Annotated in this window: 48 protein-coding genes, 1 tRNA gene and 5 pseudogenes (1 of these 54 cut by a window edge); 33 read left to right on the forward strand and 21 right to left on the reverse strand. The window is 62.8% G+C overall.

Annotated features, from left to right (window positions below; all coding sequences use genetic code 11):
* Positions 1-88: 88 nt before the first annotated feature.
* The 3 genes from moaB to QNO18_RS00665 form a co-directional block, all read right to left on the reverse strand.
* Complete coding sequence (gene moaB / locus QNO18_RS00655) at positions 89-619, reverse strand: molybdenum cofactor biosynthesis protein B (protein WP_283176107.1); 531 nt, start codon at positions 617-619, stop codon at positions 89-91.
* Positions 616-1,245, reverse strand: coding sequence for a LysE family translocator (locus QNO18_RS00660; protein ID WP_283176108.1), 630 nt, complete (start codon positions 1,243-1,245; stop codon positions 616-618). Before QNO18_RS00660 ends, moaB begins: the two co-directional genes overlap by 4 nt.
* A gap of 328 nt (positions 1,246-1,573) precedes the next feature.
* Positions 1,574-2,473, reverse strand: coding sequence for a uracil-DNA glycosylase (locus tag QNO18_RS00665; protein ID WP_283176109.1), 900 nt, complete (start codon positions 2,471-2,473; stop codon positions 1,574-1,576).
* 128 nt (positions 2,474-2,601) lie between these two features.
* Between QNO18_RS00665 and QNO18_RS00670 the strand changes: the two genes are divergently transcribed.
* The 9 genes from QNO18_RS00670 to QNO18_RS00710 all read left to right on the forward strand — a co-directional run bounded on the left by QNO18_RS00670 (position 2,602) and on the right by QNO18_RS00710 (position 8,741).
* Entirely contained in the window at positions 2,602-3,564 is a 963-nt protein-coding gene (locus QNO18_RS00670) for an aspartate carbamoyltransferase catalytic subunit (RefSeq protein WP_092899310.1), read from the forward strand.
* A 9-nt stretch (positions 3,565-3,573) separates the two neighbouring features.
* Complete coding sequence (locus QNO18_RS00675; RefSeq protein WP_283176110.1) at positions 3,574-3,876, forward strand: hypothetical protein; 303 nt, start codon at positions 3,574-3,576, stop codon at positions 3,874-3,876.
* 238 nt (positions 3,877-4,114) lie between these two features.
* Positions 4,115-4,240 carry a hypothetical protein gene (locus QNO18_RS00680; protein ID WP_283176111.1) on the forward strand — a complete coding sequence of 42 codons (126 nt, stop codon included), beginning with the start codon at positions 4,115-4,117 and terminating at the stop codon, positions 4,238-4,240.
* A 3-nt stretch (positions 4,241-4,243) separates the two neighbouring features.
* A complete protein-coding gene (locus QNO18_RS00685; protein ID WP_283176112.1) occupies positions 4,244-4,858 on the forward strand; it encodes a hypothetical protein in 615 nt (204 codons plus the stop codon).
* A gap of 236 nt (positions 4,859-5,094) precedes the next feature.
* A complete protein-coding gene (locus QNO18_RS00690) occupies positions 5,095-5,472 on the forward strand; it encodes a hypothetical protein (protein WP_283176113.1) in 378 nt (125 codons plus the stop codon).
* Between the two features lie 58 nt (positions 5,473-5,530).
* Positions 5,531-6,190, forward strand: a complete 660-nt coding sequence (locus tag QNO18_RS00695) for a hypothetical protein (RefSeq protein ID WP_283176114.1) — start codon at positions 5,531-5,533, stop codon at positions 6,188-6,190.
* Positions 6,187-7,464, forward strand: coding sequence for a dihydroorotase (gene pyrC / locus QNO18_RS00700; RefSeq protein WP_283176115.1), 1,278 nt, complete (start codon positions 6,187-6,189; stop codon positions 7,462-7,464). Before QNO18_RS00695 ends, pyrC begins: the two co-directional genes overlap by 4 nt.
* A 65-nt stretch (positions 7,465-7,529) precedes the next feature.
* Positions 7,530-8,180, forward strand: coding sequence for a glycerol-3-phosphate 1-O-acyltransferase PlsY (gene plsY, locus QNO18_RS00705; protein WP_283176116.1), 651 nt, complete (start codon positions 7,530-7,532; stop codon positions 8,178-8,180).
* Positions 8,181-8,186: 6 nt separating this feature from the next.
* Positions 8,187-8,741 carry a hypothetical protein gene (locus tag QNO18_RS00710; protein WP_283176117.1) on the forward strand — a complete coding sequence of 185 codons (555 nt, stop codon included), beginning with the start codon at positions 8,187-8,189 and terminating at the stop codon, positions 8,739-8,741.
* Here the strand turns inward: QNO18_RS00710 and QNO18_RS00715 are convergent.
* The 3 genes from QNO18_RS00715 to QNO18_RS00725 all read right to left on the reverse strand — a co-directional run bounded on the left by QNO18_RS00715 (position 8,730) and on the right by QNO18_RS00725 (position 11,475).
* Positions 8,730-10,076, reverse strand: coding sequence for a glutamate--cysteine ligase (locus QNO18_RS00715; RefSeq protein ID WP_283176118.1), 1,347 nt, complete (start codon positions 10,074-10,076; stop codon positions 8,730-8,732). The two genes, QNO18_RS00710 and QNO18_RS00715, sit on opposite strands and share 12 nt — an antisense overlap.
* A gap of 131 nt (positions 10,077-10,207) precedes the next feature.
* Positions 10,208-10,753 (reverse strand): hypothetical protein, encoded by a 546-nt coding sequence (locus QNO18_RS00720; RefSeq protein ID WP_283176119.1) that lies wholly within the window; start codon positions 10,751-10,753, stop codon positions 10,208-10,210.
* Positions 10,750-11,475 (reverse strand): 16S rRNA (uracil(1498)-N(3))-methyltransferase, encoded by a 726-nt coding sequence (locus QNO18_RS00725; RefSeq protein WP_283176120.1) that lies wholly within the window; start codon positions 11,473-11,475, stop codon positions 10,750-10,752. Before QNO18_RS00725 ends, QNO18_RS00720 begins: the two co-directional genes overlap by 4 nt.
* 141 nt (positions 11,476-11,616) lie before the next feature.
* Here QNO18_RS00725 and ubiA point away from each other — a divergent pair, with 141 nt between their 5' ends.
* The 5 genes from ubiA (at position 11,617) to QNO18_RS00750 (ending at position 17,817) form a co-directional block, all read left to right on the forward strand.
* A complete protein-coding gene (ubiA, locus tag QNO18_RS00730) occupies positions 11,617-12,546 on the forward strand; it encodes a 4-hydroxybenzoate octaprenyltransferase (protein ID WP_349293875.1) in 930 nt (309 codons plus the stop codon).
* A 102-nt stretch (positions 12,547-12,648) separates the two neighbouring features.
* On the forward strand, positions 12,649-14,940 hold the full coding sequence (locus tag QNO18_RS00735) for an OmpA family protein (RefSeq protein ID WP_283176122.1): 2,292 nt from the start codon (positions 12,649-12,651) through the stop codon (positions 14,938-14,940).
* Complete coding sequence (locus tag QNO18_RS00740; RefSeq protein ID WP_249499193.1) at positions 14,937-15,266, forward strand: hypothetical protein; 330 nt, start codon at positions 14,937-14,939, stop codon at positions 15,264-15,266. Before QNO18_RS00735 ends, QNO18_RS00740 begins: the two co-directional genes overlap by 4 nt.
* Before the next feature lie 230 nt (positions 15,267-15,496).
* Entirely contained in the window at positions 15,497-16,975 is a 1,479-nt protein-coding gene (locus QNO18_RS00745) for an NAD-dependent succinate-semialdehyde dehydrogenase (RefSeq protein ID WP_283176123.1), read from the forward strand.
* 272 nt (positions 16,976-17,247) lie between these two features.
* Complete coding sequence (locus tag QNO18_RS00750) at positions 17,248-17,817, forward strand: peptidoglycan-binding domain-containing protein (protein WP_283176124.1); 570 nt, start codon at positions 17,248-17,250, stop codon at positions 17,815-17,817.
* Positions 17,818-18,046: 229 nt separating this feature from the next.
* Here QNO18_RS00750 and QNO18_RS00755 read toward each other — a convergent pair whose 3' ends face one another.
* Positions 18,047-20,047, reverse strand: a complete 2,001-nt coding sequence (locus QNO18_RS00755; protein WP_283176125.1) for a hypothetical protein — start codon at positions 20,045-20,047, stop codon at positions 18,047-18,049.
* Between the two features lie 189 nt (positions 20,048-20,236).
* On the opposite strand from QNO18_RS00755, the gene QNO18_RS00760 reads away from it, so the two are divergent.
* Together QNO18_RS00760 and QNO18_RS00765 are read left to right on the forward strand one after the other, a co-directional pair.
* Positions 20,237-20,776 (forward strand): RNA polymerase sigma factor, encoded by a 540-nt coding sequence (locus tag QNO18_RS00760; protein WP_283176126.1) that lies wholly within the window; start codon positions 20,237-20,239, stop codon positions 20,774-20,776.
* Positions 20,773-22,902, forward strand: a complete 2,130-nt coding sequence (locus QNO18_RS00765; protein ID WP_283176127.1) for a VWA domain-containing protein — start codon at positions 20,773-20,775, stop codon at positions 22,900-22,902. Before QNO18_RS00760 ends, QNO18_RS00765 begins: the two co-directional genes overlap by 4 nt.
* 73 nt (positions 22,903-22,975) lie before the next feature.
* On the opposite strand, the gene dacB is transcribed toward QNO18_RS00765, so the two are convergent.
* Together dacB and betC are read right to left on the reverse strand one after the other, a co-directional pair.
* On the reverse strand, positions 22,976-24,466 hold the full coding sequence (gene dacB, locus QNO18_RS00770; RefSeq protein ID WP_283176128.1) for a D-alanyl-D-alanine carboxypeptidase/D-alanyl-D-alanine-endopeptidase: 1,491 nt from the start codon (positions 24,464-24,466) through the stop codon (positions 22,976-22,978).
* A 128-nt stretch (positions 24,467-24,594) separates the two neighbouring features.
* Complete coding sequence (betC, locus tag QNO18_RS00775; RefSeq protein ID WP_283176129.1) at positions 24,595-26,100, reverse strand: choline-sulfatase; 1,506 nt, start codon at positions 26,098-26,100, stop codon at positions 24,595-24,597.
* Positions 26,101-26,766: 666 nt separating this feature from the next.
* Between betC and QNO18_RS00780 the strand changes: the two genes are divergently transcribed.
* The 4 genes and pseudogenes from QNO18_RS00780 to QNO18_RS00795 all read left to right on the forward strand — a co-directional run bounded on the left by QNO18_RS00780 (position 26,767) and on the right by QNO18_RS00795 (position 31,798).
* Positions 26,767-28,353, forward strand: coding sequence for an ABC transporter substrate-binding protein (locus QNO18_RS00780; protein WP_283176130.1), 1,587 nt, complete (start codon positions 26,767-26,769; stop codon positions 28,351-28,353).
* 10 nt (positions 28,354-28,363) lie between these two features.
* Positions 28,364-29,320, forward strand: a complete 957-nt coding sequence (locus QNO18_RS00785; RefSeq protein WP_283176131.1) for an ABC transporter permease — start codon at positions 28,364-28,366, stop codon at positions 29,318-29,320.
* Positions 29,317-30,129, forward strand: a complete 813-nt coding sequence (locus QNO18_RS00790; RefSeq protein ID WP_283176132.1) for an ABC transporter permease — start codon at positions 29,317-29,319, stop codon at positions 30,127-30,129. The genes QNO18_RS00785 and QNO18_RS00790 overlap by 4 nt, the downstream gene beginning before the upstream one ends.
* A pseudogene (locus QNO18_RS00795) lies at positions 30,126-31,798 on the forward strand (ABC transporter ATP-binding protein). The gene QNO18_RS00790 and the pseudogene QNO18_RS00795 overlap by 4 nt, the downstream one beginning before the upstream one ends.
* 47 nt (positions 31,799-31,845) lie before the next feature.
* On the opposite strand, the gene QNO18_RS00800 reads toward QNO18_RS00795, so the two are convergent.
* On the reverse strand, positions 31,846-32,592 hold the full coding sequence (locus tag QNO18_RS00800; protein ID WP_283176133.1) for a class II aldolase and adducin N-terminal domain-containing protein: 747 nt from the start codon (positions 32,590-32,592) through the stop codon (positions 31,846-31,848).
* A gap of 197 nt (positions 32,593-32,789) precedes the next feature.
* Here QNO18_RS00800 and QNO18_RS00805 point away from each other — a divergent pair, with 197 nt between their 5' ends.
* Complete coding sequence (locus QNO18_RS00805; protein ID WP_283176134.1) at positions 32,790-33,221, forward strand: hypothetical protein; 432 nt, start codon at positions 32,790-32,792, stop codon at positions 33,219-33,221.
* 112 nt (positions 33,222-33,333) lie between these two features.
* On the opposite strand, the pseudogene QNO18_RS00810 reads toward QNO18_RS00805, so the two are convergent.
* Both QNO18_RS00810 and QNO18_RS00815 read right to left on the reverse strand, forming a co-directional pair.
* Positions 33,334-33,539, reverse strand: a pseudogene (locus QNO18_RS00810) (cold-shock protein).
* Positions 33,540-34,545: 1,006 nt separating this feature from the next.
* Positions 34,546-35,478 (reverse strand): alpha/beta hydrolase, encoded by a 933-nt coding sequence (locus tag QNO18_RS00815; protein WP_283176135.1) that lies wholly within the window; start codon positions 35,476-35,478, stop codon positions 34,546-34,548.
* A 407-nt stretch (positions 35,479-35,885) separates the two neighbouring features.
* On the opposite strand from QNO18_RS00815, the gene ettA reads away from it, so the two are divergent.
* Positions 35,886-37,544: an energy-dependent translational throttle protein EttA gene (gene ettA, locus QNO18_RS00820; RefSeq protein WP_283176136.1), complete on the forward strand. Its 1,659-nt coding sequence runs from the start codon at positions 35,886-35,888 to the stop codon at positions 37,542-37,544.
* Between the two features lie 63 nt (positions 37,545-37,607).
* Here the strand turns inward: ettA and QNO18_RS00825 are convergent, their stop codons facing one another.
* Complete coding sequence (locus QNO18_RS00825; protein WP_283176137.1) at positions 37,608-37,763, reverse strand: hypothetical protein; 156 nt, start codon at positions 37,761-37,763, stop codon at positions 37,608-37,610.
* A 478-nt stretch (positions 37,764-38,241) separates the two neighbouring features.
* Between QNO18_RS00825 and QNO18_RS00830 the strand changes: the two genes are divergently transcribed.
* The 7 genes and pseudogenes from QNO18_RS00830 to QNO18_RS00860 form a co-directional block, all read left to right on the forward strand.
* Positions 38,242-38,317, forward strand: a tRNA-Ala gene (locus QNO18_RS00830).
* Between the two features lie 572 nt (positions 38,318-38,889).
* A complete protein-coding gene (locus QNO18_RS00835; RefSeq protein WP_283176138.1) occupies positions 38,890-40,152 on the forward strand; it encodes a hypothetical protein in 1,263 nt (420 codons plus the stop codon).
* Positions 40,152-40,691, forward strand: a complete 540-nt coding sequence (locus tag QNO18_RS00840; protein ID WP_283176139.1) for a hypothetical protein — start codon at positions 40,152-40,154, stop codon at positions 40,689-40,691. Before QNO18_RS00835 ends, QNO18_RS00840 begins: the two co-directional genes overlap by 1 nt.
* 393 nt (positions 40,692-41,084) lie before the next feature.
* On the forward strand, positions 41,085-42,404 hold the full coding sequence (locus QNO18_RS00845) for a hypothetical protein (RefSeq protein WP_283176140.1): 1,320 nt from the start codon (positions 41,085-41,087) through the stop codon (positions 42,402-42,404).
* A gap of 189 nt (positions 42,405-42,593) precedes the next feature.
* Positions 42,594-45,035 carry a hypothetical protein gene (locus QNO18_RS00850; RefSeq protein WP_283176141.1) on the forward strand — a complete coding sequence of 814 codons (2,442 nt, stop codon included), beginning with the start codon at positions 42,594-42,596 and terminating at the stop codon, positions 45,033-45,035.
* A 61-nt stretch (positions 45,036-45,096) separates the two neighbouring features.
* A pseudogene (locus QNO18_RS00855) lies at positions 45,097-45,866 on the forward strand (IS5 family transposase).
* 128 nt (positions 45,867-45,994) lie between these two features.
* Positions 45,995-46,402, forward strand: a pseudogene (locus QNO18_RS00860) (N-acetylmuramoyl-L-alanine amidase); the annotation flags it as partial.
* Between the two features lie 87 nt (positions 46,403-46,489).
* Here QNO18_RS00860 and QNO18_RS00865 read toward each other — a convergent pair.
* A pseudogene (locus QNO18_RS00865) lies at positions 46,490-47,166 on the reverse strand (transposase); the annotation flags it as partial.
* A gap of 231 nt (positions 47,167-47,397) precedes the next feature.
* On the opposite strand from QNO18_RS00865, the gene QNO18_RS00870 reads away from it, so the two are divergent.
* Positions 47,398-47,892: an SOS response-associated peptidase family protein gene (locus QNO18_RS00870; RefSeq protein ID WP_283176142.1), complete on the forward strand. Its 495-nt coding sequence runs from the start codon at positions 47,398-47,400 to the stop codon at positions 47,890-47,892.
* A gap of 62 nt (positions 47,893-47,954) precedes the next feature.
* On the opposite strand, the gene QNO18_RS00875 is transcribed toward QNO18_RS00870, so the two are convergent.
* The 7 genes from QNO18_RS00875 to QNO18_RS00905 form a co-directional block, all read right to left on the reverse strand.
* Positions 47,955-48,758, reverse strand: coding sequence for a carnitinyl-CoA dehydratase (locus QNO18_RS00875; protein ID WP_283176143.1), 804 nt, complete (start codon positions 48,756-48,758; stop codon positions 47,955-47,957).
* On the reverse strand, positions 48,758-49,837 hold the full coding sequence (locus tag QNO18_RS00880; RefSeq protein ID WP_283176144.1) for an acetate--CoA ligase family protein: 1,080 nt from the start codon (positions 49,835-49,837) through the stop codon (positions 48,758-48,760). Before QNO18_RS00880 ends, QNO18_RS00875 begins: the two co-directional genes overlap by 1 nt.
* Before the next feature lie 85 nt (positions 49,838-49,922).
* On the reverse strand, positions 49,923-50,747 hold the full coding sequence (locus QNO18_RS00885; RefSeq protein WP_283176145.1) for a CoA-binding protein: 825 nt from the start codon (positions 50,745-50,747) through the stop codon (positions 49,923-49,925).
* A 293-nt stretch (positions 50,748-51,040) separates the two neighbouring features.
* Positions 51,041-51,358, reverse strand: a complete 318-nt coding sequence (locus QNO18_RS00890) for a SelT/SelW/SelH family protein (RefSeq protein WP_283176146.1) — start codon at positions 51,356-51,358, stop codon at positions 51,041-51,043.
* Entirely contained in the window at positions 51,359-52,522 is a 1,164-nt protein-coding gene (locus tag QNO18_RS00895; protein WP_283176147.1) for an acyl-CoA dehydrogenase family protein, read from the reverse strand.
* 4 nt (positions 52,523-52,526) lie between these two features.
* Positions 52,527-53,993: a carnitine 3-dehydrogenase gene (locus QNO18_RS00900; protein WP_283176148.1), complete on the reverse strand. Its 1,467-nt coding sequence runs from the start codon at positions 53,991-53,993 to the stop codon at positions 52,527-52,529.
* Positions 53,994-54,092: 99 nt separating this feature from the next.
* Positions 54,093-55,007, reverse strand: a complete 915-nt coding sequence (locus QNO18_RS00905; RefSeq protein ID WP_283176149.1) for a 3-keto-5-aminohexanoate cleavage protein — start codon at positions 55,005-55,007, stop codon at positions 54,093-54,095.
* Between the two features lie 86 nt (positions 55,008-55,093).
* Between QNO18_RS00905 and QNO18_RS00910 the strand changes: the two genes are divergently transcribed.
* From QNO18_RS00910 to serA, 3 genes are all read left to right on the forward strand, one after another.
* Complete coding sequence (locus QNO18_RS00910; RefSeq protein ID WP_283176150.1) at positions 55,094-56,074, forward strand: GlxA family transcriptional regulator; 981 nt, start codon at positions 55,094-55,096, stop codon at positions 56,072-56,074.
* Between the two features lie 113 nt (positions 56,075-56,187).
* Positions 56,188-57,342: a phosphoserine transaminase gene (locus QNO18_RS00915; RefSeq protein WP_283176151.1), complete on the forward strand. Its 1,155-nt coding sequence runs from the start codon at positions 56,188-56,190 to the stop codon at positions 57,340-57,342.
* Between the two features lie 75 nt (positions 57,343-57,417).
* Positions 57,418-57,537: the 5' portion of a phosphoglycerate dehydrogenase gene (gene serA / locus QNO18_RS00920; RefSeq protein WP_283176152.1), read on the forward strand. It continues 1,476 nt past the right edge of the window; only the first 120 of its 1,596 coding nucleotides appear in the window; the start codon lies at positions 57,418-57,420; the stop codon falls past the right edge of the window.

A 57,537-nucleotide genomic window follows, 5' to 3' on the forward strand; every position in this document is an offset into this window, starting at 1 on the left:
CTCAGATCTGCGGCGCAGAGATCCGAACCCGTCCTTCTCTCATCCTTCATTCCCGGGTTTCACCCGGGTCAGGCCCAGGCGCCAGGGCTCACTTGCGCCGCTTGTGTTCCTCGAGTCGCGGGAAAATTTCCACGAAGTTGCAGGGGCCGTGGCGGTAGTCGAGCTGTTTGACGAGGATCTCGTCCCAGGCGTCCTTGCAAGCACCGGTCGAGCCCGGCAGCGCGAAGAGATAGGTGCCGCCCGCAACCCCCGCGCAGGCGCGGCTTTGCACGGCGGAAGTGCCGATCTTTTGCATCGAGACAATGGTGAAGACCGTGGAAAAGGCGGTGATTTCCTTTTCATAGACGTCATGATGCGCCTCGACGGTCACATCGCGCCCGGTCAGCCCGGTGCCGCCGGTCGAGATCACCACATCCACATCGGGGTCGGCGATCCAGGCGCTGAGCTGCGCCGCGATCCGCGCGCGGTCATCGGTGACAATGGCGCGTGCGGCGAGGATATGGCCCGCCGCTTCCAGACGCGCCACCAGCGTCTCGCCGGACCGGTCCTCGGCCAGGCTGCGGGTGTCAGACACGGTCAGCACGGCGATGCGGGTGGGAATGAACTCTCTTTCGGTCATGCGGCACGCTCCATCACGGCAAGGCGCAGGGCAAGCGCTGCAAAAATGCCGCCGGTCGCGCGGTTCATGCCCCGCGCCAGCCGGTCCGATCCGAGCAGCGCCCGCCCGAGGCGCCCGGCAAAGATCCCGACCGCGCCATTGATCACGAGGCCGCCGACGCAGATGATCACCCCAAGGGCCAGAAATTGCGGCAGAACCGGCTTTGACGCCGTCACGAATTGCGGCAGGAAGGCAAGGATGAACAGTGCCACTTTCGGGTTCAGCAGATTGACCACCAGCGCCTCGCGAAACACCCTGGCTGCGGGCGCGCGGGCGACAGATGCGATCTCGGGTCGCCCCGCATTCCAGGATCTGACGGCCAGCCACAAGAGATAGCCGACACCGCCCCAGCGGATCACCTCAAAAGCCAACGGATGCGCTTTCAGGAGCGCCGCCAGCCCCAGCCCGGCGATCAGAACATGCACGAAACAGCCAAGCGCGATGCCGAGATTGGCCGCCATGCCCGCACGCGCGCCGCCCTTCAGGCCCTGGGCAAGCACGAACATCATATCCGCCCCTGGCGTGAGGTTCAGTGCCAGCGCGGCAGGGAGGAAGGCCAGCAATGTCACAGCATCAACGGGAAACATCAAAAGCCACCCGGTATCTGAGGATGTCGGATTGCGGATATGAAGATGTCAGGCCTAGGTTTGATTACCTGCCGGCGCGGCTTTGCCGGCGCCTCATTCGCCGCGGCCAGCAATTTTTCACCGAATTCTTCGCCCGGGATATAAGACCGCATCCCGGCAAGATCGCCATAGGGCCCTGGCTTTAACCACTTGCAATTTGCCAGGCCGGCGCCCTCTGCCTCTTCCCCCTGGGCGGCGACGGCCTTTGCAGGCAGGGTCCGCCCATACCCCGGCGCGCGCGGACGCAGCGGCATCTTCGCCAGTGTAAGAATTGCGGCAGGGCGCATGATCATCCCTTGTCGAGAAAGGCCCGCAAAGCGAGCAGATCGGCCCAGGCCTCGCGCTTGGCGGCGGGGGTGCGCAAAAGATAAGCCGGATGTGTCATCGGCAAAAGCGGCTTGTCCAGCGCGGTCGTCCAGCTGCCCCGCGCGCGCAGGATGCCGCGATTGCCGGTCAGCGCGACAAGCGGCGTATTGCCCATGACCACGATCACATCCGGGTCAGCCAGCGCGATATGGCGTTCGACAAAGGGGCGCAGCATGGCGATCTCGGCCGGGCTGGGGTCGCGATTGCCTTCGGGGCGCCAGGGCATGACATTGGTGATGTAGAAAGAGGCGGCCGGATCGGGGCTCTGGCGGGTCAGGCCGATGGCGCCGAACATGCGGTCCAGAAGCCTTCCGGCCTCGCCCACAAAGGGGCGTCCCTCGATATCCTCTTCGCGGCCCGGCGCCTCGCCGAGGATCAGAACCCGTGCCTTCGGATTGCCATCGGCAAAGACCGTGTTGCGGGCGCCGCGTTTCAGATCGCACAGATCAAAGCCGCGAATGGCTGTTTCCAGCGCCTCCAGCGTGGTGGCCGAGGCGGCTGTGGCGCTGGCGACCGCAACCGGATCAATCTGCGGCTCGGGCGATGGGTCGTAAGTCTGAGAGACGGCGTTCTGGCGGGTTGGGTTCTGGCCGCGCGCCGTGGCTGCGGGGGCTGCTGCGCGGACCGGCTTTTCGATCACAACCTCATAGCGGTTGACGGGTGCCTCGCCGATCACCTCGTCGATGCCGCAGTCCAGCTGCCAGTCCAGCGCGGCGTAAGAGGCATTCCAATCAGCGGCCACGGCTGCGGCAAATGCCGCCGGGTCCGGCCCTGCGCCATCCGGTTCCGCCGCCCCTGCCATGATCCCGGTTTCGATTCCCATAGCGCGCAGGCTAATGCCCGCAGCGCCGCGCCACAAGCCAGCCGCCGCCAAAGCAGCACCGACAGCGGCGCTTGCCCCTTTTCCCCCGCTTTGCGATAAGAGATCACGCACATTACAGGGATCACGCCATGGCTTTCCATGCCCGCCACCTTCTCGGGATCGAGCCGCTCTCGCCCATGGAGATCACCACCATCCTCGATCTCGCCGACCGCTATGTCGATCTGAACCGCCGCACGGTGAAACAGTCGGACACCCTGGCGGGGATGACGCAGATCAACATGTTTTTCGAGAACTCGACCCGCACGCAGTCAAGTTTCGAAATCGCGGGCAAGCGCCTTGGCGCCGATGTGATGAACATGAATATGGCGACCTCCTCGGTGAAAAAGGGCGAGACGCTGATCGACACCGCGATGACGCTGAACGCGATGCATCCCGATCTGCTGGTGGTGCGGCACGGCGCCTCGGGCGCGGTCAATCTTCTGGCGTCCAAGGTGAATTGCGCGGTGCTGAACGCGGGCGACGGGCGGCATGAACACCCGACCCAGGCGCTTTTGGATGCGCTGACGATCCGCCGGGCCAAGGGGCGGATCGACCGGCTCACCATCGCGATCTGCGGCGATGTCGCCCATAGTCGCGTTGCGCGCTCGAACCTGATCCTTCTGGGCAAGATGGGCAATAACCTGCGCCTGATCGGGCCGCCGACGCTGATGCCCTCGGGCTTTGCCGAACTGGGCGCGACGATCATCGAGGATATGCGCGAGGGCCTGAAAGGCGCCGATGTGGTGATGATGCTGCGGCTTCAGAAAGAGCGGATGGATGGCGGCTTCATTCCCTCGATGCGGGAATATTACCACCGCTACGGGCTCGATGCCGAGAAACTGGCCTATGCCAAACCGGATGCCATCGTGATGCATCCGGGGCCGATGAACCGGGGCGTCGAGATCGATGGCGAGATTGCCGATGACATCAACCGCTCGGTGATCCAGGACCAGGTCGAGATGGGGGTCGCGGTGCGGATGGCCTGTATGGATCTGCTGGCGCGCAATCTGCGCAGCGAGCGCGGCCGCCGGATCGCCGAGAGCTATGTCTGAGGCGGCCGGATGACCGCGAACCGGGGGCAGACCGGGGCACAAGAGCAGGCCGTGACGCGGGAACAGGCCGGAGCTGGCGCCGCGCCTGCATCTGTGATCCTGTGGCAGGCCCGGCCGGATATGCGCATCTATGCCCTGATCGCGGTCATCGGCTCTGTGATGGGCTTTTACCCCGTCCTGCGCCTTGCCACTGCCATAGCCGGAACCGGCGAGCCGCTGCCGCCGGTCGAAATCGCCTTCGCGCTGATCGCGGCGGCAATCTTCGTTTTCTCGGTCTTCATACTGGTTTTCATCCTGGCTGGCGGCTCGTGATCGAATATCGCCTGGAGCAAGGGACCTTCTTTGTCGAGCGCCGGTTTCTCGGCAGGCTCCGCAGCCGCGCCTATCCCGTATCCGGGCTCCGTTTCTTTCGCATCCGCAGGTTTTCCTGCCTGGTTCAGGCCGGAAAACCCGGCCCTGACGGCAGCTGGCCTGCCAGCTCCACCATAACCCTGTTCAGTGCAGCCGATCGTGACAGCCTGCGCCGCGCGCTGCCGGAAGGAACCTTCCCGTGACCACGCCCGACCCCAATCGCAAACCCACAAAAGCCGAGATGCGCCAGGGCGGCATGGTCGCCACCGCGGTCCTGCTGATCCTCGTGGTGCTGACCGTGGTTTTCGTCTGGGTCGGAGGCTGATCCATGACCCCCACCGCCCCGCCAGGCTGGGAGGATATTCTCGACCCGGGCGAGGAGATTCTATGGCAGGGGCGCCCGGAGGCACGGTTCGACTGGATGCGAATCCTCAGTTTCCGCCTGATCGCAGGCCTTCCTTTCACCGGCTTCGCGCTGATCTGGATCTATATGGCCTCGGGGGCTGGCATTGGTCTTCCCTTTCCGGTCAACCTGATCTTTATCGCCTTCGGCCTGCCCGTGCTTTTCATCGGCCTGACCCTGTGTTTCGGTGCGCCGCTCGGGCGCTGGCTGCGGCTCAGAGGCAGCTTCTACACGCTGACCGACCGTCATGCCTTTATCGCGACTGAAATTCTTGGCCGCCGCCGGCTGCAGCGCTTTGCGCTGAACTCCGGCCTGCATCCGGCGCTGGAAGAGGGGCTGCCAGGTTCAGTCTGGTTCGCGACCCGCAGCTGGGATGTGGTCAGCCTGACGCGCGGCAGCCTCATCGGCTTTGTCCATAGCATCGGGATTTTCGGAGAAAAGATCGGATTCGAGCAAATCCCCGAAGCACGGCGCGTCTTCGCGCTGATGCTCGATGCCATGCGCCAGCCTGCATCCCCGACTGGTCGGGGCGCATCATGACACAGTCGGACGCAGCTCAGATGCCTGACCGGGATCCGCTCGAAACCGGCAGACCAATCTGGAGGGGCAGACCCACCGCTGCCATCTCCTGGAAAAACACGCTCAGCCGCCAGTGCCTTATTGGCCCTCTCCTCTTTGCGACCGGGGCCTGGCTTGCCCCCTGGCTCGGGTCAACCGGGGTCGAACATATGCAAACCCACAGAGGCATAAGGTATCCGGGCGCTGGCGGCGCGGTAATGGCGCTCAGCGGGGGCACCCTGGCTTTCGCAGGGCTTTGGCTGGCGGCGGTGCCGGTCTTCGGCACATGGCTGCGGCTGCGGTTTTGCCAATACATGCTGACGCGGTCCTCTGTCTGGATCACCTCGCCCTGGCGCGGAGTGCGGTCCTGGCCGTTGTTACCGGGGCAGCGGATCGTCGCAGATGACAGCCGGCCCGGATCGGTCTGGTTCCGGTTCAACCTGCCCCCACGCGCCGCGCCGAACCGGCCGAGCCGCCGTATCCTTTCCGCCTTTGGTGTGTCACCGCCGGATCGCATCGGGTTTGAACAGATCCCTGACGCAGCCCTTGTCGCCAGTCTGATGCGCGAGGCCATTGTCGCGCTCCCGGAAACCTGAGCCCCGGAACTGATCCGCACTTCCCGAACCTGAAATCCTGTCCCCGAGACCCGCCCCGATGACCGCAACCGCGCCCCCTGCCCCGCCCGACTGGAGCCGCGATCTCGCGCCCGGAGAACGGCTGCTCTGGACCGGACGCCCGGCACCGGGGCGGCGTTATGGCCGGAATGATCTGGGCATGACGCTGATCGGCGTGATGGTGTCCCTTTTCGCTTTCCTGTGGATCGCTTTTGCCGCGACATTCCTGCGCGATCCGGCAATGGCGCCCGGTCAGGCCCCGCTCCTTGGGCTGGTGATGGTATTTTGCGCCATTGTCGCGGTGCTGAGCCTGTTCCTCGCCTCCTGGCTTTTGTGGCGCGGCTGGCTCACGCGTGAGCGGGACCTTGAACGCAGCTTCTACGCGCTGACCGACCGGCGCGCGCTGCTGCGGCTGACCGGCCCCCCGCCGCGGTTTTCGCGCCCGAAGCTCACCTCCTGGCCGATCCTGCCTGAAAGCATCCTCGAAATGACCGGCGATCCGCGCCATGGAACTGCCTCGCTGCATCTGGCGGTGCTCGTCACGGTAGACAGCGACGGTGACACGTCCTACACCCGCACCGGGTTTGAACGTCTGACGGATGCAGAACAGGTCCTGCAGCTGGTGCTCGACATTCAGGCCAAAGCAACGCTGGCCAAGGCAAAGCTGGCCAGATCCCAGCCCGACACGGATCCCGGATGACCATCCTTCATTTCACCAATGCCCGCCTGATCGACCCCGAAACGCTGAGCGATACGACGGGCAGCCTGACCGTGGTGGATGGCCTGATCGCCGAGCCCGCGAAGAAACTGCCGAAAGGCGCGGTCACCATTGATTGCGGCGGCAAATGCCTCGCCCCCGGGATCGTCGACTGGGGCGTCAAGATCGGTGAGCCGGGCGAGCGCCACCGTGAAAGTTTCCGCTCGGCGGGCCTTGCGGCTGCGGCGGGGGGCGTGACCACGGTGATCGCGCGGCCCGACACGCTGCCCGCGATCGACACGCCCGAAGTGCTGGAATTCGTCACACGGCGCGCCGCCGAGGCCGCCCCGGTCCGCATCCGCCATATGGCGGCACTGACCAAGGGGCGTCTTGGCCATGAGATGACCGAGATCGGCTTTTTGCTGGATGCGGGCGCACTGGCCTTCACGGATGCCTTCCATGTCTCGACCGATACCCGCGCGCTGAGCCGTGCCCTGACCTATGCGCGTTCGCTTGGCGCGCTGGTCGTGGGCCATCCACAGGAACCCGCGCTCTCAAAGGGCGGCGCCGCGACTTCCGGCAAATTCGCGAGCTTCCGCGGCATTCCGGCGGTTTCGCCCATTGCGGAACGGATGGGGCTGGAACGCGATCTTGCGCTCGTCGAGATGACCCGCGCCCGCTATCACGCCGATCAGATCACCACCGCGCATGCCCTTCCCGCGCTGGCGCGGGCAAAGGCGGCAGGTCTGGATGTCACTGCAGGCACCTCGATCCACCATCTGACGCTGAATGAGCTGGATCTGGGTGATTACCGCACCTTCTTTAAACTGACGCCGCCCTTGCGGTCGGAGGAAGACCGTCAGGCGATCATCGCGGCGCTGGCGGATGGGCTGATCGATGTGATCGCGTCCTTCCACACGCCTGCCGATGAGGAATCGAAACGTCTGCCCTTTGAAGAGGCGGCCCCCGGCGCGGTGGCGCTTGAGACAATCCTGCCGGCCGCGATGCGGCTCTACCATGCCGGCCATCTGAGCCTGCCGCAGATCTTCCGCGCCATGGCGCTGAACCCGGCGAACCGGCTTGGCCTGCCGCAGGGCAGGCTCTCGGTCTCGGCCCCGGCGGATCTGGTGCTGTTTGATCCGGATGCGCCTTTCCTGATGAACCGCTTTACGCTGCAATCGAAATCGAAGAATACGCCCTTTGACGGGGCGCGGATGGAGGGGCGCGTGCTGGCCAGCTGGGTCGGCGGGCGCGAAGTCTTTCGCTCGTCAATCTGAAACGCAGCCTGGGGTAAACGCTGTCATCGGGCCCGGGCCCTGTGAGCGCAGGGGAGAGAGAATAAATGCCGGATTTTGTAACCGGGCGTGAGACGCTGATTCTGGTGGCCATCCTGGCCTATCTGCTGGGATCGGTGCCGTTTGGGGTGCTGATCACCCGCGCGATGGGCCTTGGCGACCTGCGTCAGATCGGGTCGGGGAATATCGGCGCGACCAATGTTCTCAGAACCGGCAACAAGGCGGCGGCGTTGGCGACATTGCTGCTCGATGGCGGCAAGGGCGCGCTGGCGGTTATCCTGGCGCGGAGCTGGGCTGGTGCGGAAGATGCCGCCCAGGTCGCAGCGCTGGCGGCTTTCCTTGGCCATCTCTTTCCGGTCTGGAGCGGCTTTCGCGGCGGCAAAGGGGTTGCGACCTTCCTTGGGATCCTGCTGGCGCTGGCGCCGCCGGTCGGCATTCTGACCTGCCTGACCTGGCTGATCGGCGCGATTGCGACCCGGATGTCCTCGGCGGCTGCCCTGATCGCAGCGGCCCTGACGCCGCTTTGGGTGCTGGTCGCCGGGATGCAAGACATGCCGGTCTGGATTGCCTCACCCGGTGCGGGGCGGATGCTGATCCTCGTCGTGCTGCTGACGGTGCTGATCTATATCCGCCACACCGCCAATCTGAAGCGGATCAAATCCGGGACCGAGCCGAAGATCGGCGGGAAGAAGGCCTGATCTGCGATGGTTGAACTCAGCCTCGCTGTCCTGCTTCCGCTTTTGCTGCTCGCCTGGCTGCTGGCGCTTGCCCTGGGCTTGCGGCGGCGGTGGCGGGCGCGGGCAAAGGCCCGCAGACCGCTTGCGGTGCTTGATGGGTCCAATGTGATGCATTGGCGCGACGGCAGGCCGCAGATCGCCACCCTGTCCGAGGTGCTGACCCGGCTTGATCTGATGGGCTATCGCTGCGGCGTGGTTTTTGACGCCAATGCCGGCTACCTGCTGACCGGGCGCTATATGAATGACCGGCAATTCTGCCAGCTGCTCGGACTGGAACAGGACCATGTTCTGGTGGTGCCCCGGGGCGCGCAGGCCGATCCCTACCTGCTGGATTTCGCAAATCAAAGCGCGGCGGTAATCATCAGCAATGACCGCTTTCGCGACCGGATCGCCGGATATCCCGACCTCGCCCGCCCCGGCCGTCTGGTTCGGGGCGGCTATCGCGACAATGCGCTGTGGCTGGATCTTGCCCCGGCAGGGCAAGAGGCCAGGAAACAGGGCGCCCGCAAATCAGTAGCTTGACGCGTCATAAACCGGTGCGAGGCTGCCGGCCCAGTCGCCATGATACAGATCGAGCCAGCGGTCGGCCTGGACTTTTCCGGCCTTGACCGAGGTGATCAGCGGCGCAAGCCAGATCTCTTCGCCATACCCGCGCTCTGCCAGCCCGGTATGGGCAAGCGAGACCGCCGCATGGGCCAGATCGGCCAGCTTCACCCCATTCGCCTCGCCCTGCAATGCCGAAACCGAGGCGGCGACGCGCAGCTCCTCGCGGGTCTCGCTGTCGATATTGCGCACCAGTTCCCATGCTGCATCCAGCGCGGCATCATCATAGGTCAGCCCGGTCCAGAAGGCCGGCAGCGCGATCAGATGCGCGCGGTCGCCGCAATCCGCGCCGCGCATCTCGATATATTTCTTAACCCGCGCCTCGGGGAAAACCGTGGTCAGATGGTCCGCCCAGTCGGACAAAGTCGGCTTCTCGCCCGGCAGCGCCGGAAGCCTGCCATCGAGGAAATCGCGGAAGCTCTGTCCGAGCGCATCGATATATTTGCCATCGCGATAGACGAAATACATCGGCACATCGAGCACCCAGTCAACATAGGCCTGAAAGCCCATGCCTTCGTCAAAGGCGAAAGGCAGCATCCCGGTGCGGCTGTCATCAAGGCCGCGCCAGATCCTGGAACGCCAGGATTTATGCCCGTTCAGCTTGCCGTCAAAGAACGGGGATGATGCAAAAAGCGCGGTCGCCACCGGCTGCAAAGCCAGCGCCACGCGCAGCTTTTTCACCATGTCCGCTTCTGACGCATAGTCGAGATTAACCTGCACCGTCGAGGTGCGGTACATCATCTGCGTGCCATGGGTGCCCACGCGGCCCATGTAATCGGTCATCAGCCGATAGCGGCCTTTCGGCATCACCGGCATCTGGTCATGCGACCATTCGGGCGCCGCCCCGATTCCCATGAACCGGACGCCCATCCCCTCGGTCACCGCCGCAACCTCGGCAAGGTGATTGTCGAGCTCAGACGCGGTCTCGTTGATGGTCAGGACCGGCGCGCCGGAAAGCTCAAACTGGCCGCCGGGCTCAAGGCTGATATTTGCGCCGTTGCGGGTAAGGCCGATGACGTTCTCACCTTCAAGCACCGGCTCCCAGCCGAAACGCGCCTCAAGACCTGCGAAAATCGCGGAAATCGAGCGCGGGCCGTCATAGGGCAGCGGCTGCTTCGTATCGGTAAGCCAGCCGAACTTCTCGTGCTCGGTCCCGATGCGCCAGTCTTCCTTCGGTTTACAACCGCTTTCCAGCAAGGCCGCGAGCTGGTCAAGGCTCTCGATCGGGCCGCCTCCGGATTGTGGTATCGACATGGGCTGGCTCCGGCTTCGCTGTCAACTGGTCTCAGGCGACTGACCTGTCCTGTCCCGGGGGATATTGTCAAGCCCGCCAGATGCACAGGTCCTGTGAGCTGGCGTTACGGATGGGCCAGTCGGGCGGCCACTCACACAGGCCGGATGCCGCTGCCGGGCCGCGTCCAGACCAGATGTTCGCGCGCGCCGGTCGAGGGCAGCGTGCTGCCTTGCGGCGCGACATCTGCGTCAAGCGCCGCCACGAGGCTTGCGGCCGTCAGCCCTGGCAGGCTGGTCAGCGCATCGGCGAGATCCCCGGCCCCGGCAGATTCGAGCGGCACGATCAGCCGCGCCCCCGAGAGGTCGCGCATCTGCCACAGCCTGCGCCCCCGGAGCGTGACCAGCTTCAGTTCTGCAAGGTCATTAAGGCTGACCTCGCCCCCCATCACCGGATGCAAAAACCGGATGCGGCCCTCGTCCACCTCGATCAGCCCGGGCGCCGAAGGGTCGGCCTGAAAGCGCATACGCCGCCAGCCATTGACCGCCCAGCCAAGCCCGAGCGCCATCACCGCCAGCCCCGGAAGCTGCCAGACCAGGGTGCCGCCGGCAAAGATCCAGCTGCCGAACAGAAGGAAAGCCGCGCCCTCGATCACGCCCTGCCAGCGCCGCGCACCGGCGATGAGTTCGGGGCGGATCATGCCCAGTCCCCGAACGACCGCTGCCAGAGCGTCACCGCCGCCAGCGCCGCCGTTTCGGCGCGCAGGATCCGGGGGCCCAGGGCGACCGGGCTGACAAAATCGAGACTGTCGAGTTTCGCGCGTTCCTCGGGTGTGAAGCCGCCTTCCGGCCCGATCAGGATCGCCGCAGGCGCGCCCGGCGCGCCCGGCCAGGTCCCATCAGACCCCGCCCGGATCTCATCGGCCCAATAGATCCGCCGCGCCGGATCCCAGCCCGCCAGAAGCCGGTCGAGCGGTTGCAAATCACTGATCCCCGGCACAAAGGTCGCGCCGCATTGCTCGGCCGCCTCAATGGCATGGGCCTGCTGCTTGTCGAGCCGGAGCCGTTCGGCATTCATGCGCCGGGTCGAGACGGGCATCAGACGCGCCACCCCTAGCTCCACCGCCTTTTCAACAATGAAATTCGTGCGTTCCTTTTTGACCGGCGTGAACAAAAGCCACAGATCCGGCGGAAAATCCTGCCGCCGCGTCTGCGCTTCGCAGACCAGCACCCCGCGCCGCTTATTCGCCTCGGCCACGCGCGCGCGCCATTCGCCGTCACGCCCGTTGAACAAGAGCACCTCGGCGCCTGTTCCCAGCCGCATCACGGCAAAAAGATAATTCGCCGCACCCTCAAGGACTGCGACGGCTTGCCCCTCACCAAGGGGCTGATCTACATGAAGTCTGACTTTCGGCCCGGACATGGAGGCGAAACTATGGCGCCCACAGACAGAACGCCAGAGGGAAGCGGCCAGCCCGAAGGGGATGATCTGCTGTCGCCGGTCGAGGCGGCACGGCTTGCCGATCAGCTGGAGGCCACGGCGGCGAAGATCAGCACCGGCCAGGTGGCGGATGCGCCGCGCGGCAATTGGGTGGATCATCTCGCCCCGCCGGTGACGCGGCCCTTCCTGCGGCTGTCGCGGGCAGACCGGCCGATCGGGACCTGGCTTTTATGGCTTCCCTGTCTCTGGGCGCTGGCGCTGGCGGCCAATGATGGGTCTGGGTTTTCCTGGTGGGATCTGTGGCTGGTGGCCTCTTCCGGGGCTGGTGCCTTTCTGATGCGTGGCGCGGGCTGCACCTGGAATGACATAACCGACCGTGACTTCGATGCCTCGGTCGCGCGGACCCGCTCGCGTCCGCTGCCTTCGGGCCAGGTCACGGTGAAAGGCGCGGTGATCTGGATGGCGGCACAGGCGCTGATCGCGGCGCTGATCCTGTTCAGCTATAACCGGCTGGCGATCACGCTTGGCATAGGCTCGCTGGCGCTGGTGATGATCTATCCTTTCGCCAAACGCTTCACCTGGTGGCCGCAGGTCTTTCTTGGCTTCGCCTTCAACTGGGGGGCGCTGCTGCTTTGGGCGGCACATTCCGGAGATCTGCCGGTCGCGGCAGTGATTCTGTGGCTGGCGGGTATCGCCTGGACGCTGTTTTACGACACGATCTATGCCCATCAGGACAAGGAAGATGACGCGCTGATCGGGGTGAAATCCACCGCGCGGCTGTTTGCCGACCGGACCGGTCAATGGCTTGCGGGCTTTCTCGTGCTTTCGGTACTGCTGTTTGCGGCGGCGGTGATCCTCACCATCCCCGCAAGCCGGGGCATCCTGCCTGTGCTGATGGCGCTTTGTGGCATCTGGGCCTTTGGACTGCATCTCTTCTGGCAGTTGCGGCAGCTGGATGCGGATGATCCGGCCATCTGCCTCAGGCTTTTCAAATCGAACCGCGATGCCGGTCTGATCCCTGTGCTGTTTCTTGCCGTCGCAGTCTTCCTCTGATTGATCCCTGCCGCCCAAGCGCCTAGGTAGAGGGACGATCCCGGCGGCCCGGTTCCCGTGGCCTGCGGGACTCCTACGGTTCCGCAAATCCCGGGTCTTCCTTTGCCGCAACGTCTGCTCACCCTGCCCCGTGCCGCTCTCGGTGCCCTTGCTTTCGCAATTGCCGGACTTTTGATGATCGGCATCGCCTTTTGCACGGTGCTGGTGATCGAAGACCGCACCCGGGCCGTGCTGGGTCAGCGCCTGACCGAAGCGCGGATGGACTGGGTCGGGGTGACGACCGACGGGATGCAGGTGGGCCTGAGCGGCACCGCCCCGAACGAGGCGGCGCGGTTTCGGGCGCTGAATCTTGTCGGCAGCCTCGTTGACAGCTCGCGGATCCGCGACGGGCTTGAAGTCGCCCCCACCACCGCCATCGAGGCGCCGCGTTTCTCGGTCGAGATGCTCAGAAATGATGACGGGATCCAGCTGATCGGCCTGATCCCGGCGATCCTCAATGAGGGCGAGCTGGATTCCGAAGGCCTTGCGGCGGCAGCCAATGGCTTTACTGCCGAAGACAGCGCCCCCGCCAATATGCTGCAGACCGCGAACTGGCCGGCCCCCGAGGGCTGGGACGCCTCGCTGCGCTTCGGTCTTGAGGCTTTGTCTTTGCTGAAACGCTCGAAAATCTCGGTCTCGGCCGGTGAGGTACGGGTGACCGCCATCGCCGAAAGTCCGGCGGAAAAGCGGCGTTTTGAAACGGAGCTTGGCAAGCGCAAACCGGCCTCGGTCAGGCTTGATGCCGCGATTTCGGCGCCGCGCCCGGTGATCACGCCCTTCACACTGCGCTTTGTCGTCGATGGCAGCGGCGCGCGGTTTGACGCCTGTTCCGCAGATACCGAACGCGCCCGCAGCCTGATTCTCGCGGCCGCAGGCGCCACCGGGATGGAGGGGCCGGCGATCTGCACCGTGGGCCTTGGCACCCCCACGCCGCGCTGGTCGGACGCGGCCGCGCTGGCGATCCGCACGCTTGGCGCCATGGGCCAGGGCAGCGTGACCTTCTCAGACGCGGATATCACCTTTGAAGCCGGCGAGGGCGTGACGCAGGAGGCCTTTGACACCGCGCTTGGCGATCTGCGCGCCGGCCTGCCGGATGTTTTCTCGCTGCAACCGGTGCCGCCCTCGACCGAAGCCGTGATCCGTGGCCCCGAAGAATTCACCGCCCGCCTTGTGACGGGGGGGCGGGTCGAACTGCGTGGCCGCCTTGTCGATGAGGTGCAGCAGGCGGCGGTTGATGCCTATGCAAGGGCGTCATTCGGCGCGTCAAATGTCTATGTGGCGACGCTGCTGGACCCGGCTTTGCCTGATGGCTGGCCGTCAAGGGTGCTGGCGGGGCTCGAATCGCTGTCGATGCTGGCTGAGGGCACGCTTGTGGTCCGCGCCGATACGGTCGAGCTGCGCGGCGTGACCGGCAGCCAGGACGCGCGCGGCCGTATTACCCAGATCCTGTCGTCGAAACTGGGCCAGGGCCGCAATTTCCGCGTTGAAGTCACCTATGACAAAAAGCTCGACCCGCTGGCCGCACTGCCGACACCTGCAGAATGCGCCGCTGACGTGGCCGCGATCATGGCGAAATCGAAAATCGCCTTCACGCCGGGATCGGCCGAGATCGCCTCCGAGGCCGGGCCGCTGATCAATGAAATCGCCGAAGTGCTGAAACGCTGCCCCGCGCTGCAGATGGAAATCGCCGGGCATACTGATTCGCAGGGCTCGGAAAGCGGCAATGCGGCGCTGAGCCAGGCCCGGGCAGAGGCGGTGCTGATGGCCTTGCAGGGCCGTCGCGTCGATGTGTCGAATATGACTGCCATCGGCTATGGTGAAAGCACCCCCATCGCGGATAATGCCACCGAGGCCGGGCGCGAAGCCAATCGCCGCATCGAATTCAGCCTGAAGGGCGCCGCCGCCCCGAAACGGCGGCAGAAGCGGCAGCCGCCGGAGAAACAGCCCCCACAGGTGACGAAATCGCCACCGCCCCGGAGGATGAAGATCTCGAAGACCTGGTGCTTGGCTCTTCCGACCCCGATGATCCGGCAACTCCGGCTGATGAAGCGGGCGAGCACGATGTCCAGGTGCCTGCCGCACAAGGGACTGCTCAGCCGGAGACCGCATCGCCCCCTGCCCCCGCATCGGCTGCCGAAGCCGGCCCCGCCCCGGCGGAGGCGGAGGCGCCGTCTGAGCCCGGCCCGGAAATCGTCTATACCTATAACGGCCCCTCGCTGGCCCCGACAGAGCAGACCATCCGCCCGAAAACCCGCCCTGCCAGCGCCGGCCAGAACTGAGCCGCGCGCCCGATTGATAACCCCGGATACGTCGCCCGGATGGCGCCAGCGGGACCAGGAAAGAAGATTTGCATGAACCGGACAGAATTCATCATTGCCACTTCGGTCATCCTGTTGCTGGCCTTTGCGCTTGGCTGGTTCTGCCACTGGCTGCTGCACCGGTTCTCGCGCAATGCCGGCAATGACCTGACCGAGCTGGAACGCCTGGCGCAGTCGCTGCATGAGACCGAAGAAATGCGCGATCAGGCCATTGTCTGGCTGGAAAGCCGCGAGGCGGAACTTGGCAACCAGATCAGCCAGACCGAAGCCGAACTGCGCGCCGCGATGGAAGGGCTGCGCGAGGCCCGCCAGGAAGCCGAAGAGATGCGCGCCTATATCGAACGGATGCACGCGAACAGCTGAGGCCTTCGCGCCTTTCCTTTTCCGGATGCCTCCGGCGGGAGTATCCGGAGCATGAGAAAAGCGGCATTTCCCCTGACTTAAATACTCCCCGAGGAGCGTCCCGATCTGCCGCGCATAATGCCGCCAGCCCTTGCCGGATTTGCGCCGCAACTGGACTGATCGTGCGTCCGACAGTAGACAAGTGGCCTTACGGATGCCACCTGAGGGAAAACCCTTCAGCGGAGGCCTTCATGCCTGATTCCGTCACCAATCTGCGTTCGCTTCTGAAAGATCCCTCGCTTCTGGTCGAAAAGGCCTATGTTGCCGGCGCCTGGATCGATGCCGATGACGGCTCGACCTTCGAGGTGATCAATCCGGCACGCGGCGATGTGATTGCCCGCGTCCCCAACCTGAGCCGCGCCGAAACAGCCCGCGCCATCGCGGCAGCGGAAAAAGGGCAAAAGGCCTGGGCCGCGCGCACCGGCAAAGACCGCAGCCAGATCCTGAGGAAATGGTTCGATCTGATGATGGCAAATCAGGATGATCTCGGCACCATCCTGACGGCTGAAATGGGCAAACCGCTGGCGGAGGCCAAGGGCGAGATCGCTTATGGCGCGAGCTTTATCGAATGGTTCGCCGAAGAGGCCAAGCGGGTTTACGGCGAGACCATCCCCGGACATCAGCCCGACAAGCGTATCACGGTGATCAAACAACCGATCGGCGTTGTCGCCTCGATCACGCCCTGGAACTTCCCGAATGCGATGATCACCCGCAAATGCGGCCCGGCGCTGGCCGTTGGCTGCGCCTTTGTCGCCCGCCCCGCCGCCGAGACGCCGCTTTCCGCTCTGGCGATTGCGGTCCTGGCCGAGCGTGCCGGCATCCCGGGAGAAGTCTTTTCGGTCATCACCTCGAAACGGTCCTCGGATATCGGCAAGGAGTTCTGCGAGAACCCCATCGTGCGCAAGCTGACCTTTACCGGCAGCACGGAAGTGGGTCGCATCCTGCTGCGCCAGGCGGCGGATCAGGTGATGAAATGCTCGATGGAGCTTGGCGGCAATGCGCCCTTCATCGTGTTCGATGACGCCGATCTCGACCGCGCCGTCGAAGGCGCGATGCTGTCGAAATTCCGCAACAACGGTCAGACCTGCGTCTGCGCGAACCGGATCTATGTCCAGGCCGGCGTCTATGATGCCTTTGCCGAAAAGCTTGCCGAGGCGGTCGCGAAGACCAAAGTCGGCGACGGGCTTTCCGAGCCGGTGCAGTTTGGCCCGCTGGTCAATGAGGCCGCCGTTGAAAAGATCGAAAAGCACATCGCCGATGCGACCGCCAAAGGCGCGGTGGTGGCGCTTGGTGGCAAGCGGCACAAGCTTGGCGGCTCGTTCTTCCAGCCGACGATCCTGACCAATGTCACCTCGAAAATGCTGGTCACCACCGAAGAGACCTTCGGCCCGCTGGCGCCGCTCTTCCGGTTCGAGACCGAGGAAGAGGTGGTTGCGATGGCCAATGACACCATTTTCGGCCTCGCCTCCTATTTCTACTCGCGCGATATCGGTCGCATCACCCGCGTCCAGGAAGCGCTGGAATATGGCATCGTGGGCGTTAATACCGGGCTGATCTCGACTGCAGAGGCGCCGTTCGGTGGCGTCAAACAATCGGGCCTCGGCCGCGAAGGCAGCCATCACGGCACCGAAGACTATCTCGAAATGAAGTATATCTGCCTCAGCGTCTGAGCCAGCCTGCCTGGGGCATCTGGCCCCGGACATCAATGGGCGCCGCCTCTTGGGATGTCCGGAGGATGAAGGGATCTGAAAGACTCAAGGGGGCGCCGGGGCGCCCCCTTTCCTGTTTCGCCAAGCCCCTGATTTCAGGGCTGCTATCTGATATCAACGGGGCGTTTTTGCCTGTCAGACATCTCTGGCCCAGATTTGACCCATCGCGCCCCGATCCGGTTCTCTGCACGACCGGAGAGGAGAGCGCAGGCCAATCCAGGAAAGGACATGCCATGCTGCCTGTTACCAGTTCTGACAGACACCAGACCGTCAAAAGCGGGACCGCCAGAAACCAACGCGGCAAATTCCGGGCCGGTATTGTAGCGGCGCTGGCCGCCGCTTCGGTCGCGCTGACCTCGATGCCCGCGCTTGCCTGGGGCAAAAAGGAACAGGGTTTCGTTGCCGGCGTTGCCACGGCGATCATCGTCGACCAGCTGATCCAGAACGGTCAGCACCGCCGGGATCACCAGCCCCCCCGCTATGTCGAACAGCCGCGCTATGTTGAACAGCCGCGCTACTATGAGCCCGCGCCGGTCTACCGCGAGCCGCGCCGCAGCACCAAGAGCTACAGCTCGGTCTATTCGACACCGGCGGGTCAGGCGTTCAACACCTATAGCCCTGGCGAACGCAAAGCGATCCAGCGTCAGCTGCGTCGTGCCGGATATTACAATGGCGGCATCGATGGCGTGTTCGGCACCGGCACGTATAACGCCGTTTCGGCCTGGGCGCGTGATTCAGGCGCCTCCGGCAATCTGCGCACCACTGGCGGCGCCTTTGCCGTCTATGACGGGCTGTTGTTCTGAACCCGGCCTGATCTCAGGCTCCGCTGCGGCGGGTTACAGCGGGCGGGCATAAGAAACCCGCTCGTGAAAACGAGCAGTGGCGGATGAGACCCGGGCGGGCCTCTGGCCGGCAATTCCCCCGGCCGGCCAGAGGACAGGAACCGGAGTACGATCTTTTGAGATCCGGGACCGGGCGCACCCCTTCGTCCTGCCCGGTGGAGTTGGCTTTGCGGTCAAACCTGCCCTGCCCCTAATCCAGATCGTAATTGAACCAGGTCGTCTCATGGACGATCTGGGCGTCATCCAGCACTTTGGGCAGATCGCTCAGCGCAATATCGGTCGACATGGCGGTGAAATCCCATTGCAGCATCAGCTGGCCCGGTCCTGGCGCCGCCCCCTCAAGCCTGTAGCTGAAAGCCGGATTCTCAAGCTGGACCGCCTGCGGAGGCGTCAGCATGCCAAAACGGCCCCGGAGCTCGGCCCGATGCCGGTAATGGCCGGGGCTCAGCCCGATCATCGGCCATTTCCGCCGGCTGGAACGAAGATAATCTGCCCCGCCCGCCGGGAATTGCGCGGTGAAATCCTCGGCTGTCAGCGCAAACCCTGTCATTACCCCCTCATCCCTGATGACCGAAGCCGGCAGGAAATAGCGCTCATGCATCCGCACGATGTTGTTTTCCGCATCATCGGTGAAATCGGGCTCCCGGATCATGGCCATCTGCGGAAAAACGATCTGGTAATAACCGAGCAGTTCGGCGGAAATGTCCCCGATCCCAAGCTCGGTATAGCGGTAGCGCAGATCATCGGCGGCTGATCCGCGATGTTCTGAGGCCACGTCGAGAAACAGGCCCGCCGGGGTGAAACGCCAGGTCTCCTTCACATCGCTGGTCCAGATCGCGGCAGGTTCCGCCTCCATTACCACCGGCTGCGTGATGCCCGCCATCAGCGGCAGCGCAAAGCCGAAATCGGGCGGGCTCATGGCCTCGAGCCGCGCCGCTTGCGGCGGCCGGGACGGGTCGAGCCACCAGAACTGCCCTTCCAGCTCCACCCGTACCAGCGCCAGATCGAGGAAGGCCATCGACGGTGGCAGCCGGTCAAGGGCGCGGCCATAGTCAAAGCTGGTCAGCGCAACATCGGCCTCGACCCCCAGCCGCCGCAACATGCTCCGCAAGAGCAATGCCTTTTCCGCAGCCGAACCCAACCCCCTCAGCGCCACTTCAGCGGGCGGGGTCATCAGCCGCCTGCCAGTCACCCCGGGAACGCCGCTGTCCCCGATCTCGTTTTGCACCAGCAAAAGCGCCGCCGCGATCTCTTTGGTCGTGATCGCGCCCCCATCGGCCGGGCGCAGCGCATCGACCCGCGCCTGCCAGGGGCCAAGCGGCCAGTCCGCCGCATAATGGCCCGCCAATATGGTCGCGATCCGTCCCCAGTCACGATCGCCGCTGACCCGCAACACCGCGCGTTCATCGACCCATGAAGGCACAAGTTCTTCGCCCGGGGGCGTGATGAAATCGAAAAGCTGATAGTCATAGCGCGTGCCCCCGCCCGCAACCGGCCCGGTTGCCAGCGTCACCTCATCGGGCAAGGCCGGGGTGAAAATCTCTCGCCCCCCCGGCCAGTTCACCACGGCCCGTGCAAGTGTGACGCGGTCGTCGAATTGCAGCGGCGCCACCGCCTCCAGGTCAAGCCCGCGCTCCGGAGCCGACAGATCGGGGCGCGATATGCGCAGGAAAGACAGATCGAGACTGTCGCCGGCGCGCAGCGTGGGAAAGGTCATCATGACGAAATACTGCGGATTGAGCGGGCTGGCCTCATAGCTGGCGCTGAACAGCTCGACCGCCATTTGCGGTGTGTTCCAGAGCTGGATCTCCTCGCCATCGCGCCAGAGTGAGGCGCCCGTCAGCGTAAAGTCCTCAAGCGCACTGTTATAGTCGAAGATCTGTGTACCGGCTTCGGTGGCGGCCCCTTCGGTCTCCATCTCGATCACCTGGCGTTCCCAGATCTGGCGCCTGCCGCCCTCCCAGGTGAATTGCATTTCCCTCAGCAGATAGCGCGGGCGGTCGATCTCGTCACTTCCTATACCGGAAAGCGTTGTGATATCAGGAAGATAATCCACCCATTCCGGAACAGACACCCGTTTGAGCCCCGCCTCTTCGGCACTAGCCGGCATGGTGACCAGAAAAGCCGTCAGCATGGCAGCGCCCAGCATCAAAACGGCCTGAACAAGTGCGAAACGCGCAACGCGGACCATGTCATCTCTCCCTGGGGCAGCGGAGTGGTCTGCCAAAAGCTGCGGCGAGGTTCCGCGCGGGCGAGCCTGCTGCAAAGCCGCCGGCGCGACAAGGCGGCAAAACTGCGGGACCAGAAGGCCGCTGCGGAAAAAAATGTCCCGCGCCTCCAGGGATTGCCAGCCGGGCCGCGTCTGATTAGCACCATGCTGATGGATACGCCCGACGAAACCCTTGCCAGCGCCGCGGCCGAAGGCGACCGCGCGGCCTTTGCGACCCTGGTTGCACGGCATTATGACCGCATTTTCGGCCTGGCCTGGCGGCTGAGCGGCAACCGCTCTGACGCCGAGGATCTGGCGCAGGACATCTGCGCCGCGTTGCCGGTGAAACTCAGGAACTGGCGCTCTGAGGCGCGGTTCACCACCTGGCTATACCGCGTGGTGGTCAATGCCGCCCATGACCAGCGCCGCCGCCAGGCAACGCGCTCAAAGGCCGCCGAGTGCTGGGGCGACTGGGAGCTCGCGCGCCAGGACGAGATCGAAACCGGGCGCGAGGCCGAGATCTGGCTGCATCAGGCCATGGCGCAGCTGTCTTCTGAACTCAGGGACACGGTGGCGCTGGTCCTGGGCGAGGAAATGACCCAGGCCCAGGCCGGAGAGGTTCTTGGCGTGACCGAGGGCACCATCAGCTGGCGGATGTCAGAGGTCAAAAAACGCCTGCGGGGGATCGCGGCAAGAGAGGTCGGAAAATGACCGATGAGCTGAACGATCTGCGTGCGGCGCTGAAACGCGCGCCGGCTTCGGACCCCGAGGCCCGCACCCGTGCTTTGGCCCTGGCGATGGAAAATTTCGACCGGCTCCAGGGATCGGAAGAGGCGTCGCGTCACAAGGAAGACCGCCCGGGGGCAGATGCGCCCCGGCAGGCGGGCTTCTTTGGCGGAGTGCGACAGATGATGAAATTTCTCAGCTCAAAGCCGGCATTGCTGGCAACGACTTCGGCGGCGGCCCTGGTGGTCGGCGTGGCGATTTTCCTGCCTCTGGGCAATATTCCCGGGATCGGCGGCGGCACGCCTGGCGTCACCGGAGCTGTAAGCCCGGGCGGCGATATCCCCGCCCAGAATGCGCCTGCCCCCGAACCGGCGCTTACCGCATCCTCCCAGACCGAAATAGCCGGGGAAGAGCCGGTCGTCACGGCGCCAGAACCCGCACCGCAGGCCGCAGCAAAGATTGCCGCCGATGAGGTGCCTGCTCAGGACGGCTCGCCAAAACCAGCCCCCCAGCCAGAAAATCCGGGACCGGAGGCCGCAGCGCGGGCTGCGAAAGAGGCCGCTCCTGGCGACAGGGCTGAATATGCGGCTGAAAATTCCTCCGCAGACGAGATGCTGATGGAGGCTCCCTCGCAGCCGATGAATGAGGCACGTCTGCGCGTCTCGAACGGCATCATGCCCGCCGGAGACATGGCCTATCTGCCTGCCCCTGCCCCCGCGACCGAGGACTATGCCAATGCGGCGGCCAATCCGGTCAGGGTCACCGCGGAAGAACCGGTTTCGACGTTTTCGACCGATATCGACACGGCATCCTGGTCGGTGATCCGCTCGACGCTGAACGCAGGCATGCTGCCCGCACCGGAACAGGTGCGGGTCGAGGAAATGGTGAATTATTTCCCCTATGCCTACGCCGCGCCCGAAGGGGGCGAGGCTTTCGCCACCACAATCGCGGTGATGCCGACGCCCTGGAACCCCGACACGCGGCTGGTGACCATCGGCCTCCAGGGCGCGCTGCCCGAGATCGCCGCCCGGCCGGCCCTGAACCTCGTCTTCCTTGTCGATACCTCGGGATCGATGCAGGACATGAACAAGCTGCCGCTGCTGAAACAGTCGCTCGCGCTGATGCTGCCCGAATTGCGGCCCGAGGATCAGGTCGCCATCGTCGCCTATGCCGGATCCGCCGGCACCGTGCTGGAGCCAACCCCGGCGGGCGAGCGTGACAAGATCCTGAGCGCGCTGGACAGCCTGTCGGCGGGCGGCTCGACCGCCGGGGCTGAGGGGCTGGAGCTCGCCTACCAACTGGCCGCGCAGATGGCGGGCGATGGCGAGGTCAGCCGCATCCTGCTGGCAACCGATGGCGATTTCAATGTGGGGGTCTCGGACCCTGAGGGGCTTGAGGCCTATGTCGCGAAAAAGCGCGCCGGCGGCACCTATCTTTCGGTGCTGGGCTTTGGGCGCGGCAATCTCGATGATGCGGTGATGCAGGCGCTGGCGCAGAACGGCAATGGCACAGCGTCTTATATCGACAGCCTGTCAGAAGCGCGAAAAGTGCTTGTTGACCAGCTGACAGGGGCGCTTTTCCCGATTGCAGATGATGTAAAAGTGCAAGTCGAGTGGAACCCGGCCCAGGTCGCGGAATACCGGCTGATCGGTTATGAGACCCGGGCGCTGGCGCGGGAAGACTTTAACAATGACAAGGTCGATGCCGGCGAGATCGGTGCGGGTCTTCAGGTCACGGCGATCTATGAGGTGACGGCGCCGGGTTCGGCGGGCCTGAAAAACGACCCGCTGCGCTATGGCTCCTCCGGGGCGGTGACCGGCGGCGGCAGTGATGAGATGGGCTTTCTCCGGCTGCGCTGGAAAGAGCCGGGGGAAAGCATCTCTCAGTTGAAGGAAACCCCGATCACCGGGATGGAACCGGCCTCGGATGAGACCCGTTTCGCGGCAGCGATTGCCGGGTTTGGCCAGCTTTTGCAGGGTTCGGCCTATACCGGCGACTGGGGTTACGGCGATGCGATCAAGCTCGCGCTGGCAGCGCGGGGTGCGGATGACTTCGGCTACCGGATCGAAGCGGTGACCCTGATGCGACTGGCGCAGAGCCTCGCAAAATAGGGGGTCGCCTTGCGAAACTGACGAGGATCATCAGGCAAAACCGGGCGCGGGGCTTCTTCCCGCGCCCTCGATTTCAGGCGTAAAGCGAGGCCCAGCGGCTGATCAGCTGGCCCTGGAGCTTGCGCGAGCGGCTGATCCAGGCTTCGGATCCGGGCGGGTTCTCGCGCGCGGCGACCGGAACCGCATCGCGGCGGGCCGGGTCTCCGGTGAAGATCGCGAAGATCATCTCGCGCCCGCCTGGCGGGGTAATATAGCCCGCCAAAGCCGAGACGAAATTCAGCGTGCCGGATTTCGCCATGACCTTGACCGGATGGCCTTTGATCACCTTGCCCTGCGCGTCTTTCATGCCGACATCGCGCAGGATCGGCTTCAGCCCGCGCCCGTCACGGGCTGCGCGGAGCAGGATCTGCGCCATATCCTGCGCCGAGATCCGTGAAGCCCCACCGAGGCCCGAATGGTCGGCAAAGCTCGCGCCGACGCCAAAGCTCTGCCGAACCCAGGCGGTCATGGCCTGGCCCGAGGCGGCGATACTCCCGGCGCCCGAGGCGCTCAGCCCCGAACACTCGGCGGTGATATTCGTGGACCAGCGCAGCATGCCGCGCAGGACTTCGGGAAGCGCCTCGCTTTCCACCCGGGCGAGTTCATCGCCGCGCGGCAGGGCCTGGACCGCCTGGCCCTCGGGCAGGGTCACGCCCTGGGCTTTCGCGAGGGTGCGGAAGACCTCGGCGGTGTAAAGCCCGGTCAGCCGCACCGGCAGCCAGCGCGAGCCACCTTTGCCAAGCGCGCCGGAGGCGACCGTCCAGTCCTCGCGCGAAGCGCCGCCCTTATAGGTATAAAGCGGGGTCTCGCGGCTGGCGACCTTCATCCCGACCATCGAGACCTGGGGGATAAACCGCTCGCCCCGGGCATCCATCGCGACCGACCAGTCGGCACCGGCCTTTTTCCATTCAAAATGCACACGGTTGAAATTCAGGTTCAGCCCCGAAAGCGCCGGGTTATAGCCGACCTGGTCCGGCTGATCAGCGGCGATACGCGCCGCATAGGGCAGCGCGCCCTCCCAATAAAGCAGCCGTCCCGAGACGCCCCTGACGCCGCGTTTGGCCAGCCGTGCCGCCAGATCGCCCAGCTGATCGGTCTGCAGCGTGGCATCGCCGCCGCCCGCAAGAACCAGATCCCCCTGGATCACGCCGCCCTGGACCGGGCCGGTGGCCAGAAGACGGGTCGCAAAGCGCCGCCCTGCCCCGAGCCTTTCCAGCGCATAAAGCGCGGTGACTGCCTTGGTCACCGAGGCCGGCGGCAGGGCTGTCCCCGCTTCGCGCCCCTCGAGCACCGCGCCGGTCTTTGCATCCATCAGCACGAAACCAACCGTTCCCGTCAGTTTCGCCGCCTGGACAAGCGCCTCGGCATCGGTGGTCACAGCGGCTTTCTGCCCCGGTGCCGCTTTGCCGTCGCTGCGGCCATCGCCTCTGAGCTTCGGACGCGGCGAAGAGGTCATCACCTCGCCGCAAGCTGGCAGCGCCGCGCTGGCGAGCATCGCCGCAAGCAATCCACGTCTTGAAATCACCGACCGATTCCCCCGGTTATGCCGCCTGTGTTTACCTTATCCGGGGCGGATCGCACAGCCGCCGGAACGGGATCACCTGATAACAGCATTGTGAAGATTTGCTGAAAGCACGGCTGCCGGGCGAGGGATCATTCGCCGCGCGGGAACCGTTTGGAATCCTCCAGCACGTTGAGATCCATGTGGTTGCGCATGTAGCGCTCGGACGCGGCGCGGAGCGGCTGGTGATCCCAGGGGAACCAGGCCCCGTTCCTCAATGCCTCATAAACCACCCAGCGCCGGGCCTGGCTTTCCCGCACCTCCGCATCATAGGCGGCCAGATCCCAGCGCCGGTCGGCCTCGGCCCGGAACCAGGCGAGGATTTCGCCGGCCCGCGCGTCTTCGGCGAGGTTGCGGCGTTCCTGCGGGTCATGGGCGAGGTCATAAAGCTGATCGGGATCCGCGGCGCAGCGGATGTATTTCCAGGCCCCCTCACGCAGGCAGACCAGTGGCGAGATCGAGCCCTCGGCCGCATATTCCATCGCAACAGGGCCGCGCGCTGCCCCTGCGGCGACGGGCAAAAGATCGACTCCTGCCGTCCAGGGCATCACCTCTGACATATCGATCCCTGCCAGCGCGCAAAGCGTCGGCGTCACGTCGATGGTCGAGACCGGGGTTTCCACGAGACCCGGCGCAAGGTCCGGCGCCGCGATCATCAGCGGCACCCGCGCCGAGCCCTCGAAGAAGTTCATTTTGAACCACAGGCCCCGCTCGCCCAGCATATCGCCGTGATCCGAGACGAAAAACACCACCGCCTCCTGGCGCGTGGCGTCAAGCACATCGAGGATCTCGCCGATCTTGTCGTCGATATAGGAGATATTGGCGAAATAGCCCTGACGGGCACGGCGGATATGGTCAGGCGTGATGTCAAAGGCGCGGAAATCGCAGGCCTCCATCAGACGCTTTGAATGCGGGTCCATCCGGTCAAAAGGGATGGTCTCGGGCGGCTCGCATTCCGGGGCGCCTTCATAAAGATCCCAGTATTTGCGGCGCGCGACATAGGGGTCATGCGGATGGGTGAAAGAGACGGTCAGCGACCAGGGCCGCGCATCCCCGCCGCGCGAGAGGTCGTAAAGTTTCTGCACCGCCTGAAAGGCGACATCGTCATCATATTCCAGCTGATTGGTAATTTCGGCCACACCCGCCCCGGTGACCGAGCCCAGGTTGTGATACCACCAGTCGATCCGCTCGCCCGGCTTGCGATAGTCGGGCGTCCAGCCGAAATCGGCGGGGTAGATATCGGTCGTGAGGCGTTCCTCAAACCCGTGCAGCTGATCGGGGCCCACAAAATGCATCTTGCCCGAGAGCGCGGTCTGATAGCCCGCGCGGCGCAGATGATGCGCATAGGTCGGGATATCCGAGGTGAATTCGGCGGCATTGTCATAGACGCGGGTACGGCGCGGCAGCTGGCCTGACATGAACGAAGCCCGCCCCGGCGCGCAAAGCGGGCTGCCGGTATAGCTGTTCGCGAATCTCACCGAGCGCGCCGCGAGCTTCCTGAGATTGGGCGCATGCAGGAAGGCGGCCGGGCCATCGGGAAACAGCGTTCCGTTCAGCTGATCGACCATCAGGATCAGAATATTCGGACGCGCATTCATCTTCATTCCCCTGCAGACGGTATTGATTTCGCAATTTGGTGGCGCGTGTTCCGATGCGGCGCAAGATCATTTCCGGCTCCCTCCGGGCGCGAGGGCGTTCTCAGACAAAGACCTGCCGCTTTCAGGCTACTTTTCGCAAGGATCGTGGATTTACTCGGGCTTACGCGCTCCCTTCTGAAAGGCAGCCATGACGCATTCCGGGCAAGGCAGCATCACCGAGGCAAAACGGGCAAGATCGCCCGCAAAGGTGCCATGCCAACAGAGACAGGATCGGCCCGGCCCTTGCTGTGCTGACGAAAACGCCGCCAGGAAGGTCTTTTCTGCCAATGGGTTGCATTACTGGACGGCGCGCGTTTATGTTTGCCGCGATATGGTTGAAGACAGACGGGCCTGGCCCGGGGGCAGCTTTGCCCCGCCTCATCTTTCACACCATCGCGGTTGTGCCGGAACCGGTGCGGCCAGCATGGACAACCAGAGACTGATATATTCCGGGGCATCTGCCTCTGTCTGGTCTCGACGGACAACCGCAGGGTTTGTCCGCAACGAAAACATTTGCCCGATGCCGCGCTTCACGCTTTTATTGACTCAATAATCAAAAACAGAATCCGGTGATGCCAAAAGGCGGACCGGAGATAAACCAACAGAAAACCGACAGGGAGAAAATGAATGTCCGAGAAACTCGACTGGATGGTCGCCCGTGCCCGCGCCGGCAAAATGAACCGCCGCGAATTCATCGGCCGGACCACCGCGATGGGCGTCTCTGCCGCGCTGGCCTCGGCGCTGTTCACTAAAGCGGCCCTGGCCGAGCCGAAAAAGGGCGGCACCCTCCGTGTGGGCCTGGCAGGCGGCGAAAGCACCAATACGCTCGATCCGGCGCTGGCGGCTTCGGTCGTGCCGCAGGTCGGCAATGCGCAATGGGGCGAGCAGCTCGTTGATATGAAGCCGGACGGAACCATTGATTTCCGGATTGGCGAAGAGGTCTCGTCGAGCCCGGATTCGAAAGTCTGGACCTTCAAGATCCGCGAGGGGGTGACCTTCTCGAACGGAGCGCCGGTCACTGCCGAAGACGTGCTTGCGACTTTTAAGCGCCATACCGATGAACAGGCACAGTCGGGCGCGCTCGGGATCGTCAAGGGCATTACCGATATGAAGGCGGAAGGCGACAAGCTGACGCTGACGCTTGATGCGCCTTCGGCTGACCTTCCTTACCTGCTGACCGATTACCACCTGATCATCCAGCCCGGTGGCGGATACGACAATCCCAATGCCGGTATCGGTGCCGGCCCCTATATCCTTGAGACCTTCGAGCCGGGCGTCCGCTACGTATTGCAAAAGAACCCGAACCACTGGGATCCGAATACGGGTCACGCAGATACGGTCGAGATTCTTTCGATCAACGACAACACCGCCCGCACTGCCGCGCTGCAATCGGGTCAGGTTCATATCATAAACCGGATCGACCCGAAAATCGCGCAGCTGCTGGCGGGTGCGCCAGGCGTCGAAGTGCGGCGCGCGGTTGGTCGCGGCCACTATGTCTTTATCATGCATGTCGACACCGCGCCCTTTGACAATAACGATCTGCGCATGGCGCTGAAGCTTGCGGTCAAGCGCGACGAGATGGTGGAAAAGGTGCTCGGCGGGCTTGGCTCTGTGGGCAATGATTTCCCGATCAATGCGGCCTATCCGCTGTTCGACGACAGCATCCCGCAACGCGAATATGACGCGGCGGCGGCCAAGGCGGCTTATGACAAATCCGGCCATGACGGCAGCCCGATCATCCTGCGCACGGCACCGGGTGCTTTCCCCGGCGCGGTTGATGCGGCGAACCTCTTTGCCGCTTCGGCCCAGGCCGCCGGCATTCCGCTGCAGATCCAGCTTGAGCCCGATGACGGCTACTGGACCAATGTCTGGAATGTGCAGCCCTTCTGCGCCAGCTATTGGGGAGGGCGTCCGGTCCAGGATCAGATGTATTCCACCGCTTACCTGTCCACTGCGGAATGGAATGACACCAGGTTTAAGAACGCAAAATTCGACGAGCTGCTGCTGGCGGCACGGGCGGAACTGGACGAGACCAAGCGCAAGGCCGATTACTCGGAAATGGCGCATATTGTCCGGGACGAGGGCGGTCTGATCCTGCCGATGTTCAACGAATTCGTGGCGGGTATCCGGTCCGCGGAAATCGGCGGCTGGGTGGACGATCCGAATGCCGAGATGATGAACTACCGCGCTCCGTCCAAGTGCTGGCTGGTCTGAGGACGCATCGGTGCATCCAATCCTGAAACTTCTGGTCCAGCGCATCGCGCTGGGCCTCGTGCTGCTTTTGGCAGTTTCGGCGGTGATCTTCCTCGGCGTCGAGGCCCTGCCCGGTGATACGGCACAGGCCATTCTCGGCCAGTCCGCGACCCCCCAGGCACTGGAGAACCTGCGCGCGCAGATGGGGCTCGATCAGCCCGCGCTGACGCGCTACTTCAACTGGCTCGGCGGGGTGATGACCGGCGATCTGGGCAAGGCCCTCACCAATGGTGTCGATATCGCGCAGGCCATCGGGCAACGCCTGGGGAATACGCTGTTCCTTGCGGGATGCGCCGCGGTGATCGCGGTGCCGCTGGCGCTGATCCTTGGCGCGGTCGCCGCCCGCTATGCCGGGCGCTGGCCCGATAAGGTGATCTCGGCGATCACCCTGACCACGATCTCGCTGCCGGAATTTGTTGCCGCCTATTTCGTGATTTACCTGCTCACGATCGTCTTCCCGGTCTTCCAGCCCGTCGCCATAGTCTTTCCCGGCATGAGCTTCTGGGCGAAATTGCAGGCCGTGGCTTTGCCGGTCATCGTCCTCGTGATGGTGGTGCTCGCGCATATGATGCGGATGACGCGCGCCGCGATCCTCAATGTCATGCAATCGGCCTATATCGAGACGGCAGAGCTCAAGGGCCTCTCGCCCATGACAATCATCTGGAAACATGCCTTCCCGAATGCGATCGCGCCGGTGATCTCGGTGGTGGCGATCAACCTCGCCTACCTGGTCGTGGGCGTCGTCGTCGTGGAGGTGGTGTTTTCTTACAATGCGCTAGGCCAGTATCTCGTGGACCATGTGACCAAACGTGACCTGCCGGTGGTGCAGGCCGTCGGGCTGATCTTCGCCGCCGTCTATATCGGGCTGAACATCATCGCCGATGTAACCTCGATCATCGCCAACCCGAGACTGAGGCATCCGAAATGAGAATACCGCCCTCAGCCATTATCGGCCTTGTCCTTACCGGCATCTTTGTGTTTTCGGCGATCTTCGCCGATCTGATCATGCCCTATGCCTATGATCTGCCCGTTGGAGGCCAGTGGGAGAGCCCCTCTGCCACGCATTGGTTCGGCACCGACACGATTGGCCGCGACATCCTTTCGCGGCTGATCAAAGGCGGCCAGATAACGATTTTTGTCGCATTGGCGGCCTCGGTCATCTCGTTCTCGATGGGGTCGTTCTTTGGCTTCATGGCGGCAGTCCAGGGCGGCTGGACCGACCAAATCCTGTCGCGCATCTGCGATCTGATGATGGCGATCCCGTCGCTGATCGTGGCGCTGGTGCTGCTGTCCGTCCTGCCGCTGAACCTTACGGTCCTGATCCTTGTGATGGGGGTGCTCGATTCAACCCGCGTCTTCCGTCTCGCCCGCGCGGTCGCGATGGATATTGCGGTGATGGAATATGTCGAAGCGGCGCGCCTGCGCGGGGAAAAAGGCACCTGGGTGATCTTTCGCGAGATCCTGCCCAATGCGCTGTCGCCACTGGTCGCTGAATTCGGCCTCAGGTTCATCTTCGCGGTTCTCTTCATCTCGACGCTTTCTTTCCTTGGTCTTGGCGTGCAGCCGCCGCTGGCCGACTGGGGCGGCATGGTGAAAGAGAACAAGGACGGTCTGACCTACGGGATCTCGGCCGCGCTGGTGCCGGCGCTCGCGATCGCAGCGCTCGCGATTTCGGTCAACCTGGTGGCCGACTGGGTGCTGTCGCGCACCTCCAGCCTGAAAGGAGGCCGCGGATGACCCCTGCCAAACCAAAACACCATGACGGGCCGCTGCTTGAAATCCGTGGTCTCGTGATCGAGGCCACGTCTTACCCGCCGGGCGAGCCGCCAAAGAACGTGACCCTGGTGCATGGCGTCGATGTGACGCTGCAAAAGGGCAAGGTTCTGGGGCTGATCGGCGAATCCGGCGCCGGGAAATCGACCATTGGCCTCTCCTCCATGTCCTATGGCCGTGGTGGCGTGCGGCTGACCGGGGGCGAGATCCTTCTGAACGGGCGCGAGATCCGTACGGCCTCTCCTGCGAGCATGCGCAGGATCAGGGGCAAGGAGGTGACTTACGTTTCGCAATCGGCGGCGGCCTCGTTCAACCCGTCGAAACGGCTGATGGATCAGGTGATCGAGACCTGCCTGTCGCACGGCCTCATGTCGAAATCCGAGGCCCAGGCGCGGGCGATCACCCTGTTTCGCAAGCTCGGCCTGCCCTCGCCCGAGACCATCGGCAACCGCTATCCGCATCAGGTTTCCGGCGGGCAGCTGCAGCGGGTGATGACGGCGATGGCGCTTTGCCCGAAGCCTGATCTGGTGGTGTTTGACGAGCCGACCACGGCGCTGGATGTGACCACCCAGATCGACGTTCTAGCCGCGATCAAAGAGGCGATCCGCGATACAGGTGTCGCCGCCCTTTACATTACGCATGACCTCGCCGTGGTGGCTCAGGTGGCAGACGAGATCATGGTGCTGCGTCATGGCCGCAAGGTCGAACTCGGCACCACCGATCAGATCATCAACCGCCCCACCGAGGATTACACCAAAGCGCTGGTTTCTGTCCGCAGCATCGAGCATGCGGAAAAGCCCGAAGACGCGCCGCTTTTGAAAATCGACTGCGTCACGGCGCGTTATGCCGGGACCAATTTCGATGTTCTGAAGAATATTACGATTGATCTGCCGCCGGGACAGACCCTCGCAGTGGTTGGCGAAAGCGGGTCGGGCAAATCAACGCTGGCGCGGGCGATCACCGGCCTCTTGCCGCCGTCAAAGGGCCGGATCAGTTTTGACGGGCGCCAGCTATCGCCGCCTTTGCCGGGCGCACGCGCGACGATCTGCGCCAGATCCAGATGATCTATCAGATGGCCGATACCGCGATGAACCCGCGCCAGACGGTCGGAACCATCATCGGCAGGCCGCTGGAGTTCTATTTCGGCCTGAAAGGCAGCGCGCGCGACAAGCGGGTGCAGGAGCTTCTCGACCAGATCGAGATGGGCAAAGGCTTTGCCGACCGCTACCCGGCGGAACTGTCGGGCGGTCAGAAACAGCGTGTCTGCATCGCGCGGGCGCTGGCGGCAAAACCGAAGCTGATCATCTGCGACGAGGTCACATCGGCGCTGGATCCGCTGGTGGCGGATGGCATCCTGAAACTGCTGCTGGAACTGCAGGCCGAAACGCAGATGGCCTATCTCTTCATCACCCATGATCTGGCAACCGTGCGCGCCATCGCCGACAAGATCGCAGTGATGTATAAGGGCGAAGTGCGGCGTTACGGGCAGAAGAGCGATGTACTGGCACCGCCCTTCGACGATTACACCGACCTGCTGCTGTCCTCGGTGCCAGAGATGGAACTGGGCTGGCTGGAGGGCGTGCTGGAACACCGTCGTCAGACCGGGATCGGCAAGGCCGGCGCCGGCAACTGATCGGCCAGAAGATACCGCCCGCCTGTCATCAGGCGGGCCGTTTCATGTCAGCCGGCGTAATCGGGTTCCTCGCGGTCGAGGATCGCGCGGATCTCGGACAGATGGGCGTTCGCAAAACCGGGATAGGCCTCCCATTCTGCGGCGGTCTTTTCCGCCACCGCATCCGACATCAGCCGCAGGGGCCGTCCGGTCGACAGGGCACGGATATAGGTCTCGGCAGCGCGCTCAAAGTAATAGAGACGGTTGAAGGCCTCGGCGACCGAGCGACCGATCACCAGCACACCGTGATTGCCCATGATCAGCGTGTGGATCTTGGGATCCGCGAGCAGTTCGGCACAGCGCGCGCCCTCCTCTTCGAACGCCATGCCGCCATAATGGCCATCAACCACCTGGCGGCCATGGAACATCGCGGAATTCTGGTCGATGGCGGGCAGATGCGAGTCTTCAAGCGCCGCCAGCACCGTCGCATGGACCGAATGGACATGCATCACACAGACCGCATGCGGACAGGCGCGGTGAATGGCGCCATGCAGCCCCCAGGCGGTCGGGTCCGGCGCATCGGGGCGCTGCATCGTATCGGGGTCTTCCGCGTCGATCTCGACCAGCGAGGTGGCGGTGATGCGCGAGAAATGCCGCCCGTTCGGATTGATCAGGAACCGGGTTCCGCCCGGGTTCACCGCCAGCGAAAAATGGTTCGCCACCGCCTCATGCATATTGAGCCGCACCGTCCAGCGGAAGGCCGCTGCAAGGTCGCAGCGCTGGATCTCATGGGTCAGATTACTGTGCTGGTTCATCTCCGCCTCCCTGCTGTCATTGATGCGGGCAGCCTGCACGGAGCCGTCCCCACAATCAAGATGGCAGCATCAAGGCAGATCTGACGCGGAAATTCCTGAATCCGCCCCTGAAATCAGCGCAATCAGCCAGCAAGATCACATGAGACAGAGAATTTCCTCCCGGCATCCGATCACCCCCACATCCCCGGAATTTCCCCATGCAGGCTTATCACTCCTTTGACTTTGGCGGCGCCGTCAGGATCGGTCATGCGTTTCGGGTGCTCTGCGTCACCGGCACCGAGGCCGCGCCCCTTGCCGCACGGCTGGGCGCTCTGGGGGGGCGGATCGAAACCGAAGCCGAGCTTTACGCTGCACTCTCGGTCGTGATCGACGATCCGGGCGGCTGCGATGTGGTGGTGTTCGACTGCGACAGTCTGGGCGCAGATAATGTGGCTCAGGTGGTCACGCGCACCCTCAGGGCGGTCCAGTCGCGGCTGCCGGTGGTGTTGATCAGCGCCGGTTTCCCGACCCATGTCTTCCCAGACGCCCGTGAAGAGCCGATCCTGCTGCGGGCACCGGTTTCGGATCTGAGCCTGCGGATCGGCTGCGAACATGCGCTGCGTGATCTGACCCGCTGGGCAGCCGCCTGAGGCCCCCCCTGCCCGGGCTGTCTCCAGAACGGGTCTGAACCAGTACGCGGCATACAAATAAAAAAGGCGGTCCCGCGGGCCGCCCTTTCTGTTTCGACTGGCGCCTGAAGGCTTATGCCAGTGCGATATTGATCGCGGATTCGCGACCGTCACGGCCGGCTTCGATGTCGAAGGTCACAGCCTGGCCGTCTTTCAGACCGCGCAGACCGGCGCGCTCCAGCGCGGTGATGTGAACGAAGACGTCTTTCTTGCCACCCTCGGGGCGATGAAGCCAAAACCTTTGGTTTCATTGAACCATTTCACGGTGCCATTTGCCATCGTGAGCTCTCCTGATCGTATCTCCGCCCACGTTATGTGGCGGACTGGCGCAGTCAGCTTTTTAGTCGATGGCTGTAGGCCGTTTGGCGGAGACAGGTCGAAAGAAGATAACGTCGCAACTGTCCTATGCCCCGAAATGCAGGAAAGGGCAAGTGAAAGCTGGGCTTTGCGCGGTTTACCGGCGGATCACGGCGGGCAACCGCCGCACCCTCGGCGCCCTGAAATCTGCCGCAGGTTGCCCTGGGTCGGAGCCTCAGGGTGAGAGCCCGAGGCTTCCCGGGTAAGGGCGCCGGGTGCGTGGGGAGCGGCGATTAAAGAGGCAAGGCCTTTCAGGTCCAAAACGGCGTTCTCACGACGTCACCTTGCTGCCATCGCAGGTCAGATCTGACGCCAGGGTCAGACCGACAGGCTCAGGCCCCGTCGGTTCAGAGGTCGCGACGCGGCAGCGGTGCGTAAAGGCCCGCCAGAAGCGTTGTCCCGGGCGCGAGAGTGATCCAGAGAGGCAGAGTGCCTGGAAACCCTGAGCCGAGGACCGGCGCGCCGGGGCCATTCAGGAAGCGGACCACTCCGCCAGAGATCAATGTCACGAGTGCCATGGCCTGCTGCCGCTGTCTGTGTGAACGGTCCGCAAACCCTGCCCTTCCCGCAAATAATGTGCGGACAGTTCGGACATTTGTGGCGGGGACATTTGTAGGGCTTTGCAGGGCAGTGAGGTGATCATCATGCGGCGGATCCGCTGCCGCTTTGCACCATGCTTGCCCAGAGGGCTGGCCTGCATTGTCAGGCAGGCCAGCTCTGGTCAGGGAAGCCTCAGGTCAGAGAAACCTGAGGTCAGGGTCTGGCCTTACCCGGATCAGAATACGTCAAACAGATAGAGAATAATGATGATCGGGATCGGGATACCCAGCAACCAGGCGCCAATTCCTTTCATGATGATCTCCTTTCGCATTGGTTCCAGGACAGAGATCTAACGCGTTCAACCGCCGGGGGTTCCCGGCGCTGGCGATCAGCGGCATTCCTCCGCCTGCCAGGTGCCGCGCAGGAAGGCCCCGATCCGCCCGACGATACGCGGATGAGTGACCAGCATCAGATGACCGCCGCCGGGGACAACGCAGAGGGTGGCATCCAGCCGTCTCGCAAGCCGCCCCACCCCGCCCGGGGAAAACACCGGATCGACACTGCCATGCAGGAAAAGGATACTGGCCCCCGACCGGAGGGCGGCGGGCGACAGGGTCCAGCCCAGAAGATCGCCGGTATGTGCCCGGCCGAGGCCCTTCACGGGCAGGATCAGGTGATCGCGGTCCCGTGCCGCCCGTCTTTCGGCCAGGCGCCTGATCGTCGGGTCCTTGCGCCAGCCATAGCCATAAAGCAGCACCTTGTAATATTCGCCCCAGACCGCGCGCGGCGCCAGTGATCCCGCCGTCAGCGCCGACGCCCCGACCGCCAGCATGCCGCGTGCCCCGGATTCGTAGGCGCCGGGGAAAGGTGTCACCCCAGACAGGACCACGACGCGAACGGAGCGCTGCGGTCCGATCCTGCCCGCCGCCTCGATGGCAATAGCACCGCCGGTGGAAAAGCCGAGGATCTCGATCCGGGCCCCGGGATACTGCGCCGCATGGCGCGCGATGGCAGCCGCGACCTGTGCCACGCGCATCGGCGGGTCGATCGGCTGGCCTTCGAGCCCCGGAAAGCGGTACTCCATCACCAGATGGCCCGACCCCGAAGGCCGGCGCAGCGTACCGAAGATACGCGCAGTCGAAAGCGCACCGGGGATGAGATAGGTGATCCGCTCTGGACGGCCCTTGCCCCGTGCAACCTCGTGGATCAGCGCCGCAGGCCCCGGAGCGGTCGCCGCCGCACTGAGCGCCCCGTGCTCCGGCTGTGGCGTCACCTCAGCGGGCTGACGCGCCGGGCCGCAACCGGCCAGAAAAAGCCCCATGGCCGCAACAAGACAGGCCCGCGGCCACCAAGAGGCCCGCCCGCTGCGCGCCCCCCCCTCCGGCCCGGCACCCTGCCTGTCGTTTACCACATTGCCGCGCTGCATCACCCGGACCGTCCAGCCTCACCCCCTGGCGATCCTGCCGGTGCCATTGCCCCGGCGCAACCGCGCATCTTCGGCCTCCCGCCGGTCCTTGCCACACAATCCTGCGAGGCTGCCGCCTTGTGCTGCAGCCGCCCCGCCTCACCCCGGGAAATTCCCCGGCACATGCCGGTTCCGGCGCGTGTCTGATCGGCGTATCGCGCCGCGCCCGCCTTGCCCCCGCGCGTCCGGATCGCTACATGAGGGCCAATCCTGCCCAATTCCTGCCCCCATTCCGGCACGGAAATCCCATTCGGAGCGACCTCATGGCCAGCTATCAATATGTCTATCACATGGACGGCGTCTCGAAGACCTATCCCGGCGGGAAGAAGGTTTTCGAAAACATCCATCTGAACTTTCTGCCCGGCGTCAAAATCGGTGTCGTCGGTGTCAACGGCGCCGGTAAATCGACGCTGCTGAAGGTCATGGCTGGCCTCGACAAGGATTTCCAGGGCGAGGCCTGGGCCGCCAAGGGCGCGAAAGTCGGCTATCTGCCGCAGGAGCCGCAGCTCGACGAGACGCTGAATGTGCGTGAAAACGTCAAGCTGGGCGTTGCTGAAAAACAGGCGAAGCTCGACCGCTATAACGAAGTGGCGATGAACTATTCCGACGAGACCGCCGATGAGATGGCGCGCCTCCAGGATGAGATCGATGCCGAGAACCTCTGGGATCTCGAGAGCAAGATCGACATTGCGATGGAAGCGCTCCGCTGCCCGCCCGATGATGCCGATGTCTCGACCCTTTCGGGCGGCGAGCGTCGCCGTGTGGCTTTGTGCAAGCTCTTGCTCGAAGAGCCCGACATGCTGCTCCTCGACGAGCCGACCAACCACCTTGACGCCGAGACCATCGCCTGGCTGCAAAAGCACCTGATCGAGTATAAGGGCACCATTCTGACGGTCACCCATGACCGCTACTTCCTCGACGATATCACGACCTGGATTCTCGAGCTGGAACGCGGCCGTGGCCTGCCGCATGAGGGCAATTATTCGTCCTGGCTGGAAGCCAAGGCCAAGCGCATGGCGCAGGAAGCCCGTGAGGACAAGGCCAAGCAAAAGGTCATGGAGAAGGAACTCGAATGGATCCGGCAGGGTGCGAAAGCCCGCCAGACCAAATCGAAAGCCCGTATCCAGGCCTATGACAAGCTGGTCGATGAGGCATCGCTTAAAGACCGGGTGGGCAAGGCCCAGATCGTCATCCCGAACGGCCCGCGCCTTGGCGGCAAGGTGATCGAGGTCGAGGGTCTGAAAAAGGCGATGGGCGACAAGCTCCTGATCGAGGATCTGAGCTTCATGCTGCCGCCCGGTGGCATCATCGGCGTGATCGGCCCGAACGGCGCCGGGAAATCGACCCTCTTCAAGATGCTGGTCGGCCTTGAACAGCCGGATGAGGGCACCGTCAAGCTGGGCGATACGGTGAAACTGTCTTACGTCGACCAGTCGCGCGATGCGCTCGACCCGGACAAGAACGTCTGGGAGGAAATCTCGGGCGGGGCAGAGATCATCCATCTCGGCGATGCGCAGATCTCCAGCCGGAACTATGTCGGCGCCTTCAACTTCAAGGGCACCGATCAGCAGAAGAAGGTCGGCCTTTTGTCAGGCGGTGAGCGCAACCGCGTCCACCTCGCGAAACTGCTGAAATCGGGCGGCAACCTGCTTCTGCTCGATGAGCCGACCAACGATCTCGACGTGGAAACGCTCCAGGCGCTGGAAGCGGCGATCGAAGATTTCGCGGGCTGTGCGGTGATCATCAGCCACGACCGTTTCTTCCTCGACCGGCTCTGCACCCATATCCTGGCCTTTGAAGGCGACGCGCATGTCGAATTCTTCGAGGGCAACTTCGATGACTACGAGAAAGACAAGATCCGTCGTCTTGGCGTCGATGCGGCGGCTCCGAAACGGGTGAAATACAAGAAATTCACCCGCTGATACCGGCGATCTGCATCAAAGCCGCTCCCGATCCGGCAGGATCGGGAGCGGCTTTTTTTGATTTTAAAGAACCAGCGCATGGCTTTCGTAGCTCACGGTGCAACAGCCTGTTTCTGCTGCAAAGCGTGACACCTGGAAGAGGAAGCCCTCGTCGCCTCCTCCCCGACCCACGGCATCCATCGACAAAAACCCGTCGTGCAGGCCAGGCGCACGGGTCACAGCCCCTGAGCTCAGGCCGCTGCTCGCAAACCGATCATCCCCCCTCACATCTGAAGCCCCCTGGAAAGTCCAGGCCTCGCGCAGTCATCTGCCCCTCCTCTCCGGCTTCGAGAGGCAGGCATGACTGTCAACCAGATCGCGGAAGGATCCCGTCACCATGTCCTGCGGCAAGACCAAATGCCCGGGCACGGGATCCGGGCCCTTGCGGCACGATGCCTGCCTCACTCCCAATCGAAAGCCACCCCTCCCCCTCGCGCCGGGCGCAACCGTGACTGTTTTTCAGGATCCACTGACCGCGCCGGATCCTCGCAACAGGCACGCCCGCAGACGCCCGCAGATCAGCGGCTTACCCCCGGACGCCCCCGCTGACCCGATCCATCAATTCGTGACGCAAGGCGCCTTTTTCCTCTTGCACCTCCCCCAAGCCCAGACTAAATAACGCCGCATCGCAGACGTGATGTCAGCGATACCTCAAGGTGGGGCCATAGCTCAGCTGGGAGAGCGCTTGAATGGCATTCAAGAGGTCAGGAGTTCGATCCTCCTTGGCTCCACCAATTAAAACATGGCAAGTGCCAGATAGATTTTCCATTAATGACAGTGGATTGTCCATTTTGTTGGATAATTGACTTCATTGAAGAAGTCCGAAGCCGGTAGAGCTCGCTCTTCTGGCTTTTTTCATGTGCGCGAACGAGCTCGAGTGGCAGACCTTATCGTACATGCTCGACCACAATCCCGTGGGGTGGCGGCACCCATGCGACAGATCCGGCCCTTTGCGGACGTTCGACTTCCCGCGGCGCTGCATTGCCGCATTCCCGGAAGCGGACGGTCGTTTTGCTCCGCAGCAAACACCCGGAGAGCGTGACGGCGATGCGGGATAGAGCTGCCGTTCGCCACACCGGCAAAAATCACTTGATGCAACGAGACCTACAGGCGGCGGGGTGGCGCTACATGAAGGAAGTTGATTGAGGGCAACTGGGTTCCCCTATAGTTATACATGGTTGAGATCTTCTCGTGTGAGTTTGATCTCTATCCGCCGTGGGTAAGGGCGTTTTGTGCAAGTGTTTGACATAGAGCAACTATGTAGCAAGATGCCTCCAGCACACAAAAGCAATCGACAAGGCCAGTCATGAAAAATCAAATTTTCATCGCGCACGAAGTTCCTGAAGAAACAATCGAGGAACTTCTCGAGTCTGGAGATGTTCAGGCGTTTGTCAGTCTTCTTCAGCCTCTTGAAAAGCATATACAAATATTCGCAGATGGAAAGACTGGCGCCCTATACTGTGAATGTCATGTAATGGCTGGTACCCTAGTCGCCCACACAACGCCTGATACTCCATTGGATCCGGACGCATCTCCTGACTATCGGGCCAATCGTGATCTCGTTGAAGATCATGCAGCTTACACCCAGATGCTTCTCGATGCGCAGCAGGGAAGAACTTTTAGTAACATCGTATGTGAGTTCATCGCGGGTGATGCAAAGCCACTAAAGGTTGTCGGTGGCCAGCACCGTTTCGGTGCGATTGAGTCCGCCTACAAAGATGGAAACGTAAATGGTATACATGGCGTGAAGGTCTATTTCGCCTTGGATACTGAGCAAAGGCTGGATGTTCAGGTTATTTCCAATACAAATATCGAAGTGTCTCGTGACCTTTTGGATCGGATGTTTGAAACAGTAAACGGGGCTGAACTAAGAGCCTGGTGTCAAAAAGTTGGGTTCTTGGGGAAGAAGGAAGATTTCGCTGATAAGAGGAAGCGCGGCGGAACGATATCGGTGCGCCAAGCTCGCACCTTTGTGATAAACCACTTTCTGGGCCGAGAGAAGAAGGATCTGGAATTTGATCAGACCGAAACCGTTCCGCATGTCGCCAAAACTGGCGTCCGAATTGTGCCTGAGTGGGAAAGGATCAAAAAGCAGTACCCTGAACTCTGGAATGACCCAGTTCTGGAAAAGGCCGGAAAAGAGTTTCAAGCTTTAGTTGATAAACAACGCAAAGCCTTCGTAAAGACGGGTTCGACAAAAACCAGCAATCCAGATTTTGCAGAGAAGGCTATGAACGAAGCCGTACTTGCGGCATGGTCCTTTGTAACCGGTATCCTATCGGGGAACCCGGTACGTTTGCAAAAGCACTTTGATCTAAAGGATAAAGGAAAACCAGACCCTTTGCGGGCGGCCCTTTTGATCAAGGGCAGGCATATGACGGACCCCGAACAGTATCGAGGCCTGGGTTACAGGACTGACCCCAAAGAGAGGGGCAGATTCGTGGAGCTATTCTGGATTCAGGCAGAAAAGGGAGGGGGGTTCTCTGACAAGATGATTTCGGCCGCCATAGCCGCATATCATGCCAAAACAGCGATTTTGGACGCGAAGGCGAAGAAAGAAGCCATTTGATGGATCCGATTGTTTCTGATGCAAACCGGCGATTTGAGTTTTCGAAGGCATTGCTGGACCGTGCAAAAAAAGCCAGTGACCCAGAGACTGAAAAATCCTTTTCTGAGATGGCAATAGCGGCCGCCTTTTCTTGCCTCGAAGGGATGCTCACTCATATATTTGAGCATTTTATTGAGAGTAAGGGATTCGATGTCTTTGAGCAATCGATCATGCAGGAAAAAGCGGTTAAGCTGGTTCGCGGCCGCCCATGCCTCAGTGAGCAAAGGTTTCAGTCTATTGACGATAGGCTTCAGTATCTTTTCTGGAGGTTTTCAGGTGAGGATTTCGATAGAGGAAAGGCGTGGTGGCCGAATTTCGCGAATGCTGTAAATATCCGCAACGGGATTATGCATCCAAAGAAGGAGGGTATGGTAAAATCCCGAGATGCGGAGCAAGCAGTGTTGGCGATTATTGACGCGCTAGATGATCTCATGTTGACCGTGTTCGGAACAAAGTGGCCAAAGGCAAACAAAGGAATTGTGCCTAGCTTTGAAATATAGTGCTCGTATCCCTGATGTAATTCTTTTGTGCAGCGCGCGCACATCTGTGCGCACTTAGGTCTCTAAGCTTATCTCAGCTACTTTGTTCGCGCTTTCCTCTGCGCAAGCGAACGGAGCAGATTGGCTGCGGTCTGCACGACCTTCCGCTCTGGGCTCCGAGCGACATGCTGCGGCACAGAACTGGCAGGTTCGGGGCCGTCACCCGTCCAAGCGCCCAGGGCATGCGAGCGCGGCCCTTACCTGCCGGTCGTGGCTGCTTCATGCTGCAATGCGGCATTTCCCGAAGCCGCCGTTCTGACGGTGCCGCGGCAAAGCCCATAGCCGATATTATTTTCTGCGCATGATGCCACACAGATGGTAGGGAGGTGTAGAGGAGTGTGGGAACCTAAGAATATGGATTCACTACAATTTGAGATTGCCCGCTTTCTGGCCTCCAAGGCTGCGCTTGGGCAAAGGACAACGTATCAGGAAGTAGGGGAAGCGGTCGGATGGAACCATCCGAACGGGCGCGGCCTGGGTGCCCATCTCGAAGTTATTCTCCTTTACCTCGCCGAAAAGAAGCTGCCTCCTCTGACGACAGTGCTCGTCAGGAAAGGTGAGCGCCATCCGCATGAAGACGCGATGGAATACATTCGCAAGGTCCTCGGCGACATAGACATTGAGGCGGCCCAGCAAGGGGTCTTTGCCTTTGATTGGGCGAGTGTGCCGGAGCTACAGTCCGACCCGACCAAGTTCCCCGATGGTCGCGAAGTCTGGCTGACTTCGTTCTGGGGTTTCAATCCTTCGCAATGGGGATGCATCGGCTTTGCCGACGAAGCCAAACGCAACCGTTTCTTGACTCAGTCACGACCGGGCACCTTGGTCGCGATCTATGTGACGAAGGGCAAAGGCCCCGAGGACATGCGCGGCAAGGTCGTTGGCGTGCTGGAACTCTCGCACGAGGCGGGCCACGCGCAAAACTACATTTCGGGTGATCGCTGGCGGGAGAAAGAGCTTGATCCCACTTCACAGGGTAAATGGCTATGTGCCGTCAAAGCCACTCGCGCCTGGAGCATCGTGCCGGAAGACTGGAAGCGCGTGGAGGACATATTTCCGGAGGCCTATAACAGCGCCCACCCCGAGTTTATCGGCGCAAGCGGAGTGAAAGTCGGGACAGAAGAAGCCGAGAAACTTTTCCGACTGGACGTGCAAGAGGTCCATGTCTATGGCAGCACCGCTGCTGCCGATCCGACTATCCAGACGCTGAAAAGCGCGCTCTCACCAAGCCGCGCCGTGCCTCCGCCTGCGGCACCCTACACGGTCGGCGAGACTGACGGGCCGAAATTTCTCTACATCCTTAAGCTAGATGGAGACGTTGCGGCGTATCTCGGATGCCCTGCGGCCGATGTCGAGGAACAATCAATCATCAAGGTGGGGTTTTCGAAAAGCCCGCTCGCGCGCAGGAACCAGATTCAAAGCGCTTACCCGGCGGGTTCGTTCCAGTGGCAGGTGTTGTTCCCTGTGCAGATGCCCGATGAAGCACCATACGCCAATGCTGCGGTCGCCATTGTTGGCGAAGACGCGATGAAAAAACGGCTGGTCGATGAGAAAGCCAAGGTTCTGGGCGGCGAATTTTTCCTCGCCGAAGACTGGCTCCTTCACATAACGTGGACGGCTGGAAATCATGCAGCGCAGCGGGCTCAAGATGAGTACGAGTCTGAATCTGAAATCTAAAACTGAGAGCGTTTTCTATAGGCAGAGCTCGGCCCCGTGGCTTCTAACTTGGGAGAATTTCCAACGCGGGCCGACTGACCACCAATCCGCGGATTTGCGCTCATCGGTAATCACAAGCCGCCTGAGTATTGGAGGCCCCGGTTTTGGACGGCAGTTCCACATTAGAGGGCGTGCCCAAGGCGAAAAAAAATGACAACCAGTACCGCAAGTCTTGAGATCAACCTTCGTCCTATTCGGCTAGGATTCCTTGTAGATCCACTCGATAGGCGAACGCTTTCTGAGGTTGCAAGGATCGCGACCTGCCAATGGGGCGGCATCGCCTGTCCGATTATCCCTATCATGGATGCCCTTCCACCGACTTGGTGCGAGGCCAACCTTACCAATCCCGATCCGAACGAGCTGACGCGTGGCCTGCTAAGTTTCTTTGAGCCGGATCTGCTTGTGGAGACCTGTGCTGGCCAGCTCGAACGCATAGATCCGCATGCCAGTGATCGCTACGAGCGTCATCCGAATCTGGGCCATGGCGTGTTCGTGCAAGTTGAGGATACCGTGAGTAAGATGCGGGACGTCGGTGTGACGATGGACCACGTCTATGCCTACTTACATCAGAAGGAGTTCCAGTTCGAAAGACGTACCCCACGCAAGTTGTTGCGCTTTGGGGTCGGGGATGAGGTCGGACAGGCCTTCTTCGAGATGGCCTACGGGATGTTTCCGGATCGCCCTGACTTCGCTGGGATTGAGGCGACATATGAGCGAGCCTTCGATGCACAATTGGTTCCGCCAGATGTCGAAACCTGGAAGGTCATGGAACGGCAGGAGGCGATGTGCCCATTCGACGTCACTCTCCACGGGACGGAGCGCTTCTTCCAAAGGTCGTGGGGCAAGACTATTTTTATCTTCGATCCATTCAGCGGCCCTGACATAATCGACTTCTGGAACTTGCGCCTTTTCCGGCGGGACGTCGTACCGGTCAACGTCCATTGGCTCAAAGGTTCGCGCGATCTCGTTGTCGACCTAATCCGCCGGAAACACCGACCGCTGCCCAACAACGCCAGCGGGCTGATGATCCACACGACGATCCAGCTTGGGCGGTCGCTCGACCCTGCAATCATCGAAGTCTTGCGCTTGTCAGAAGCCGGCCTTCCCGATGGCAGCTACGCGATCAAGACTTGGTATGATCCGATATGGCAGTTGGAAGATTCGGGTCTGTCCAGCCGACCAGAGCCTTCGTACCTTTCAGCAGAGCGTAGGGACGTTGAGGTCCCGCTCGACGATCGGTGGGCTGTGCAGGTTCCCCACATCGCCCCACCGTACCTGCGCCAGACGCGCAACCTAGACGCCGGTTGGGTAAACACGATCAGTCACCGGTTTTACGGTTCCAACGATGACCGGGCGGATGCGATGCCGTCCGCTGCAGTGGACCGCAACCGCGCCTATCCTCCCCAGTCCGAGATGATGGACCAGCGCCCAACGCGCGAGGGATGGCTTACTTTCCATTCCTACAGCCAAGGCGGGCACTCAATCCGGCTGCCCTTCATGCGCGATGTCATCAAGGCGTGGCTATCTGCTCAGCGTATTGAGGCCGCACCGTCCGATGCCGGGCGAGTGGCCCACAGTATGCTGACCACCTTGGGCGGCCTTAACCGGAGCCGCATCATCGGCCACGAGGCGGTCCTGCGCCAGTTCGACCGTATGGCGCACAGTCGACGGGAAATCGGGGACGGCGAGGTCGAAGACGTGCCTTTTCGAACCGCTACCGTCGATCAGTTACAGCCCATGTTGCGTGCAATCCGGGCACGTTGGGTGCGGCCTGCAACGCTGCAACCTTTCGTCGACATCGGAGCTCTCCGGCTCGGCCTATCTGTCCAATGCGACCACTGCGGCAAATGGAACTGGTATGATCTTGACCAAGTCGGCGCGCAGGTCACTTGCGAGCGGTGCCTCTCCATCTTTTCCTTCCCTCAAGGCCAACTGCCACCAAGGACGGCTTGGCGATATCGCGTTGTCGGCCCCTACGCTGTCCCAAATCTCGCCGGCGGCTCCTACACCTGCTTGTTGACGCTGAATTTTCTGCGCCAAGCCTTCGGTAGAGCGCCAGCGATGACCTTCACCACGGCGCTCGATTTGACGAGGGACGGCCAGCAGCTTGAGACCGATTTTTTCGCTTGGCATGACCGGGACATCGGAGGGCGACGTCTTGCCGGGCCGAACCTGCTGGTCGGGGAGTGCAAAGGCTTTGCTGAAGACGCCTTCAAGCAGGCCGATGTCGACCGCCTTCGCCGCCTCGGCGAATGGCTGCCTGGAGCCTATCTCATTGCAGCTTGCCTGAAGAGCGTGCTGTCGGATGAGGAAAAAGGGCGTCTCGTTGATCTTTGTCGATGGGGATGGGCACGCCCGAGCACGGATGGAAACCCTGCCTCGCCCGTCATTGTTATCACCGGGGCCGATCTCTTCGACCCTGACGGAATGGAGCGAAGGTTAGATAGAATGCCCGACCCGGGCAACACGGCAAAGTCAGGCCCATGGAATCTATTGGAGTTCGCCGCCGCGACACAGAAAGGCTACCTTGACCTCGCAGACGAGGAATTGGTTGACATGCGTTACGGAAGACAGGTCAATGTCCGGGGCTAGGGTCAGGACCCATTGATGTTGGGGTTTCAGTCTGATTCAGGCTCCGCAAGGAGACTGATGAATGAGCAACCTTTACTGGCTGACGGATGCGCAGATGGCGCGTCTTGAGCCGTTTTTTCCGAAGAGTCATGGAAAGCCGCGTGTCGATGATCGTCGCGTTTTGAGCGGTATTATATTTATAAATCGCAATGGGTTACGGTGGCGAGATGCACCCAGGGAATACGGTCCTGCGAAAACCCTCTACAACCGATGGAAGCGGTGGAGCGACCGGGGTGTGTTCGCCCGCATGATGCATGGCCTGGCGGCAGAGGCGGCGGTTCCGACGACGGTGATGATCGACGCCACATATTTGAAGGCGCACCGCACGGCCTCCAGCCTGCGGATAAAAAAGGGGGCGCAGACGACAGACGGGGGCGCGCAATCGGTCGAACCAAAGGCGGGATGAACAGCAAACTGCACGCCGTGGCTGACACGACGGGACGCCCGATCCGGTTCTTCATGACCGCAGGCCAGGTCAGTGACTACACTGGGGCCGCCGCGTTGCTGAGCGGCCTGCCACCCGCTGACTGGCTGCTTGCAGACCGTGGATACGATGCAGACTGGTTCCGAGAGGCCTTAAAAGACAAGGGGATAAAGCCGTGCATCCCGGGCAGGAAATCCCGAGCCAAGCCCGTCAAATATGACAAACGCCGCTACAAGCGCCGAAATCGGATCGAGATCATGTTCGGCAGACTGAAGGACTGGCGGCGGGTCGCAACGCGATATGACAGGTGCCCAAAGGTGTTCCTCTCGGCAATCGCCCTCGCCGCAACCATCATCTTCTGGCTATGAAACAACAACGAGTCCTGACCCTAGTTTGGTCGCAATAGTAGTCGACGCTCGGCTCCTGAAATCATCAGTTTCCTCACCACACCCCGCCAGCCAGCGGGGCTTTTTCACATCCAAACATGGAGATCGACATGAGCAAGATTGCTCTGGTGATCGGGCATAACGCCCGGTCACAGGGTGCTGTCCGCGTGACGGACAAGCGCACCGAATATGACATCAACTCTGACCTCGCGGTGGCGATCCGGGATCTGGACCCGGCGCGCTATGTGATCGTGCGCCGCACGGCTGGCAGCGGTGAGATCGGTCGCGCCTATGCCGAGGTTGACCGGCTGGGTGTCGCGGCCTCGGTCGAGCTGCATTTCAACAGCGCGGAAGCCGCCAGCGCCACCGGCACCGAAACCCTGACCAGCGGCACCACAAACAGCGCCCGCCTCGCGCGCGGTGTCCAGGCCGGAATGGTCCGCGCCCTCGGCCTGCGGGATCGCGGCGTCAAGATCATTGCGAAGAACGGCCGGGGCGGTGCCTCGCTCTGGACCGGCAAACCGCCGGCCATCCTGATCGAGCCGTATTTCGGCAGCAACCCGGGCGACTGCGCCGCGGCTGACCGCGCCGATCTCTTCCTTCTGGGGGAGCTGCGCCAGCAGGTCTGGCAGCATCGGGCTGTCGCCTTGTCGACCGGACGTAAATTCGACGGCCCGGACATCGCCGCTCTGCGCCTCCATGCCAATATGGACCTTGCGCCACTGCCTGCGGCGCGACGCGCCATGTTTGCGCGCCTGCCACTCCCTGCGTCGGACTTACGCGGCTGCACTGCAGCCACGATTCCTCCTCACGCCGCGGAACCTGATGCCCCTCGCCGGTTCGCTCGAACCGGTGGCGCTTCACCGGCTCGATGTCGACCAACAGGGTCACGGGACCGTCCGGGCGGCGGCAGGGGATCTGCACCACAATCCGTGCCTGACGTCGGCAGAGCCTGGAATAGTCCGGAACAGGCCAGGCCAATCCCGCCATCCCGATCAGGCTGGCGACCAGCCCCACCGTTTGCCGCACTGGCAGGCCGAACACCACCTTCGGCGTAAGGCCAATCGTCGGGAAAACAGTCCCCCGGACTGTTTCCTGATCCTCCTCATATCTGGATCGCGCTCTCTGAGAAGTTCTCAGGGGGACCGCGCCTGCCAGTCTTCGCAGCGTTCCAGACCAGCGCCGGATCGAACCAGATCGAGAGCCAGCCGCGGCGGCGGAGGGCCGCATTGTAGTCAGGCCAGTTCGTCCTGCGCTAGCGGGGAGAAGAGGGCTTCGGCATAGCCATAGCCTAACAGCCGCGATGCACCACGTGAATCCTCCTCGCCGATAAGTGCAACAACGCCGTCTGGAGGTGACCGATGATGGCCCAGCTGCGGGGCGTTGTCATTTCGGGTCAACCGTTGGGGAACATGGGGCCAAGGGCTGTTCCCCGGCCAAAGGCCAGAACCAGCATTCGCGCAACAGGGATGATAGTCCGCTCAGCAACTCAGTGAGCGGCAGGATCAAGGTGATGTGCGGACGCGTGGTCGATCTGGCCCTGAGATCCGAGGGGCTGGACACGAGCTGGCTCAAGATCACTCCGATCCCCCGCCGGTTCAACGTCAAGCCGACCGAGCCGCTGCTAATCCTCGGCAAGCAGTCCCTTGGGGCCATGCTCGCGCGCTGGTGGCTGATCCCCCCATGGTTCGACGGCCAGGAGGCGAAGGATCGGAAGGCGACGACCTTTAACGCCCGGATCGAGGAGGCGCGGGAGAATCCCGCCTTCCGCCGCGTCTGGCGGCACGGGCGCTGCCAGATGCCGGTCGGCGGCTCCTATGAATTGACCGGGGCGATGGCCCCCGGCAGCAGTATTTCATCCTCTCGGGCAGGGAACGAAGAAACCCTGTTCCTGGCTGGTGGATGCCCCACATCGCGCCCCCCAACACCATCGGCGACTGGATCCAGGTCCAAAATATCCGACGCCCGCATCAGCCACTTGCCATGCGGGCGCCATAATCGTTATTAATATCAGTATTACATCTGAAAAATGACGCGGCGGGGGCCAATACGATCCTGCACCCCGCGCCCTCAGCGCCCCTTCCAGACCGGGTCGCGTTTCTCGGCGAAGGCTTTCGCGCCTTCCAGCTGGTCTTCCGAAGAATAGAGCCGGTCCACCGTCGGCATCAGGCGTTTGGTGATGCGGTTCAGCGCGTCCTGGAAGCGCATGTTTTCCGCTTCGCGTACCACTTCCTTGATGGCGGCATAGACCAGCGGCGGGCCGGATTCCAAAAGCCGCGCCAGCTCCCATGCCTTCGGCAGCAGCTCATCCGGCTCGCAGATCTCCTTGATAAGGCCCCAGCGGAAGGCCTCTTCGGCGTCGAACCAGCGGCCCGTGAGCAGCAGATCCATTGCCACATGATAGGGGATGCGTTTGGGCAGTTTGATCGAGGCCGCATCGGCGACCGTGCCCGAACGGATTTCCGGCAGCGCGAAGGTCGCTGACTTTGAGGCCAGGATCAGATCCCCCGAAAGCGCGAGTTCCAGCCCGCCACCGCAGCAGATGCCCTGTACCGCGACGATCACCGGCTTGTTGAGATTGGGCAGCTCCTGCAACCCGCCAAAGCCGCCAACGCCGTAATCGCCGTCCACGGCATCGCCCTCGGCGGCGGCTTTCAGATCCCAGCCCGGGCAGAAGAATTTCTCGCCGGTCGAGCGCAGGATACAGATGCGCAGGCTGTCATCATCGCGGAAGTCGCGGAAGACGAGGCCCATGACGCGGCTCGTCTTCAGGCTGATCGCATTGGCCTTGGGCGCGTCGAGCGTCACCTCAAGAATGGCGCCCTCGCGCCGGGTTTTCACCGGGCCTTCGTCCCGCATCTGCATCTCGGCCATCATTCTCTCCGTATCAGGGCATCCACCGCCACTGCGCCCGTTTCGCGCAAAAGCACCGGATTGATTTCAATTTCTTCCAGACTGTCATCGCCTGCCATCAGATGGCCCAGCCGGACGGCAATCGTGGCAAATGCCGCGACATCCGCCTTTGGCCGGCCGCGATAGCCGTCGAGCAGCGGCCAGAGCCGCAGGCGCCGCATCGCGGTCAGGATCTGCGCCTCATCCGCGGGCCAGACCAGGGTGACGGTATCCGCCAGCACTTCCGCCGTGACACCGCCCATACCAATGGTCAGGGTCAGGCCGTAAACCGGATCGCGGCCGATCCCGAGAAGCATCTCGGCGATGATCCCCGTCACCATTTCCTCGGCGAGATATCCGGTGGCACCGGGCATCTCTGCCTCACCCTCCAGCGAGGCAAGGCCAAGCCGCACCGCGCCCGCCTCGGTCTTATGCGCGAAACCAAGACCCTTGAGCGCGATGGGCGCCGTCAGACCCGTCGCCTGCGCCTGCACCTCGGCAAGCGTGGCGCCGGTCACTGCGCGCGGCACCGGGATGCCGGCTGCCGCCAGCAGCGCCTTGCCCTCGGCCTCGGTCAAAAGCCTGGTCTCGCGTGGGGCGAGGGCTTTGACCGGCTCCCAGCCGGGGGCGCCCTTGGGCGTCTGCGCCGCGCGGATCGCCGCCAGCGCGGTTTCAAAGCCCAGAAGCGTGCAGACCCCCTGATCCATCAGCCCCTGCACCCGTGCCTCGCCGAAATTCTCGGAAATCGAGACCACGGGAAAGGCAGGCTTGCCGGTTGCCTTCTGCGCCGCGACGATGGAGTCGAGCGCCGGGAAATAGCTCGACGGGTCGCAGCGGTCGTCCCTCGGCATGTCGATCACATAGAGCCCGGCATCGTAGGGCTCCAGCATGGCGCTGAAAACCTCGGTGGTCTTTTCCAGATCACCCCAGATGAAAGTGTTGTAATCCAGCGGGTTGGCAATGGTGACGATCGGCCCGAGCGTCTCAGAAAGCCTTTTGCGACTGGCCTCGGGCACCGGCGGGAAGCTGAGCCCGAAAGGTGCCGCCAGATCCGCGGCCATACCAGCCTCGCCCCCGAACAGGACAAAGAGCAGAGCTTTGTCCCAAGTCGCGGCCCGTGGAGGTGGAAGATCTTAAGCGTCTCGATCAGCTCGGAAGGGCTGTTGACCTCGGCAATCCCCAGCTGCGCGAGAAAGGCCGAAGAGGCCGCACCGCCCCCGCCAGCGAGGCCGTATGCGAGGCGGCGGCCACGCGCGAGGCCTCGGTCTTGCCGGATTTGATCGCGACCACGCCCTTACCCATCTCTGCCGCCCGATGTGCCAGACGGGCAAAGGCGGGCGCGTCATCGATCCCCTCGATATACATTCCGATGGCGGTGACGCGCGGGTCGTCAAGCAAGGCACCCGCCAGCTCGGCCAGCCCGACCACGGCGGCATTCCCCAGGCAGGCAACATAGGCGATCGGCAATCCGCGCTGCTGCATGGCAATATTGACCACGACATTCGAGGATTGGCTGAGCAGCGCCACGCCCTTTTCAACGCGCACGCCGCCATGCTGATCAGGCCAGAGCAGCGCCCCGTCGAGATAATTGATCACGCCATAGCAGTTCGGCCCGAGGATCGGCATATCACCTGCGGCCGCGACGAGGCTCTGCTGCAGCTCCGGCTCGCCGGCCTCGGTCCAGCCGGCCGCAAAACAGATGGCACCACCGGCGCCACGTTCCGCAAGCTCGCGTGTGACCTCTACAGTCGCGAAACGGTTCACCCCGATAAAGGTGGCATCCGGCGCTTCGGGAAGATCTGCGACAGATGCATAGGCCTTCAGCCCGCCGATCTCGGACTTACTCGGGTGGATCGGCCAGACCGGCCCGTCAAACCCCATCTTGCGGGTCTGTTCGATCACGTTGAGCGCCCAGCCCGCGCCAAGAACGGCGATATGCCGCGGGCGAAGTAATCTGTCGAGCCGGTTCATGGCCAGACCCCCAGCCCGTGCCCGACAAGGGGGGCTGTCTGCCCCCACGGCGCCGCAAAGCGTCGCCTCCCCCGAGGATATTTTCAGACAGAAAATGATAACATCCCGCCCCTTCATCCAGAGCGGGATGCCATTTCCCGTCACAGTCATCGGCGTCCCCGCCTGTACGGTGCCTCCAGCCTGATGATCAAAGGTGAATGTTCGGTTAAGTATGAACTGTGTCTGCTGCATTTTCTGTCTCTAAATATCCCGGAGGTCCGGAGGCAGAGCCTCCGGGGGCAATCAGAAGCGGCTCAGTCGGGAGCAATGTCAGTGCTGCGATCCACATGGCCCAGATCGCGCTCGGGCCAGACATGATCGCGGATCAGCTTCTTCAGCTGTTTCGAATCCGGAAAGCCGCCCTGTTCCTTGCGATCCCAGATCACGGCGCCATCGAGCTCAATGCGAAACACTCCGCCCGTTGACGGCACCAGCGTCACCTCGCCCAGATCCTGGCCAAAGGTCTGCAGCAGTTCCTGCGCCATCCATGCCGTTCGCAGCATCCAGTTGCATTGCGTGCAATAGGTGAAGCGAACTTTCGGACCCGCAGCCTTTTCGACCGGATCCGCCATTCAGCCCCCCACCGCGCGCAACAGCTCGCGCGAGATGATGTGGCGCTGGATCTCTGAGGTGCCCTCCCAGATCCGTTCGACCCGCGCGTCACGCCAGATCCTTTCCAGCGGCAGTTCATCCATCAGCCCCATGCCGCCATGGATCTGGATCGCCTCATCCGCCACCATCGCCAGCACTTCAGTCGCCTTCAGCTTCGCCATCGACATATCGGCTTCGGTCACCGTGCCATGGTCGTATTTCCAGGCGGCCTCCCGCGTGAGCAACTCAGCCGCTTTCAGCTCCATCGCCATATCAGCGAGCTTAAAGCTCACGCCCTGGAATTTGCCGATCTGGCTCCCGAATTGTTTGCGTTCCGCCGAATAAGAGATCGCGTGGTCCAGCGCCCTTTCCGCCCGGCCGAGACAGGTCGAGGCGACCTGCAGCCGTGTCGCGCCCAGCCAGGAATTCGCGACTTCAAAGCCCTTATGCGGCTCGCCCAGTACCTGCCGCTTGTTCACCCGGCAATCGTCGAATTCCAGCACGGCGTTGGTGTAACCACGATGCGAGACGTTCCGATACCCATCGCGCACGTTGAACCCAGGTGTCCCTTTGTCGACAAAAAACGCGGTGATCCGCTTTTTCGGGCCGCGTGGGGTGTCCTCTTCGCCGGTCGCCATGAAGACGATGGTGAAACCCGCCAGATCGGCGTGGCTGATGAAATGCTTGGTCCCGTTCAGGATCCAGTCGTCGCCATCTTCTCGCGCCGAGGCCTTCATGCCGCGCAGGTCTGACCCCGCCCCCGGCTCGGTCATCGCAAGGCAATCCCAGGTCTCGCCACGAATGCAGGGCATGAGATATTGTTCACGCTGCTCGGCATTTCCGGCCAGCAGGATATTTGACGGCCGCGCCACGCAGGTCCAGTGCAGTGCGTAATTGGCGCGCCCCAGCTCCTTCTCGTAAAGCAACCAGGACAGGGTATCGAGGCCTGCACCGCCGACCTCGGCCGGCATGTTTGCCGCATAAAGCCCGGCCTCGATGGCCTTTTTCTGGACCTCGCGGATCAGATCCAGCTCCAGCACGCCCGAGCGCTCCACCTCCGCCTCATGCGGGTAAAGCTCGTTCTCGACGAAAGCGCGCGTCGTCTCGACGATCATCTTCTGTTCTTCGTTCAGGCCAAAATCCATAACGTCAGTCCTTCTTCTGGCCAACGGCGCGGCCCGCGCCCTCGGGCAGCGGCAACCCGGCCTGGGCCTCGGCCACGGCCTTCAACTTCGCCCAGACCTCGGGCGCCGCCCGCACGGTTTTCCCCGCCTTCATATCGACATGCAGGCAAAGCTGCTCAATCGTCGCGACCACCTCGTCGCCTTTCAGGATCCGCACAAATGACCGGAACCGTTTCTCATCGGCCGAGATGATCTGCAGCGTACCGGTCAGCCGGTCGCCAAGCTTCGCCTCGCCGAGATGGCGTATATGGGTCTCGGCGGAGTAATAGCTGTGCCCCGCCTCCACATAGTCCATCCCGGCCCCGATCAGCCGCAGGAAGGCATCCGCCACTTCCGAGTTGCAGAAATAATAGCGGCTCTCGGTCATATGGCCGTTATAGTCGATCCAGCCGGGCAGAACCTGCATATGGGCCATGACCAGCGGCGCGGCCTTCGGACCCTGATCGGTATCGGCGTGGAAGACTGCCGCCCGCCGCTCGTCATGTTCGCGCAAGACCTTGCCCGCGCCCCAGTTGCGCTCTTTCAGAGCGCGCAGGAAGCCGACGAGGTTCTGATCCCGAATGCGCTCCAGCTCGCGAATGCCATACATCCCCGATTGCGCGTCGGACTGAGATGACACCAGATCGACCAGCTCGTCATTGAACTCGGGCACATCCATCAGCTTGGTCCAGGGCCATTTCAGCGCCGGGCCGAATTGCTCCATGAAATGCTTCATCCCGGCCTCGCCGCCCGCGATGCGATAGGTCTCGAAAAGCCCCATCTGCCCCCAGCGAAGACCAAAACCCATGCGGATCGCCTCGTCGATCTCTTCGGTCGTGGCGACCCCGTCTTTCAGCATCCAGAGCGCCTCGCGCCAGACCGCTTCGAGGAAGCGGTTGCCCAGAAACGCGTCGATCTCCTTGCGGATCACCAGCGGGAACATCCCGATGTCTTTCATGATCTGCACGGTCTTCTCAACCGTCTCGGGCGTGTTCTTCTCCGACCCCGAGATCTCCGACAAAGGCAGCAGATAGACCGGGTTGAACGGATGGGCGACGATGATGTTCTCGGGCGCCGGAGACCCCGTCTGCAGATCAGACGCCTTGAACCCGCTCGTCGAAGACCCGATCAGAACCCCCGGATTGGCCTGCTGCAGCTGCGCATAGACCTTGTGTTTCAGCTCGATCCGCTCGGACACAGACTCCTGCACATATTCCGCGCCCTCGACCGCCTCGGCCATGGTGCCCGCAAAGCTCAGCTTCCCCTCCGGCGGCATCGGCACATCTGACAAAGCTGGCAAGGCAAGCCGCGCATTCGACAGGACCGCGTTGATCTTGCGCTCCGCCTCCGGATCGGGGTCGAACACCGCCACATCCCAGCCATTCAGCAAGAACCGCGCCGTCCAGCCTCCGCCAATGACGCCGCCACCGATAATCGCCGCCTTACGTGCCATAGCACGCGCTCCCTTCCCTGAATCAGGCAGACTTGGCTGCCATCATTTTCTGTCTCTAAATATCCCCGCCGGAGGCATCCGCCCACGGCCAGCTGCGCCTCATTTCGGCAAAGGCGCCCGCTTTTCCAGCTTCAGCCGCGCCCGCACCTCTGCCGGCGTGATCACCCGCGCGCCGAGGTTTTCGATGATCGTCACCGCGCGCTCGACCAGCTGCGCATTGGTCGCAAGCACGCCCTTGTCGAGCCAGAGATTGTCCTCGAGCCCGACCCGCACATTGCCGCCCGCGATCACACTCGCCGCCACATAGGCCATCTGGTTGCGCCCCAAAGCAAAGGCCGACCAGTGCCAGGATTTCGGCACATTGTTCACCATGGCAAGGAAGGTGTTCAGGTCATCCGGTGCGCCCCACGGCACCCCCATGCAAAGCTGCACCAGCACCGGATCGGGGATAATCCCCTCATCCGCCAGCGCTTTCGCCAGCCAGAGATGCCCGGTATCAAAGGCCTCGATCTCGATCCTTGTGCCGGAGGCCACCATGCGCTTCGCCATATCCCGCAGCATTCCGGGCGTATTGACCATCACATAATCGGCCTCGTTAAAATTCATCGTGCCGCAGTCAAGCGTGCAGATCTCGGGGCGGCATTCGACCACATGCGCCACCCGCTCGGCAGCGCCCGCCATATCAGAATGTGCCGCCATGCGGGACATGTTCTCGGTGCCGTCAAACAGCATATCGCCGCCCATGCCGGCGGTCAGGTTCAGCACCACATCGGTGCCCGAATCGCGGATGCGTTCGGTCACTTCACGATAGAGCGCCGGATCACGCGCCGGCTTGCCGTTCTCCGGGTCGCGGACATGGCAATGCACCACTGCCGCACCGGCTTTGGCGGCATCAATCGCCGAAGTTGCGATCTGTTCCGGTGAGCGCGGCACATGCGGGCTGCGATCCTGCGTCCCCCCCGACCCGGTCACGGCACAGGTGATGAAAACCTCGCGGTTCATGGTCAGCGGCATAAGAGACTCTTTCCTGTAGCATGGGGCCTGTTGCGCCCGAGATTATCCGGCTTGCCCGCACACGCTTTGCGATTTACGAATTTTTCATGACGGAAAACGCTATCTTCTCATCGGCACGCGGCCCGCTGACCATCGCGCTCCTTGTGCTGCCCCAGGCCTCGATCCTCGAGGTCGCCTCGGCGCTCGATCCGCTCCGCAACGCCAACCGCCAGCTTGGGCACGAGGCGTTTCGCTGGCGCGTGGTCTCGCCGGATGGCCAGCCTGTCCCCCTGACCTGCGGATTATCACTGCCCTCGGACGGGCCGCCCGGCCATGCGGTCGGCGCCGATGCGCTGATCGTGATCTCGGGCTACCGGCTTGACGAGGTCGCGACCCGCCCGCTGATCCGCGAGCTGACCCGTATCGCGCCCCGGTTCCGGCTGGTCGGCGGGGTTGACAGTGCCCCCTGGGTGCTCGCCCGCGCGGGTCTGCTGAACGGCTACCGTGCCACGGTGCATTGGGAAGACCTGGAAGACCTCGCCGCCCGCCATCCGCAGATCGAGGTTGTGCCGGACCGCTTCGTGATCGACCGCAACCGCGTGACGATCGGTGGCGCGGCACCGGCGCAGGATTTCATGTTGCATCTGATCCGCACCCGGCATGGCGCCGGCCTCGCGCGCCAGGTCGCGAACAGCTTTCTCACCGATGCCCGCCCCGGCCATGAGCCGCAAGTCGCGCCCCTGCGCCGTGACCCTGCGCTCGACCCGCGCGTCACCGCAGCCGTGCGGCGGATGGAGGAGCGGATCGACCAGCCCGAATCCGCCGCCGCGACCGCCCGCGCCGTCGGTCTTTCGCCACGCCGGCTGGAGATCCTGTTTCGCGACTCTCTGGGCACCACCCCTGCGGCCTGGTGCCTGACGCTTCGGCTCCAGGCCGCGCGGAGGATGCTGACGGATACACAACACCCCCTGGCGGAAGTGGCCCTGCGCACAGGGTTTTCCGGCCCCTCCACCCTGTCCCGCGCCTTCCGCAACGCCTGGGGCGAGGCCCCGGGTGCGCTGAGAAAGTCCCGCAAATCGACGACGTAAAGGTCTGAAACCGGCACTTCAGATTTCTCTTGCGTCACCCCTGCGAGAGGCGTAATCCCGGCGGTGGGACACCTCTCCCCAACGAGAGGCATTTATCTGCAAGGATACCAGATATGGCACTCACCGCCCCGGCCGCGCGCCCGGTCAATCCGCGTTTTTCTTCGGGCCCCTGCGCGAAGATCCCCGGCTTCTCCCTCGATATGCTTGCTGATGCGCCTTTGGGCCGCTCGCACCGTGCCGCTGCAGGCAAGGCCAAGCTGAAAGAGGCCATCGACCTTACCCGTGAGATTCTTGGCGTCCCTGCGGATTACCGCATCGGGATCGTCCCCGCTTCCGATACCGGCGCTGTGGAAATGGCGCTCTGGTCGCTGCTTGGCGCGCGGCCCGTTGAGATGCTCGCCTGGGAGAGCTTTGGCGAAGGCTGGGTGACCGATGTGGTCAGGCAGCTGAAACTCGACGCCACTGTGCGCAAGGCGCCTTATGGTGAGATCGTTGATTTTGCCGAAGTCGATTTCGATAAGGACGTGGTGTTCACCTGGAACGGCACCACTTCGGGCGTGCGTCTGCCCAATGCCGATGTGATCCCTGCCGACCGCGAGGGCCTGACCATCTGCGACGCCACATCTTCGGCTTTCGCGATGGAGATGGACTGGGCGAAGCTGGATGTGACCACCTTCTCCTGGCAGAAAGTGCTGGGCGGTGAGGGCGGCCATGGCGTCCTGATCCTGTCGCCGCGCGCGGTGGAACGGCTGGAAACCTATACCCCGGCCTGGCCGCTGCCGAAGATTTTCCGCCTGACCTCGAAAGGCAAGATCTCGGAAGGGATCTTTGTTGGCGAGACCATCAACACGCCGTCCATGCTCTGTGTGGAAGATTACCTCGTCGCGCTGAAATGGGCGAAAACCATCGGCGGGCTGAAAGGGCTGATCGCCCGCTCGGAGGCCAATGCGAATGAGGTGAAGAGCTTCATCGCAGGCAAGGACTGGATCGCCAATCTGGCAGTGGATCCGGCAACGGCCTCCTGCACCAGCGTATGTGTGAAATTCACAGATCCGCGCATCACGGATGGCGCCGCTTTCGCCAAAAATGTTGCAAAAAGGCTGGAGGCTGAAGGCGTGGCGCTGGATGCCGGAGCCTATCGCGATGCGCCTCCGGGCCTGCGGATCTGGTGTGGTGCGACAGTCGAACAGGCCGATGTGCGCGCGCTGATGCCCTGGGTTGAATACGCGTTCAACGTCGAGATTGCGGCGCTGACTGTCGCAGCCTGATTGGTTTTCGGGGGCGTCCGCGCCCCCGCCCCTCACAATTCTCTCCCCTGAGACCCCCATTCAAGGAGCCCCACAATGGCCCCCCGCGTTCTCGTATCCGACGAATTGAGTGAAACCGCTGTCCAGATCTTCCGCGACCGTGGCGTCGAGGTCGATTACCTGCCGAAGCTTGGCAAGGACAAAGAAAAGCTGGCC

Source organism: Gemmobacter sp. 24YEA27 (genome assembly GCF_030052995.1).
Taxonomy (GTDB): domain Bacteria; phylum Pseudomonadota; class Alphaproteobacteria; order Rhodobacterales; family Rhodobacteraceae; genus Pseudogemmobacter.

Excerpts from the sequence above, each read along its gene's own strand:
- moaB (WP_283176107.1), bottom strand. The coding sequence starts at position 619 with ATGACCGAAAGAGAGTTCATTCCCACCCGCATCGCCGTGCTGACCGTG.
- QNO18_RS00660 (WP_283176108.1), bottom strand. The coding sequence starts at position 1,245 with ATGTTTCCCGTTGATGCTGTGACATTGCTGGCCTTCCTCCCTGCCGCG.
- QNO18_RS00665 (WP_283176109.1), bottom strand. The coding sequence starts at position 2,473 with ATGGGAATCGAAACCGGGATCATGGCAGGGGCGGCGGAACCGGATGGC.
- QNO18_RS00670 (WP_092899310.1), top strand. The coding sequence starts at position 2,602 with ATGGCTTTCCATGCCCGCCACCTTCTCGGGATCGAGCCGCTCTCGCCC.
- QNO18_RS00675 (WP_283176110.1), top strand. The coding sequence starts at position 3,574 with ATGACCGCGAACCGGGGGCAGACCGGGGCACAAGAGCAGGCCGTGACG.
- QNO18_RS00685 (WP_283176112.1), top strand. The coding sequence starts at position 4,244 with ATGACCCCCACCGCCCCGCCAGGCTGGGAGGATATTCTCGACCCGGGC.
- QNO18_RS00690 (WP_283176113.1), top strand. The coding sequence starts at position 5,095 with ATGGCGCTCAGCGGGGGCACCCTGGCTTTCGCAGGGCTTTGGCTGGCG.
- QNO18_RS00695 (WP_283176114.1), top strand. The coding sequence starts at position 5,531 with ATGACCGCAACCGCGCCCCCTGCCCCGCCCGACTGGAGCCGCGATCTC.
- pyrC (WP_283176115.1), top strand. The coding sequence starts at position 6,187 with ATGACCATCCTTCATTTCACCAATGCCCGCCTGATCGACCCCGAAACG.
- plsY (WP_283176116.1), top strand. The coding sequence starts at position 7,530 with ATGCCGGATTTTGTAACCGGGCGTGAGACGCTGATTCTGGTGGCCATC.
- QNO18_RS00710 (WP_283176117.1), top strand. The coding sequence starts at position 8,187 with ATGGTTGAACTCAGCCTCGCTGTCCTGCTTCCGCTTTTGCTGCTCGCC.
- QNO18_RS00715 (WP_283176118.1), bottom strand. The coding sequence starts at position 10,076 with ATGTCGATACCACAATCCGGAGGCGGCCCGATCGAGAGCCTTGACCAG.
- QNO18_RS00720 (WP_283176119.1), bottom strand. The coding sequence starts at position 10,753 with ATGATCCGCCCCGAACTCATCGCCGGTGCGCGGCGCTGGCAGGGCGTG.
- QNO18_RS00725 (WP_283176120.1), bottom strand. The coding sequence starts at position 11,475 with ATGTCCGGGCCGAAAGTCAGACTTCATGTAGATCAGCCCCTTGGTGAG.
- QNO18_RS00740 (WP_249499193.1), top strand. The coding sequence starts at position 14,937 with ATGAACCGGACAGAATTCATCATTGCCACTTCGGTCATCCTGTTGCTG.
- QNO18_RS00745 (WP_283176123.1), top strand. The coding sequence starts at position 15,497 with ATGCCTGATTCCGTCACCAATCTGCGTTCGCTTCTGAAAGATCCCTCG.
- QNO18_RS00750 (WP_283176124.1), top strand. The coding sequence starts at position 17,248 with ATGCTGCCTGTTACCAGTTCTGACAGACACCAGACCGTCAAAAGCGGG.
- QNO18_RS00755 (WP_283176125.1), bottom strand. The coding sequence starts at position 20,047 with ATGGTCCGCGTTGCGCGTTTCGCACTTGTTCAGGCCGTTTTGATGCTG.
- QNO18_RS00760 (WP_283176126.1), top strand. The coding sequence starts at position 20,237 with ATGGATACGCCCGACGAAACCCTTGCCAGCGCCGCGGCCGAAGGCGAC.
- QNO18_RS00765 (WP_283176127.1), top strand. The coding sequence starts at position 20,773 with ATGACCGATGAGCTGAACGATCTGCGTGCGGCGCTGAAACGCGCGCCG.
- betC (WP_283176129.1), bottom strand. The coding sequence starts at position 26,100 with ATGAATGCGCGTCCGAATATTCTGATCCTGATGGTCGATCAGCTGAAC.
- QNO18_RS00780 (WP_283176130.1), top strand. The coding sequence starts at position 26,767 with ATGTCCGAGAAACTCGACTGGATGGTCGCCCGTGCCCGCGCCGGCAAA.
- QNO18_RS00790 (WP_283176132.1), top strand. The coding sequence starts at position 29,317 with ATGAGAATACCGCCCTCAGCCATTATCGGCCTTGTCCTTACCGGCATC.
- QNO18_RS00800 (WP_283176133.1), bottom strand. The coding sequence starts at position 32,592 with ATGAACCAGCACAGTAATCTGACCCATGAGATCCAGCGCTGCGACCTT.
- QNO18_RS00805 (WP_283176134.1), top strand. The coding sequence starts at position 32,790 with ATGCAGGCTTATCACTCCTTTGACTTTGGCGGCGCCGTCAGGATCGGT.
- QNO18_RS00815 (WP_283176135.1), bottom strand. The coding sequence starts at position 35,478 with ATGGGGCTTTTTCTGGCCGGTTGCGGCCCGGCGCGTCAGCCCGCTGAG.
- ettA (WP_283176136.1), top strand. The coding sequence starts at position 35,886 with ATGGCCAGCTATCAATATGTCTATCACATGGACGGCGTCTCGAAGACC.
- QNO18_RS00835 (WP_283176138.1), top strand. The coding sequence starts at position 38,890 with ATGAAAAATCAAATTTTCATCGCGCACGAAGTTCCTGAAGAAACAATC.
- QNO18_RS00840 (WP_283176139.1), top strand. The coding sequence starts at position 40,152 with ATGGATCCGATTGTTTCTGATGCAAACCGGCGATTTGAGTTTTCGAAG.
- QNO18_RS00845 (WP_283176140.1), top strand. The coding sequence starts at position 41,085 with ATGGATTCACTACAATTTGAGATTGCCCGCTTTCTGGCCTCCAAGGCT.
- QNO18_RS00850 (WP_283176141.1), top strand. The coding sequence starts at position 42,594 with ATGACAACCAGTACCGCAAGTCTTGAGATCAACCTTCGTCCTATTCGG.
- QNO18_RS00870 (WP_283176142.1), top strand. The coding sequence starts at position 47,398 with ATGTGCGGACGCGTGGTCGATCTGGCCCTGAGATCCGAGGGGCTGGAC.
- QNO18_RS00875 (WP_283176143.1), bottom strand. The coding sequence starts at position 48,758 with ATGGCCGAGATGCAGATGCGGGACGAAGGCCCGGTGAAAACCCGGCGC.
- QNO18_RS00880 (WP_283176144.1), bottom strand. The coding sequence starts at position 49,837 with ATGGCCGCGGATCTGGCGGCACCTTTCGGGCTCAGCTTCCCGCCGGTG.
- QNO18_RS00885 (WP_283176145.1), bottom strand. The coding sequence starts at position 50,747 with ATGAACCGGCTCGACAGATTACTTCGCCCGCGGCATATCGCCGTTCTT.
- QNO18_RS00890 (WP_283176146.1), bottom strand. The coding sequence starts at position 51,358 with ATGGCGGATCCGGTCGAAAAGGCTGCGGGTCCGAAAGTTCGCTTCACC.
- QNO18_RS00895 (WP_283176147.1), bottom strand. The coding sequence starts at position 52,522 with ATGGATTTTGGCCTGAACGAAGAACAGAAGATGATCGTCGAGACGACG.
- QNO18_RS00900 (WP_283176148.1), bottom strand. The coding sequence starts at position 53,993 with ATGGCACGTAAGGCGGCGATTATCGGTGGCGGCGTCATTGGCGGAGGC.
- QNO18_RS00905 (WP_283176149.1), bottom strand. The coding sequence starts at position 55,007 with ATGCCGCTGACCATGAACCGCGAGGTTTTCATCACCTGTGCCGTGACC.
- QNO18_RS00910 (WP_283176150.1), top strand. The coding sequence starts at position 55,094 with ATGACGGAAAACGCTATCTTCTCATCGGCACGCGGCCCGCTGACCATC.
- QNO18_RS00915 (WP_283176151.1), top strand. The coding sequence starts at position 56,188 with ATGGCACTCACCGCCCCGGCCGCGCGCCCGGTCAATCCGCGTTTTTCT.